Source organism: Streptomyces sp. NPDC042336 (assembly GCF_055581985.1).
This window is the reverse complement of record NZ_JBVJEA010000011.1, coordinates 1-54,804: the sequence shown is the minus strand read 5'-3', so window position 1 is coordinate 54,804 and position 54,804 is coordinate 1. Positions and strand designations below refer to the sequence as shown.

Below are 54,804 nucleotides of genomic sequence, written 5' to 3'. Positions count from 1 at the left end.
GTGCGACCCCGAACACGCCCGCGCCCACGTGCGGCACTACGCCTCCGTCACGCCGGGCCGCTACCTCGACAAACGCCACTGGATCACGCTCGGGCCCGGCCCCGGCATCACCAAGGGGCTGGTCACGGACATGGTCGAGGACTCCTACGACCTGGTCGTCGACCGTTTGCCGCGACGCGACCGCCCCGACCCCCGGTGATCAATCCAGGCGCACCCGCCGGCAACGGGCGAGCCGGCGCCTGCCGGCGAAGACACCATCGTCAGGGTCGGTCTCGTCGCCTTGTCGCCCGGAGTCGCGGGTGGGAGGCCGTCACGAACCGCAGCAGCCGCCGCCGTCGGTCTGCTGGGTGCCGGGGGTGTCGAACAGGCCCGCGCCGCCGCAGACCCCGGTCTCGGGGAGGGTGAGTTCGACCCGGTCCGCGGAGTCGAGGTCGCCGGCGAGCGCGGCGGCCACGGAGCGCACCTGCTCGTAGCCGGTCATGGCGAGGAAGGTCGGAGCGCGGCCGTAGGACTTCATTCCGACCAGGTAGACGCCCTGCTCGGGATGGGACAGCTCGCGGTGGCCGTGCGGGTAGACCGTGCCGCAGGAGTGCTGGTTCGGGTCGATCAGCGGGGCCAGTGCCACCGGGGCCTGAAGACGCTCGTCCAGGCCCAGGCGCAGCTCGTCCAGGAAGGACAGGTCGGGGCGGAAGCCGGTCAGGACGATGACCTCGTCGACCGGGTCGAGGCGGCGGCCGTCCTCGCCCACCAGGACGAGGCGTCCGTCGGCGTCGCGTTCGAACTCCGCGGTGCGGAAGCCGGTGACCGCGTCCGCGTGCCCCTTGTCGACGGCGGCCTTCGCGGCGAGGCCAAGGGCGCCGCGGGCGGGCAACTGGTCGGCGGTGCCGCCGCCGAACGTGGAGCCGGAGATGCCGCGGCGCAGGATCCACACCGCGTGCGTGCCCGCACCGCCCTCGGACTCGGCCAGCTCGGCGAGGTACGCGAGCGCGGTGAAGGCGGAGGCGCCCGAGCCGATGACGGCCGTGCGCCTGCCCGCGTACCGGGCGCGGACGGCCGGGTCCTTCAGATCCGGTACGCGGTAGGTGATCCGGTCGGCCGCCGCCCTCTCGCCGAGCGCGGGCAGGCCACTGCCGCCGGCCGGGCCGGCCGTGGCCCACGTACCGGAGGCGTCGATCACGGCGCGGGCGTGGATACGCTCCTCGCGGCCGTCGGCGTTCTCGACGTGCACGACGAACGGCTGCTGCTCCCGGCCGGCGTCGACGATCCGGTCGCGTCCGGCCCGGGAGACACCGGTGACGGCGGCACCGGTGCGGACCCGCTCGCCGAGGACGTCGGCGAGCGGCCGCAGGTACTGCTCGGTCCAGTCGCCGCCGGACGGGTACGTCGCCGGGTCGGGGCGGGTCCAGCCCGTGGGGGCGAGAAGCTTCTCGGCGGCCGGGTCGACGACCTCGCCCCAGGTGGAGAACAGGCGTACGTGGCTCCACTCCCGGACGGCCGCGCCGGCGCTGTCGCCCGCTTCCAGGACGAGGTGCTCGATGCCTCGCCCGGCCAGGTGTGCGGCGGCGGCCAGTCCGACCGGACCGGCGCCAATGATGATCACGGGCAGCTGCGGGGTGCTCATCGTGCTCGGTCTCCTCTGGAGGCGGAAGGGCGGCGCACGAAGTTTGATTCGACGCCTGTCGATACAACGGAGATTGCCACCTGCATCGACGGGTGTCAACATAGACGCATGTCGAAATCAGAGGCCATGGAGAAACCAGAGGCCGTCGAGAAACAAGAGGCCGTGGAACTGCCCGTCCTCCAGGACGCCGACGTCGTGCCCTGCTGCCCGCCGATCACGGCCGGGGAGCTGTCCCCGGCCGACGCGGAGCGGACGGCCGCCATGTTCAAGGCGCTCTCCGACCCGGTGCGGCTGCGGCTGTTCTCCAAGGTCGCCTCCCACCCGGGGGGCGAGGCCTGCGTGTGCGACATCGCCGACGTCGGCGTCTCCCAGCCGACCGTCTCCCACCACCTGAAGAAGCTGCGCGAAGCCGGGCTGCTGACCTCGGAGCGGCGCGGCACCTGGGTCTACTACCGGGTCGCGCCGTCCGTGGTGGCGGCCATGGCCGCCATGCTCGACCTGCGCGGGTGAGTCAGCCGCCCGGACCGCGGTGACTCGGCCGGGCGGCCGTGAACGTCCGGCGCCGGGCCAGGGAGACGTGGACCAGCGCCACGAGGACGGGGACCTCGATGAGCGGGCCGACGACGCCGGCGAGGGCCTGGCCGGACGTGACGCCGAACGTCGCGACGGCGACCGCGATGGCCAGCTCGAAGTTGTTGCCGGCGGCCGTGAAGGCGAGCGTGGCGGTTCGGTCGTAGGCGAGGCCGACGGCCTTGCCCAGGGCGAAGGCGCCGAACCACATCACCGCGAAGTAGAGCAGCAGCGGCAACGCGATGCGGGCCACGTCGAAGGGCTGCGAGGTGATCGTCCTCCCCTGGAGGGCGAAGAGGACGACGATCGTGAAGAGCAGGCCGTACAGCGCCCAGGGGCCGATCCTCGGCAGGAACTTCCGCTCGTACCTCTCGCGGCCCACCCGGCGCTCGCCGACGCGTCGGGTGAGGAAACCCGCCAGCAGCGGGATGCCGAGGAAGACGACCACGTTCAGGGCGATCTTCCCCATGGAGACGTCCAGGTGCTCCCCGTCGCCGAGGCCCAGCCAGCCGGGCAGCAGGTCGAGATAGAACCAGCCGAGCAGGCCGAACGCGATCACCTGGAAGACGCTGTTGAGGGCGACGAGCACGGCGGCGGCCTCGCGGTCGCCGCAGGCGAGGTCGTTCCAGATGATCACCATCGCGATGCAGCGGGCCAGGCCGACGACGATCAGACCGGTGCGGTACTCGGGCAGGTCGGGCAGGAAGGTCCAGGCCAGGGCGAACATCACCGCGGGCCCCAGGACCCAGTTGAAGACCAGCGAGGACACCATGAGCTTCTTGTCGCCGGTGACGGCGTCGAGCCGGTCGTAGCGGACCTTGGCCAGGACCGGATACATCATGATCAGCAGGCCGAGCGCGATCGGCAGGGAGATCCCACCGAGCTCCACCTCCGCCAGTACGTCGCCCAGGCCCGGGACGACCCGGCCCAGCCCGAGGCCGAGGCCCATCGCGAGCAGGATCCACACCGCCAGGTACCGGTCGAGGGTGGAGAGCTTGGCGACGACCGAGGAGTCCCCGGCGTCGGACACGGGCGTCGTGGTGGGCTCGGTGGGGGTCACGGGCAGGCCCTCTTGTTCCCGGCGGCCGTGCGGGCGGAGGCGGCGAGCTCGCCGAACTGCCCGGACAGGCCGGCCAGGACCTCGGGCTTGAGCCGGTAGTAGGTGTAGCGGCCGCACGGCTCGGTCTCCACCAGCCCGGCCTCGCGCAGCACCCTCATGTGGTTGGACAGGTTGGTCTGCCTGGCCCCGGTCTCCTCGACCAGGTGCGTGGTGCACAGCGTCTCGCGCGCCAGCAGGGTCACGATCCGCAGCCGGAGCGGATCGCCCAGCGCCCGGATCACATCAGGATCGACTGAAGTCAGCATGGGCTGATACTTTCACATCACTGTTCGCCGATGCCGGCGGATGCCCGACACCCACGACGGACCGCGAGACGAGAGCACCCCGATGCACGAGAAATCCGGCAGGAAGCCCTCCGTCCTGTTCGTCTGCGTCCACAACGCCGGCCGCTCCCAGATGGCCGCCGCCTGGCTCACCCACCTGGCAGGCGACCGCGTCGAGGTCCGCTCCGCCGGCTCCGCACCGGGCACCGAGGTCAACCCGGCCGCCGTCGGGGCGATGGCCGAGGTCGGCATCGACATCTCCGCCGAGATCCCCAAGGTCCTCACCGTGGACGCGGTGAAGGAATCGGACGTGTGCGTCACGATGGGCTGCGGCGACACCTGCCCGGTCTTCCCCGGCAAGCGCTACCTCGACTGGACGCTGGACGACCCGGCCGGCCAGGGCCTCGAAGCGGTCCGCGCCATCCGCGACGAGATCCGGACCCGCGTCGCCGCCCTCATCGCCGAGATCGACGCCGAGGGCGCGTCGAAGACACGGGCGCAGGGGCCCGGAGGACGCCGCTGACCCGCGCCGACGGAGCGGTGTTCCGCTCCTCCTTCCGGCGTACGCCCGGTAGTCCCGGCCCGACCCGCGGGTGACAGTGGCGGGGGACGGGTGCCGCGGCGGCCCGTCCCGGCACGCCGTTCGCGAGGGAGCGTCGATGGCACGGAACGCGGGTCCTCGGCGTGGGCGGCGCTCAGTGGTCCGGCCGCCGCACGGCGGTGTCTCGTGAGCCACCCGGGCACCCTCGTCCTGATCATGGCCGCCGCGGTCCTGGCGCCGCTCCTCGTCCACGCCACAGGGCGGCGGGTCCGTGTCCCGCTGGTCATCTTCGAGATCGTCCTGGGCATCCTGATGGGGCCCGACGTGCTCGGCTGGGCCCGTCCCGGCGAGGTCGTCGACACGCTGGCCGACCTCGGTCTGTCCATGCTGATCTTCCTGGCCGGCTACGAGATCGATTTCGCCGCCGCCCGCGGCGACACCCTGCGCCGCGCCCTGTGGTCCTGGCCGGTCGCCCTGGCCGCCGGGATCGCGCTGGCGCTGCTCGTCAGCGGCGGGGACGTCTTCGAGGCTTTCGTCGTCGGCACCGCCCTCACCAGCACCACGCTCGGCACCGTACTGCCGATGCTGCGGGACCGCGGCGAGCTGCGCGGGCGATTCGGGACGGTGATCTCGGCGTTCGGCGCCGTCGGCGAGTTCGGGCCGGTGATCGCCGTGGCGCTGCTGCTCAGCGGACGCCGGCCGGCCGAGTCGGCGGCGCTGCTGGCCGCGTTCGGGGCGATCACGGCCGCCGCCGTGTTCTGGGCGCTGCGCCCGAGGCCGCCCTGGTTCGCCCGGCTGACCGAGCTGACCCTGCACAGCAGCGGCCAGTTCGCGGTCCGGTTCGTGATGCTGCTGCTCGCCTGCATGCTGGGCCTCGCCGAGGTCTTCGGCCTCGACGTGCTGCTGGGCGCGTTCGCCGCCGGCGTGCTGACCCGGCTCGTACTGCACCGGGCCGCGCCCGCGAGCAGCGGGGAGGTCCTCGGCAAGGTGGAGGCCATGGGCTTCGGCTTCCTCGTGCCCCTCTTCTACGTCGTCACCGGCATCGAGTTCGACCTGGACGCGCTGTTGCACGACCCGGGCGCCCTGCTGCTGGTGCCGGGCTTCCTCCTGCTCTTCCTGCTGGTGCACGGCATCCCGGTGTACGTCCTCGCACCCAGGGACCTGAGCCGCAGGGACCGGGGGGCATTGGCGCTGTTCACCTCCACGTGCCTGCCGCTGGTCGTCGCCATCACGGCCATCGGTGTCGACCAGAAGCTGATCGACACGGACCTGGCGGCCTCGCTGGTCGGTGCCGCGATGGTCTCCGTACTCGTGTTCCCGCTGATCGCCGCGCGGGTGCGGGCCACGGACCGGACGGCCGGGGCGGCCCCGCTGGCGGGCGGGGCGAGGGACTCGGAAGCCTGGTGACCTCTGGACCTGATACCCCAGGGGGGTATATAGTCCGGGTCATGGACCACAGCACGCACCAACACGGGACCACGTGGGCGACCGCGATGCGGGCGACGCTGCACTGCCTCACCGGGTGCGCCGTCGGCGAGATCCTCGGCATGGTCATCGGCACCGCCCTGATGTGGGGCAACGTGCCGACCATGGTGCTGGCCATCGCCCTGGCCTTCGTCTTCGGCTACTCCTTCACCCTGTTCGCCGTCGTGCGCGCCGGGGTGTCCATGAAGGCCGCGGTCAAGGTGGCACTGGCCGCCGACACCGTCTCCATCGCCGTGATGGAGCTGGTCGACAACGGGATCGTCGCCCTCGTTCCGGGCGCGATGGACGCGCACCTGTCGGACGGGCTGTTCTGGTATTCCCTGCTCGGCGGCTTCGCCGTGGCGTTCGTGATCACCACGCCGGTCAACAGGTGGATGATCGGCCGCGGCAAGGGCCACGCCGTCGTCCACGCCTACCACTGACCGCCCCCGGCACGCTGCGCGCCGGTCTCAGCCCAGGCCGGCGAGCAGTTCCTCGCACGCCTGCTCGCAGCCGCGGCACGCCTCGGCGCAGACCCGGCAGTGCTCGTGCATACCGGCGTGCCGGGCGCACTCGTCGCCGCACGCCCCGCAGACGGTCACGCAGGCCTCGAGCACGGCCCGGGTCACGTTGGCGTCGTAGCCCGTGTGCCGGGACAGGATTGCGGCCGTGGCGCCGCAGACGTCGGCGCAGTCCATGTCGGTGCGGATGCACTTGGTCAGATCGGCGACCGTGCTCTCCGACAGACAGGCGTCGGCGCAGGCCGTACATGCCTGGGCGCACCTGAGGCACTCCTCGATGCACCTGGCCATGGCGTCCCGGTCCACGCCGCCCAGGCCGGCCGGGTAGGTACGGAGCAGGTCGTTGACGGTGGTGGTCATGGTGGCCGCTCCCCTTCCGCTCGCGTGTACGTCTCGGTGCCTGCCGGGTTTCACCGTGCGAGGCACCACAAACCGCCGCCGGACCTCCGTGGGTAAGCTCGCCGCCGTGGCCGCCGTCCGCCGACCGAGAGCAGCGAGAAGAGCACCGTGAGCCCGTACGACTGCGAGTACGAGTACGAGAAGGACGGCGCGGCCATCTACCGCCAGTCGTTCGCCACCATCCGCGCGGAGGCCGACCTCTCCGGCCTGCCGGCGGACGTCGGCCGGGTCGCGGTCCGGATGATCCACGCCTGCGGCATGGTCGACCTGGTCCGCGACCTGTCCTGGACCCCCGGCGTCGTCTCCCGCGCCCGCGAGGCCCTGAAGGCCGGTGCGCCGGTGCTGTGCGACGTACGGATGGTGGCCAGCGGTGTGACGCGCGCGCGGCTGCCCGCGGACAACGACGTCGTGTGCACCCTGTCCGACCCCGCCGTCCCCGAGCTGGCGGCCCGGCTCGGCACCACGCGCAGCGCCGCCGCGCTCGAACTGTGGCGCGACCGGCTGGAGGGGGCCGTGGTCGCCGTCGGCAACGCGCCCACCGCGCTCTTCCGGCTGCTGGAGATGATCGACGCGGGGGCGCCCCGCCCGGCCGCCGTCATCGGCGTACCGGTCGGCTTCGTCGGTGCCGCCGAGTCCAAGGACGCGCTGGCGGCCCACCCCTCGGGTGTGGAGCACCTCGTCGTACGGGGGCGTCGCGGGGGCAGCGCCATGGCCGCCGCCGCGGTCAACGCGATCGCCCGCGAGGAGGAGTGAGCCGCGGGACGGCGGGTCGTACGTGACCCGACGGAGCGGCGTCGCGCACGGTTTCTAGCGCGGTGAGCGCCTCGCGTGCGCCTCCGCGACCCACCGGGCCGCCTGTTCGGGTTCCGGCACGACCCGCACTCCCTCGGGCACCGGGGGCCTGCGCACCACGAGCACGGGCAGCCCGGCCTCACGGGCGGCCGTCAGCTTCGGTGCGGTGGCCGCTCCCCCGCTGTCCTTGGTGACCAGGACGTCGATCCGGTGCCGGCGCAGCAGCTCGCGCTCCCCGTCGAGGGTGAAGGGGCCGCGGTCCAGCAGCACCTCCATGCGGGGCGGACAGGGCGCCTCGGGCGCGTCGACGGACCGTACGAGGAACCAGGTGCCGGTCAGGCCGGCGAAGGCGGCCAGGCCCGTGCGGCCGGTGGTGAGGAAGACGCGCCGGCCGAGCGCGGGCAGCAGTGCGGCGGCCTCCGTCAGGGAACCGGCCTCGTGCCAGACGTCCCCTTCGCCCCGCCGCCAGCCGGGTCGGCGCAGCGCGAGGAGGGGGACCCGGGCGGTCGCGGCGGCGTGTGCCGCGTTGCGGCTGACGGTGTCGGCGAAGGGGTGCGTGGCGTCGACGAGGACGTCCACCGCGTGTTCGCTGAGCCAGGCGGCGAGTCCTCCGGCGCCGCCGAAACCGCCGACGCGCAGCTCGCCCGGCGGTGTCCTGGGCGCGGCCACCCGGCCGGCCAGCGAGGTCGTCACGCGGAGCCCCGGGAGCGGTCCGGCCGGTCCCGCCGGACCGGCTGCCAGCAGTTCGGCGAGGCGGCGGGCCTCCGTGGTGCCGCCGAGGATCAGCACGTGCACGGCAGAGCCTTCCCTTCCTGGGGTTCTCGCGGGCGGTCGCGTCGACCCAAGCACACCCTCCGCTCCACGGTGCTCCCCGCGTGTCCGGGCCATACCGGAAGACGATCGGAAGCGCATCGGAACTCCGGAAATCTGGTTCCGGAAGCGCCGTCACTGGTCGGATCGGTCGATGCACATGGCACATCGGCCCACTCGGGGGCGCGTGCCGTATCCGCCCGGCCGGATACCGGCGGCAATGAGGTGACAGATGAGCAGTACCCGCGTCCCGTCCGGCGCCCGGGGTTCCTACCCCGCACCGGGGCTCGCACTCACGCCCGGCCCCGTACGCAACCAGGCCCTGGCCGTGATCGCGATCCCGTTCGTCCTCATAGTCGTGCTGGCCGTCGTGCTCGCCACGACCGGCCCGGACGACGGGGCACCCGCCACCGACGGGCTCTACGGCAGCGGAGCGCTCCCGGGCTGGGGGTCCGACCCGACCGACGACGGCACGACCGACGACGGCACCTCGGGCGACGGCACCGACCCCGACGGCACCAGCGGCCTGACGGGCGGAGACACCTACCCCTGGGACGACGACACGTACGGCGACGACACGTACGACGACGGCACCACGGACGACACGGCCACGGACGACACGGCCACCGACTCCGCCACCGACGGGGCCACCAGTGACGAGACCGGGCCGGAGGCGACCGTGACGGCGTACTTCGACGCCATCAACAACCGCGACTTCGCGGCCGCGTGGGAGCTGGGCGGCAAGAACCTCAACCAGGACTACGACACCTTCGTCGCCGGCTTCGCCACGACCCAGCGGGACGACCTCACCGTGACCGGCACGTCCGGCGACTACGTCTCGGTCACGGTCGTGGCCTGGGAGACCGACGGCACGCAGACGACGTACGTGGGCACCTACACGGTCGGCGGCGGCGTCATCACCGCGGCCGACATGCGGGAAGGGAACTGAACAGCCATGACCACCCATGCCGCCCCGCCGCCCCCGGACGCGACGAGCAACGCCACCCGGCTGATGTGCGCGGGCACCTATCTCGACCCCGTCTACCGCAAGGGCGTCATCCGGGAGCTGCTGACCCACCGCTACCGGGTGGTCGCCCCCTCCTACGGCTACGACGCCGCCCCCGTCCTGGCGCACGCCCTGGCCGCCCACAACCTGCGCCGCAACCAGCTGATCGCCCTCGGGACGGGCGCGGTCGTCGTCGCCCTGCTCATGGCCGCGGACGTACTGGGCGGCTGGACGGCCGCCCTGTTCGTCTTCTGGCTCGCCTGGGCCACGATGTTCCTGCGCCGGCTCGCCATCCTCCAGACCCTCGCCGAGCACCTGGCGCCCCCCGCGGGCGGCCGCACCGGATTCGACGGCTCCCACCCGATCACCTCGCGCCTCACCCCGGAACTGGTCGGCAAGATCAACCGGGAGCAGGCCTCGGACACCGTGTACTACGGCGGCTACAAGCCGTTCGTCGGCGCCGGCCACTCGATCAAGCGGTGGGCCAACGCGGAACTGCTGCTCGGCGTCCCGAAGTCCCGGGCCGGCGCGTTCGGCCAGGGGCTGCTCAACGGCCACGTCCCCGCGCAGCACGGGCCGGCGGACGACGCGGACGGCACGGGCGAGGCCGGGCGGACGGAACGCAAGCCGATCATCCCCTTCACGGTCGACGACATCACCAGCCGGGTCTGCACGGAGATGCTCGCGGAGCTGCGCGACAAGCCCGTGCCGAGCGACCGCATCGAGCTGCTCTCCGTCGACCGGCGCCGGTTCACCAAGGCGGTGCGGACCGCCGAGGGCAGCGACCCCGTCGCCGTGCTCCTGGACACGCCCGACCCCGACCGTCCCGACCACGACGCAGGACACTGGCGGGAGGACTACGACGCCCGCCGCGAGTACCTGTGCGTCCGCATCGGCGCCTGGCAACAGGAGCTGGTCACCTCGGTGTTCATCGGATTCGACATCAAGGGCAGCACCCTGCACACCGAGTTCTACACCTACGTGCTCGGTCCCCTGCCGGAGAGCTTCCACCTCGCCGACCGGCTGCCGGCCACGATCGGCGGCAAGCTCATGCTGCGCATCGCCTGGGACGTCACCCGCAGCGCGCCCGGCGAACTCCTGCGGCTGATCGCCAACCCGCTGCGCGAGCGGCTGCCCAGCCGCTTCGGCACCGACACCGTCCGCAAGCTGGTGGGCCAGCCGGCCGACACCAGCGAGTTCCGGCTCGGCCGCTACGCCCTGACCGCGGTGGACTGCGGCGCCCTCACCAGCGTCCGCGAGCTGGCGCCCAACCACGACTTCCACCACTTCTTCCAGGAGTCGGACGCGATCAAGTACGTCCAGATCATCGAGCGCCACCTGCTGCAGATCGTCGGCGACTTCCTGCGCGACCACGACGTCGACACCCGTGAGCACGACGCGAACCAGACCAACATCCTCCAGCAGAACTTCGGCGCCAACAGCACCAACAACTTCGGCGGCAACCAGAGCGTCGGCAACACCAACACCACCCAGACCTTCGGCAGCAACTCCAGCGTCACCAGGGAGGCACGGCAGGCATGAGCGGCCAGCAGTTCCACGGCAACAGCTTCGGCCAGGGCAGCACGAACAACTTCGGGGGCAACCAGAGCGCCGGCAACACCGACACCACCCAGACCTTCGGCGACGACTCCCCCGTGCACGCCGCGCCGCCCTCGCCGTCCACCCCGCCCGCACAGCCGTACGCCGGCGGATGGCGGCGCCAGGCCACCGCGGCACCCGGGGACGCCGAGCGGGCCCGGAGCGTCTTCGTCGTGCACGGCCGCGACGACCAGGTGCGGCGCGAGATGTACGAGCTGCTGCGCCGGCTCGATCTGCGGCCCAAGGAGTGGGAGGACCTGGTCCGGGCGACCGGCCAGGCCTCCCCCTTCCTGGGGGACGTGGTCGCCGCCGCCCCCGCACAGGCCCAGGCGGCCCTGGTCCTGCTCACCCCGGACGACGTCGTCACCCTCCACCCCCAGCTGCGCGGGCACAACGAGCCCGACCACGAGACCCGGCCGGTGTGCCAGCCGCGCCCGAACGTCCTGATCGAGCTGGGCATGGTGCTGATGGCCTACCCGGAGCGCACGCTGATCGTCGAGGTCGGCGGGGTGCGGCCGATCGCCGACATCGCGGGCCGCAACGTCATCCGCTTCGACGGCTCCGAGACGGCGCTCGGCAAGGTCGTGGAGCGGCTGAAGCTGGCGGGCTGCACGGTCAACGACACCGGCTCCGACTGGCGCCAGACCTACCCCTTCCGCCATCTGTCCGCCTACCACCGCAGGCCGTAGGCGCACGCCACCGCCGGCCGTACGCGTCCGGCGGATCCGGCGCCGCTCGGGGGACCGGCGCAACCGGCCCCCGGGGCACGTCCCGTCACCGCGGTACGCGCCCCGGGGGCCGGCGCCGTCCCGGGGGGCCGGGCGGGGCCGGGGACAAAGCGGGCCAGGGACAAGCGAGGCAGGGTGCCCTACGCGGCACCGCCCGAGCCGGCCGCCGCCAGCACCCCGAGGAACGCCGCCACCTCCGTGAGGTCCACCCGCTCCAGCTCGGCGGGGCGCAGCACGACCCGCAGTTCGCGGCAGATCACCCGCTCCCGGGAGTGGGTGATGAAGGACAGCAGGATCAGGCGCAGCAGGCTCTCCTCGTCGAGACCGTGCAGCCGGGACAGGCCCGAGCCGATCAACGGCACGGCGACACGGTCCAGTTGGCCGTGCCGGTACACGGCGTCCCACACCCGGCCGAGGCTGAGCCACAGCTCCTCGGTACTGGAGCGTGCCACGAAGTCGTTGCCCAGCCGGCTGTGGGCGACCCCGAAGACCAGCCGCGGCCGGCTGCCGAGCACCGCCACCGTGCCGACCGGGTAGCGGTCGAGCTTGCCGTACGGCTTGTCCGCGCGCGTCTCGCGGGCCACCGGCACGGCCGCGCGCAGGGCGGCGTCCAGCTCGTCGTCCAGCCGCCGCGCGTCACCGTCGTAGCGGCGCTCCAGCAGCTGCCCCTGCACGCTGGCGCCGCTGATCACCACGCCGTCGCGGACGTCCGTGTCGAAGGTGTCCGAGAACCCGACGACGAGGTGGGCGGGCTCCTCGAAGAGGTCACCCGGTCCGACCGTCACGGACATCCGCGGCCGCACGAACTCCTGCTGCACGACCACCGTGGGCCTGCTGCGCACCACGGCCCAGGCCAGACACAGCAGCACCGAGGCGGCGGCCACCGGCGCCGGACCGGGAACGGCCGCGGGCCACAGCTGCCCCACGAACTGCAGCACCGCCGACACCCCGCCGAAGGCCGCCATCACGCTGCCCGCGAACAGCCGCCGGGAGCGCGCCCCGCCGAACGCGCCGCGCCGGCGCCCGCGGCTCAGCCGCCCGCTCCCCCGCGGCGGACGGACGGCCGGACCGGTCCCGCGCGAACCGAGCGAAACCACAACTCCCCCAAACGGACAATTGATACGCTGCCGAAACCTCCCCCGCGACCACCGGTCGGGAGAGGGCGAAGCGAGTGGAGACCACTTGTATGGCGCGCATCCGTGTGAGCGTCCTGGGCCCGGCCCGGCTGGAAGTCGACGGCGTACCCGCCCGGTTGACTCCGCTGACGACACGGCTGCTGGTCCGCCTGGTGGCGGCGGACGGCGAGCCCGTACCGGTGCGCCGGCTGCACCGGGACGTGTGGGCGCTCGACGGCGAGCAGCCGCACGCGGCCCAGCGCCACCGCAACGAGGTGCAAAAACGCGTCCTCGAACTGCGCCGCGCCCTCGATCCCGCGCAGCGCGGCGACGGCGCCCGGGTGCTGCGCACCGAGCAACTGCTGGCCGGCCCGGCGCCCGAGACGGCGTACCGGCTGGTGCTCGGGCCCGACGAGCTGGACTGCGCGGAGTTCACCGAGCTGGTCGACTCCGCGCTGCTCGCGGCCCCCGCGTCGGCCGCCGACCGGCTGTCCGCGGCGCTCGCGCTGGTGCGTGGCCGGCCCCTGGCCGAGGCCGGCGACGACGACTTCGCCCGGCCGCTGGTCCGCCGGCTCACCGCGCTGTACGAGACCGCCCGCCGCCAGCTGATCCGCAGCCGGATGGACATGGGCCGCCACGACCTCGCGCTGCCGGTCGCCGAACGGATGGCCCGGGAGCGCCCGGACGACCAGGACGTCGCCGCGCTGCTCGGCACCCTGCGGGCCCGGCTGCGCGAGCGGCACGGGCGGGAACTGCTGCGGCAGCCGTTCCCCGGCGCCGGTGACCTCGTGGTGGTGCGGGGCGACCTGTTCGACCAGGAGGACGCCAATCTGGTGGTCGGGTTCACCGACACCTTCGACACCGCCACCGAGCAGGACCTGGTGATCAGCCGGGAGAGCGTCCAGGGCCAGCTGGTGGAGCGGCTGTTCGGCGGCGAGCGCAAGCAGCTGGACGACCGGCTCCAGGCCGGGCTGAGGGCGTTCAGGCCGCTGCGCACCGAGCGGCCCCAGGACAAGCCGCGCGGGCGGCGGGTGCGCTATCCCCTCGGCACCACCGTCCCGCTGACGGTGGGCGGCCGCCGGGTCTTCGCCGTGGCCTACTCCCGGCTCGGCAACGACCTCGTGGCCCGCTCCGGCCCGGCCGACCTGCGGGCGAGCCTGGACACGCTGTGGCCGGCCGTCGCCCGCTACGGCATGTACCGGCCGGTCGCGATCCCCCTGATCGGCTCCGGTCTCGCCCGGATCGTGGAGCTGGACCGCACCCGGCTGCTGCTCATGATCGTGGAGAGCTTCGCGGAACACTGCCGCCGCGACCCGGCCACCGCCCCGGAGCTGCGCGTCGTGATCCGCCCGGCCGACCTGGAGCGGACCGACCTTTCGGTGCTCGGCAGGTATCTGCGCACCGCGCGGCTCCCCGGCTCCCGCACGGGCCCCGGCATCACCGGCGCCGACGTCGGCGCCGGCACCGGGAGCCAGGACACCGGTGCCGGCGCCGGCGACAACGGTGGGGCGTACGGCCGCCGGTGACGTCGACATGCCCCTACGGCATCAGCGACCCCGCTTCCGGAGCCAGCCGCGCACCGCTTCCGAACCGCTTCCGGTCCGGGTCCCGGCGCCGACCGGTGCCCGGTCCGGGCGGGGACGGCGGCGCTCGTTACCGGGAGGCCGCGCGGGCGGCGCCGTCCGGCCACACGACGTCGACGGGAATCCCCGCCTCCCGTGCCGCGAGCACCACGTCGGCGGTGCCGCCGCCCCGGCCGCCGGGCGGTTCGCCGTTCCACACGGCCACCAGCCGGTCGGCGCGTTCCAGGAGCAGGGCGTTGGCGGCCTCGTACGCCTGCCGGTCGGCCCTCTCGCGGGGCAGTACGACGACCTCGTCGGCGGCCTCGACGAGGCGGTCGAAGAGCGGGGCGCCGTCCGGCTCGACCGTGCTGCGGCGGTAGTCCCGCGAGGGGACGACGACGACCAGCCGCCCGCCTGCGGCCAGCACGGCTTCGGCGAACAGCGAGTCGGCTCCCTTGGCGATGCAGGAGATCCCGACGAGCGCCTCCCCGGAGCCCGGCGCCCGGTCCCGCTCCCGGTAGCGGTCCAGCAGTCCGTCCAGGGCGGCCCGGACCGCGGGGACGCTCTCCTCCGTCAGGTCCATGTGCCCGGTCACCGCGAGGACCGTCACGGTCTCCCCCTCGGTCGATGGCCTGGTGGCAGGCCCCGGATCCTATCGCGGCCGGTCGCTCACCGGACGACGACGGCGCAGAACCCCATGAGGTAGGAGACGGCGAAGACGACCGGGACCCACTGCTCGACGTAGGTCAGCGGCAGGTACCGGCGCCAGTCCCGGCCCTCGCCCAGCGCGCCCCACTCCGCCCGGCTGTACGCGAACGCCGGGAGCCTCTCCTCGAAGGCGCCGATCACCGCGTACTTGGCGCGGTTGAGCTGCCGGTACGAGCGCACCATGACGTACCAGGCGGCGCACTGAACGAGCAGGATGACCAGCCCGGCCAGCAGCAGCGGAACGGGCGCGTCGGCCGTCGCCCCCGCCGACACCGCGGCCACGACGGCCACGACCGCGCTGTTGAGCGACAGGAAGAACGTGTTGGTCAGGTTCCGCCGGGCGCTGACCCGGTCGGCCATCTCCACGCAGAGCTTGTACTGGTCGAGCACCGCCTGCCGGTAGCGGTCGTCGGCCACCGAGTACTCGGCCGGCCCGACCTCCGTGTTCCACAGCGCGTCCCCGACGTCGCTCATGCCTCGCCGTGCCTCCCGTCCGCCCGGCGTTCGAGTTCGGTCAGGCGCACCATGGCGGGCCACATGGCACGGTCCAGAGATCCCACGAGCTGGTCTTCGAGCGGTGAGGGCCGACGCAGGGCGACGAACTTGGCCGTCCAGTCCGGCTCGAAGTGGATGATTCCCCGGACCCAGGACGACAACGCGCGGCTGCGCCGATACGCGGGCAGCACGCCGGGTGTCAGGTCGCCCGCGAGCGCGCGGGCCGATGGGCGCCACCGAGCGAACCGGTGCGCAAGAGCGTGTAGTAGGCGAACCCCTGCAACAGCACCCCCGCCGCACACAGCACGGTCCCGCCGGCCAGGTGCCACGAGGCCGGTTTCCTGCTCGTGGCGTAGAGCACGGCCACCGCGGCCACACCGCACAGCACCGCCGCCTGCGCCGGCCCCCAGGTGACGGCCACCAGGACGGACAGGGGGAAGACTCCCACCGTCCACCGGGGGACCGGGAGCTCCGGCGCCCGTTCGGACTCTCGCGTCGCGGGCTCGGATCTGCTCATCTCGGCCACACCGTAGTGAGCAGCCGACCGGGCCCGACGGGAACCGGATCGGGGTCACCCGATCCGGTGACGCGGCCCGTGCGGGGCCCCGCCGGCCACCGCCCTACGGCGCCGGGCTCGGCCCCGGGACGCTCAGCGCGGCCAGCCGCTCCTCGAAGGGCGTGACCTCCTCGAAGGAGTCCCGCTTCGGCAGCGGGCGACGTGCCGACGGTCCCGTCAGCCCCGCCATCAGCGCCGCCAGCTCGGTCGCGGCCCGCTCGATCCGGGCGTCGAGTCCCTCCGCGCCCCAGTCCTCGGAGGCGGCGTACACCCCGGTGGGGACGACGACCGCCTTGAGGTAGGCGAACAGCGGCCGCAGCGCGTGGTCCAGCACCAGGGAGTGCCGGGCGGTGCCGCCGGTCGCGGCGATCAGCACCGGCTTCCCGGTGAGGGCGTCCTCGTCGGTGACGCTCAGCGCGTCGAAGAAGGACTTGAACAGTCCGCTGTACGACGCCGAGAACACCGGCGTGACGACGATCAGCCCGTCGGCGGCCGCGACCTCGGCGAACGCGTCCGCGAGCGCCGGTGCCGGGAAACCGTTGGTGAAGGTGTGCGCGATCTCCACTGCGAGGTCGCGCAGCTCGACCACCCGGACGTCGGCCGGAGCGGGCTCGGGCGCGGTGGCGGCCGGGGCGGCGGCCGCGGCCAGCCGGTCGGCGAGCAGCCGGGTGGACGACGGCACGCTCAGTCCCGCGGAGACGACGACGAGCTTCATGCGCGCGCTCCTTCCTCGACCTGATCGTCCCGCTTCTCCTGCCCGGCGGCCTTCGCGGCCAGCAGGGACGCGTGGGTCGGCGCGTCCGGCACGTCCGCCGGGCGGCCCTTGGCGAACTCCTCGCGCAGCACCGGCACGACCTCCTCGCCGAGCAGGTCGAGCTGCTCCAGGACGCTCTTCAGGGGCAGCCCCGCGTGGTCCATCAGGAACAGCTGGCGCTGGTAGTCGCCGGCGTAGTCGCGGAAGGCGAGCGTCTTCTCGATCACCTGCTGCGGCGAGCCGACGGTCAGCGGCGTCTGCTCGGTGAAGTCCTCCAGCGACGGTCCGTGTCCGTACACCGGCGCCTCGTCGAAGTACGGCCGGAACTCGCGGACCGCGTCCTGGCTGTTCCTCCGCATGAACACCTGGCCGCCGAGGCCGACGATCGCCTGCTCGGGCGTGCCGTGCCCGTAGTGGGCGTACCGGGCCCGGTACAGCTCGACCATGCGCTTGGTGTGGTCGGCGGGCCAGAAGATGTTGTTGTGGAAGAAGCCGTCGCCGTAGTACGCGGCCTGCTCGGCGATCTCCGGGGAGCGGATGGAGCCGTGCCAGACGAAGGGCGCGACGCCGTCCAGCGGGCGCGGGGTGGACGTGAAGCCCTGGAGCGGCGTACGGAACCTGCCCTCCCAGTTCACGACGTCCTCGCGCCACAGGCGGTGCAGCAGGGCGTAGTTCTCGACGGCCAGGTTGATGCCCTCGCGGATGTCCTTGCCGAACCAGGGGTAGACCGGGCCGGTGTTGCCGCGGCCCATCATCAGGTCCGTCCGGCCGTCGGCCAGGTGCTGGAGCATCGCGAAGTCCTCGGCGATCTTCACCGGGTCGTTCGTGGTGATCAGGGTGGTGGAGGTGGACAGCACCAGCCGCTCGGTGCGGGCCGCGATGTAGCCGAGCATGGTCGTCGGCGACGAGGGCACGAAGGGCGGGTTGTGGTGCTCACCGGTCGCGAAGACGTCGAGCCCGACCTCCTCGGCCTTGAGCGCGATGGCGACCATGGCCTTGATGCGCTCACGCTCGGTCGGCGTACGGCCCGTGGTCGGGTCGGGCGTGACGTCGCCGACGGTGAAGATGCCGAACTGCATGATCGCTCAACCTCCAGGTTGTTGACTGTTCAACTATACCCCTGGAACGGACCACCGCCGGCCGTTATTCCGCAGGTCCGCCGTCCGACGGAGGTGCGGTGCGTGCGAAGCTGCCCGCATGTTCGTACTGCGCTCCGCCGCCCTCTTCGTCGTCGCCGCGCTGTTCGAGATCGGCGGCGCCTGGCTGGTGTGGCAGGGGGTGCGCGAGCAGCGCGGCTGGCTGTGGGCGGCGGGCGGGGTCCTGGCCCTGGGCGCCTACGGCTTCGTCGCCACCTTCCAGCCCGACGCGCACTTCGGCCGCATCCTCGCCGCGTACGGCGGGATCTTCGTGGCCGGCTCGATCCTGTGGGGCGTGGTCGCCGACGGCTACCGCCCCGACCGCTGGGACATCGCGGGGGCGCTGGTCTGCCTGGCCGGAATGGCCCTGATCATGTGGGCACCGCGCAACGGCGGCTGACTACCCTGGGCGGCGACCGTCCGCACCGCCCTCCGTACGCACCAGGAGCAGCCCATGGCCACCGCAGCGCCCGCCCCGTCCGCCGCCTCCCGTATCGCCGTCGTCACCGGCGCGAGCAGCGGCATCGGCGCCGCGACGGCCCGGCAGCTGGCCGCCGCCGGGTACCGGGTGGTCCTCACCGCCCGCCGCAAGGACCGCATCGAGGCGCTGGCCGAGGAGATCGAGGCGGCCGGCCACAAGGCGACGGCCTACCCCCTGGACGTCACCGACCGCGAGGCCGTCGACGAGTTCGCGACCGCCTTCAAGACGGTCGGCGTCCTCGTCAACAACGCGGGCGGCGCGCTCGGCGCCGACCCGGTGGCCACCGGCGACCCGGACGACTGGCGCCGCATGTACGAGACCAACGTCATCGGCACCCTCAACCTCACCCAGGCCCTGCTGCCCAAGCTGGAGGCGAGCGGCGACGGCACGGTCGTGGTCGTCTCCTCGACCGCGGGCCTGTCCACCTACGAGGGCGGCGCGGGCTACGTCGCCGCCAAGCACGGCGAGCACGTCCTGGCCGAGACCCTGCGCCTGGAGATCGTCGGCCGCCCGGTCCGCGTCATCGAGATCGCGCCCGGCATGGTCAAGACCGACGAGTTCGCCCTGACCCGTTTCGGCGGCGACCAGGACAAGGCGGCCAAGGTCTACCAGGGCGTCGCCGCCCCCCTGACCGCCGACGACGTCGCCGACACCATCACCTGGGCGGTCACCCGCCCCGCCCACGTCAACATCGACCTCCTGGTCGTCCGCCCCCGCGCCCAGGCCTCGAACACCAAGGTCCACCGCGAGGGCTGACACGGGCGGCGCCCCGGGCGTCAGCCCTTCACGCAGACGACCTGCTTCAGCTTCGCCACGACCTCCACCAGGTCGCGCTGCTGGTCGATGACCTGGTCGATCGGCTTGTAGGCGCCCGGGATCTCGTCCACCACGCCGGAGTCCTTGCGGCACTCCACACCCCGCGTCTGCTCCTCCAGGTCCTTGGTGGAGAAGCGCCGCTTCGCGGCGTTGCGGCTCATGCGCCGGCCGGCACCGTGGGAGGCGGAGTTGAAGGAGTCGGCGTTCCCGAGGCCCTTCACGATGTACGAACCCGTGCCCATGGAACCGGGGATGATCCCGTAGTCACCGGAACCCGCGCGGATCGCGCCCTTGCGGGTCACCAGCAGGTCCATGCCGTCGTACCGCTCCTCCGCCACGTAGTTGTGGTGACAGGAGATCTCCTGCTCGAAGGCCGGCTTCGCCTTCTTGAACTCCTTGCGGACCACGTCCTTGAGGAGCGCCATCATGAGCGTGCGGTTGTACTTCGCGTACTCCTGCGCCCAGAACAGGTCGTTGCGGTACGCCGCCATCTGCGGGGTGTCCGCGACGAACACCGCGAGGTCGCGGTCGACCAGCCCCTGGTTGTGCGGGAGCTTCTGGGCGACGCCGATGTGGTGCTCGGCCAGTTCCTTGCCGATGTTGCGGGAACCGGAGTGCAGCATCAGCCAGACGGAACCCGTCGTATCCGTGCACACCTCGACGAAGTGATTGCCGCTTCCGAGCGTTCCCATCTGCTTCCCGGCTCGCTCGTGACGGAATTTGACCGCTTCCGCGACCCCGTCGAACCGCCCCCAGAAGCCGTCCCATCCGGCCGTAGCCAGCCCGTGGAAGCGGCCCGGGTCGAGCGGGCTGTCGTGCATGCCCCGCCCCACCGGAATCGCCTGCTCGATCTTCGAGCGCAGCCGGGACAGGTCGCCCGGGAGGTCGTTGGCCGTCAGGGACGTCTTCACCGCCGACATCCCGCAGCCGATGTCGACGCCCACCGCCGCCGGGCACACCGCGCCCTGCATGGCGATCACGGAACCGACGGTCGCGCCCTTGCCGTAGTGCACGTCCGGCATGACCGCGAGGCCCTTGATCCACGGGAGGGTCGCGACGTTGCGCAGCTGCTGGAGCGCGACCTCCTCGACCGTCGCCGGGTCGGTCCACATCCGGATCGGCACCTTCGCGCCCGGCATCTCCACGTACGACATATCGTCCTCATTCCCCCGGAAAACAAACAGAAGTCTCAAAGCGCAAAACCGGCGCCAAGGGCAGCCAAAGGGACGACTGACCGGCGTTCACGGCGGCGCGTGCGATACACATTGTCTCCAGGGGACGCCCCCGCGCGGCAAGCGAATAACCAGCGGGGACACTGGAGTACCGACCACAGCCACACCCGGCGAGAGGAGCCGCACCGTGCAGCGGAAGGCCTATGTACCCGGCGTCGCCGCCCTCCTGGCGGCGTTGCTGGCCGGCTGCACCGGCGGCTCGGACGGCGGCGCCACCGCCGACGACTCGAACCCGGGCGAGCCCGGTGTCGCGACCGAGGCGGCCGAGCCCGGCAAGTACCGCACCCTTCCGGAGCCGTGCGGCGCCGTCGGCAACAAGACGCTCGACGCCCTCCTGCCGGGCATCGAGGAGATCACCGACGAGGAGCAGCGCGAGAAGGCGTACGCGGGTGAGCCGACGCTCGCCTACGACACCGACCGCAAGGTCGGCTGCCGCTGGAAGGTGGAATCGGCGCAGGCCACCGACCATCTCTTCGTCGACTTCGAGCGGGTGGTGTCGTACGACACCTCGGTGAGCGACGACAGCGAGGCCGAACAGCTCTTCGCCCAGCAGGTGGAGGCCGCCGACCTGCCCGAACCGGTGGTCTCGGAGTCCGGGTCCGCCGGGGACTCCCCGTCCGGCAGCCCGTCGGCGTCCTCCGGGGACTCCGGGGAGCCGCCCGCCGGCGCGGGCGGTACGCCCTCGTCCTCCGCCTCGGCGTCCTCGTCTTCCTCCTCGTCGTCGTCGGCGTCCTCGTCGAACGCGTCCCCCGACGCGACGCCCACCGACGTCCAGCCCCGGCTCCTGGACGACCTGGGCGACGAGGCGTTCGTGGACGACGCGCTCAGCAGCTCCGGTTCGACGGCGAAGCGGCGCACGGTGACTGTGGCGTTCCGCACGTCGAACGTCATGGTGACCATCGAGTACGCGGAGCAGTCGGCGACGCTCGGCGTCGTGCCGGACAGCGAGGAAATGCAGGACATGGCGCGGAAACTGGCCTCTCAGCTGGCGGATTCGCTGGGCGGTTGAGGCCCGGCGGGGCTCCTGCGCGCCCGCGCGCGGTGCCCCCGAAGCGGGACCGCACGATTTCTTCACCGCGTACCGTGGCCCCTCGGACCCGTTCCGAACGCAGGAACCACGAGTGCCATGAGTGAAGGAACCATGCAGCTACGAGCCCAGCGTGACCAGCGAGACCCGCAAGCGAAGCGAGCGAAGCGACTCACCCGCGTCCTTGTCGGCGCGGCCGCCGTACCCGTGATGCTGGTGGCAGCCGGCTGCTCCTCGGACTCCGGCTCCGACGACGGCAAGGACAAGGCCGCGGAGGAGTCCGCCGCGTCCAAGTCCGCGAGCCCGTCCCCGACGGTCCGGGCGGCGGCGTTCCGGAAGCTTCCCGAGCCGTGCTCGGTGGTGACGAAGAAGACGCTGAAGGACCTGGTGCCGAAGGGCGACTCCGGCAAGGAGGGGACGTCCAACGACACCGCGATGCGGGCCAGTTGCTCCTGGGACAGCCTCGACGACAACGGCGTGAAGGGCTCTCAGTTCCGCTGGCTGAGCGTGTCGATGGTGCGCTTCGAGTCCGACGTGACGCGCGGCGAGGGCGACAAGCTGGCGCGTGACCACTACCTGAAGCAGCTGAAGGACGCGCAGAGCGCGGAGGGCGCCAAGGGCGTCAAGACCACGCCGGTGAGCGGTACGGGCGACGAGGCCGCGGTGGTGCGCTACGACCTGAAGAAGAAGGAAGGCACCTTCAAGCAGCAGACGGTCGTGGCGCGGGTCGAGAACGTCGTCGTCACGGTCGACTTCAACGGCGCGGGCCTGGCGGGCGACAAGACCCCGGACGCCGACGACCTGGTGAAGGACGCCCAGAAGGCGGCCAAGGAGGCGGTGGCCGCGGTGACGAAGGCCAACGGCGCCGCCGACGGCGGGAAGTCGAGCGGTGCGCCGTCACCCTCCGGTTCGTCCTCCGAGAAGTCCTCGAAGGCGCCGTCGGAGTCGCCGTCGGGGTCGTCCTCGAAGGCGCCCGCGAAGGACAGCTGACGGTCTCTTCGACCCACCGGTCACCCGTCCCCCGCACACATGTGCCACTCTGTTGCGCGCAACAACACGCAAGGGGAGGGGAGTACGGGTGGCCGGCCCACTTCAGCTGACACGGACGCACCGGGTCCTCATCGGCATGGTCGTCTTCGGTGCCGTCGTCATCGCCGGGATCGGCTTCGCGGGTTCGTACGCGGCGGTGCGCGAACTGGCCCTCAAGAAGGGCTTCGGGAACTTCAGCTACGTCTTCCCGATCGGCATCGACGCGGGCATCTGCGTGCTGCTCGCCCTGGACCTGCTGCTGACCTGGATCCGCATTCCCTTCCCGCTGCTGCGGCAGACGGCGTGGCTGCTGACGGCGGCGACGATCGCCTTCAACGGCGCGGCGGCCTGGCCCGACCCGCTGGGCGTGGGCATGCACGGCGTGATCCCGATCCTGTTCGTGGTGTCGGTGGAGGCCGCCCGGCACGCGATCGGCCGGATCGCCGACATCACCGCCGACAAGCACATGGAGGGCGTCCGCCTCACCCGCTGGCTGCTCTCGCCGGTGCCGACGTTCCTGCTGTGGCGGCGCATGAAGCTGTGGGAGCTGCGCTCCTACGAGCAGGTCATCAAGCTGGAGCAGGAGCGGCTGGTCTACCAGGCCCGGCTGCGGTCCCGCTTCGGCCGCGCCTGGCGCCGCAAGGCCCCCGTGGAGTCCCTGATGCCGCTGCGGCTGGCCCGGTACGGCGTCCCGCTGGCGCAGACCGCCCCGTCGGGCCTGGCGGCGGCGGGCATCGAACCGGCCCTTATCCCGCCCGCGCCCCGGCCCCAGGAGCCCGCCCCCCAGGCGGCACCCCCCGCCGAGCAGCGGGCCGAGCTGGTCGGCGCCCGGGAGGCGGAGCCGGCGCGGCAGGACGGGCCGGCGGTGGAGCAGAACCCGTGGCTGCACGCCCGGGACCCGCAGTCGGTGGAGTACCACGGCGACTACGACCCCACGTACGACCCGGACCAGTACGCCCAGTGGGAGGCGGAGCAGCGGCAGGCCGACCAGTACCGGCAGCAGTTCGAGGAGGAGCCGCCCGCGCAGGAGCCCGCTCCGGAGGAGACCGGCAGCTTCCCCATACCGGTCGGCCCGCACCGCACCCGCGAGCTGGGCGAGGGCGGCGGCACGCCGGAGCCCGAGGGCCCGGACGAGGACGACTACTACCAGGTCTTCAAGCAGTCGCTCGGCAACGGCAGCGGTTACCCCACCCCGCGCGAGTTCGCGTACGACGTCGAGGCCACGTTCGGCGTCGCTCTCCTGGACGCCGACGCCAAGCGCATGGTCCTGCGGTTCCAGGAGCGCCACGGCGCGGAGCTGGAAGAGGAGCACATCGCCTGAGCCCGACGGCGCCGCGTACGGCGAGAGGGGGCGCCCGGTGCTGCACCGGGCGCCCCCTCTCGCCGTACCGACGGGTCGCGGGTCCTACTCCCCGAGCAGGGTCCGCACCCGGTCCTGCCCCACCGCGAGCAGCAGCGTGGGCAGGCGCGGGCCGGTGTCGCGGCCGACGAGCAGGTGGTACAGCAGCGCGAAGAACGTCCGCTGGGCGGTCTTGATCTCCGGCGGCAGATCCTTGGGCGTGGCGTCGGCGGGGAAGCCCGCCTGGACCTTGGGGACGCCGTAGACGTGGTGGGTGAGCCCGTCCAGGGACCAGTGGTCGGCCAGCCCGTCGAGCAGCAGCCGCAGGGACTGCCGGCTCGGCTCGTCGAGGGACTTGAGCAGCTCCGCGTCGGGCTCCTGGCGCACGATGGTGCGCTGGTCGGCGGGGACGTGGGTGTTGATCCACGCCTCGGCCTTGTCGTAGCGCGGCCGGGCCTCGTCCAGCGAGGCGATCGGGTCCGCCGGGTCCAGCTCGCCGAGGATCCGCAGCGCCTGGTCCTCGTGGCCGGCGGTGATGTCGGCCACGGAGGCCAGCGTGCGGTACGGCAGCGGCCTGGGCGTCCGCGGCAGCTCACCGACGGCCGTGCGCACCGCGCGGGAGTGGGCGGCGGCGTCGGCGGGGAGGGCCGAGCCGTCGGCGACCTTGGCGTCGAGGCGGTCCCACTCGTCGTACAGCCGCTGGATCTCCTGGTCGAAGGCGATCTTGAAGGACTGGTTGGGCCTGCGGCGGGCGTACAGCCAGCGCAGCAGCTGCGGCTCCATGATCTGGAGCGCGTCGGCCGGGGTGGGCACCCCGCCCTTGGACGAGGACATCTTGGCCATGCCGCTGATGCCGACGAAGGCGTACATCGGGCCGATCGGCTGTTTGCCGCCGAAGATCCCGACGATCTGCCCGCCGACCTGGAACGACGACCCGGGCGAGGAGTGGTCCACGCCGCTGGGCTCGAAGACGACGCCCTCGTACGCCCAGCGCATCGGCCAGTCGACCTTCCAGACCAGCTTGCCGCGGTTGAACTCGCTCAGCCGCACGGTCTCGGAGAAGCCGCAGGAGGTGCAGGCGTAGGTCAGCTCGGTCGAGTCGTCGTCGTACGCGGTGACGGTCGTGAGGTCCTTCTCGCAGTTGCCGCAGTACGGCTTGTACGGGAAGTACCCGGCGGAGCCGGAGCTGCCGTCGTCCTCGGCGGCGGCGCCGGAGCCCTCGGCGGCCTCCAGCTCGGCCTCGTCGACCGGCTTCTGCGACTTCTTCGCGGGCGCCTTCTTCGTCCGGTACTGGTCGAGGACGGCGTCGATGTCCCGGCGGTGCTTCATGGCGTGCAGGATCTGCTCGCGGTAGACACCGGAGGTGTACTGCTCGGTCTGGCTGATCCCGTCGAACTCGACGCCCATCTCGGCGAGCGAGGCGACCATCGCGGCCTTGAAGTGCTCAGCCCAGTTCGGGTACGGGGAGCCCTTCGGGGCCGGGACCGAGGTCAGGGGCTTGCCGATGTGCTCGGCCCAGGTCTCGTCGACGCCCGCGATGCCGGCCGGCACCTTGCGGTAGCGGTCGTAGTCGTCCCAGGAGATCAGGTGCCGCACCTCGTGGCCCCGGCGGCGCACCTCGTCGGCGACCAGGTGCGGGGTCATGACCTCGCGCAGGTTCCCCAGGTGGATCGGGCCGGAGGGGGAGAGTCCGGACGCGACGACCACAGGTTTGCCCGGGGCACGACGCTCCGACTCGGCGATGACCTCGTCCGCGAAACGGGAGACCCAGTCGGTGGTCTCTGTGCTCTGAGCCACGATCGGCACGTCCTCTTTCCTGAGACTTCTCTGGAACTGCTCCGGAGACAGCCGGTACGGTCGCACGGCTGTCCGTCCCATTCTCCCAGCCCGGCCCGCATCCGCGAAAACCGCTTTTCACCGCATGGGATACTCGGTTTCTGTACTACTTCCACGAACCCGAGCAGAACGGCAGCCACTCCATGGCCTCGGTCACGTCCCTCACCGACTCCGTCCAGCAGCAGCTCGCGTCCGCCCTCACGGCCACCCGGCCGGAGGCCGCCGGCGCCGACCCGCTGCTGCGACGTAGCGACCGGGCGGACTACCAGGCCAACGGCATCCTCGCCCTGGCCAAGAAGGCGAAGGCCAACCCGCGGGAGCTGGCGGCCGAGGTCGTCGCCCACATCACCACCGGTGACGAGCTGATCAAGGACGTCGAGGTCTCCGGGCCCGGCTTCCTGAACATCACCGTCAGCGACGGCGCCATCACCCGGAACCTGGCCGCGCGGCTCGCGGACGGCGAACGGCTCGGCGTGCCGCCGAAGCGGGACGCGGGCGTCACGGTCGTCGACTACGCCCAGCCGAACGTGGCCAAGGAGATGCACGTCGGCCACCTGCGGTCGGCCGTCATCGGCGACGCCCTGCGCGGCATGCTCGACTTCACCGGCGAGCGGACGATCGGCCGGCACCACATCGGCGACTGGGGCACCCAGTTCGGCATGCTCATCCAGTACCTGTTCGAGCACCCCGGCGAGCTGGCCCCGGCCGAGGACGTCGACGGCGAGCAGGCCATGTCGAACCTGAACCGGGTGTACAAGGCGTCGCGCGCGCTCTTCGACGCGGACGAGGAGTTCAAGGAGCGGGCCCGCAAGCGGGTCGTCGCCCTGCAGTCCGGCGACAAGGAGACGCTGGAGCTGTGGCAGCAGTTCGTGGACGAGTCGAAGGTCTACTTCTACTCGGTCTTCGAGAAGCTCGACATGGAGATCCGCGACGAGGAGATCGTCGGCGAGTCCGCGTACAACGAGGGCATGCCCGAGACTGCCCGCCTCCTGGAGGAGATGGGCGTCGCGGTGCGCTCCGAGGGCGCGCTCGTGGTGTTCTTCGACGAGATCCGGGGCAAGGACGACCAGCCGGTCCCGCTGATCGTGCAGAAGGCCGACGGCGGCTTCGGCTACGCGGCCTCCGACCTGACCGCGATCCGCAACCGCGTCCAGGACCTGCACGCCACCACGCTGCTGTACGTCGTGGACGTACGCCAGTCGCTGCACTTCAGGATGGTCTTCGAGACGGCCCGCCGGGCCGGCTGGCTCGGCGACGAGGTCACCGCGCACAACATGGGCTACGGCACGGTGCTCGGCGCGGACGGCAAGCCCTTCAAGACCCGCGAGGGCGAGACCGTACGGCTCGAGGACCTGCTGGACGAGGCGGTGCAGCGGGCGGCGCAGGTCGTGCGGGAGAAGGCGCGGGACCTCACCGAGGACGAGATCCAGGAGCGGGCGGCGCAGGTCGGCATCGGCGCCGTGAAGTACGCGGACCTGTCGACGTCGCCGAGCCGCGACTACAAGTTCGACCTGGACCAGATGGTCTCGCTCAACGGCGACACCAGCGTGTACCTCCAGTACGCCTACGCCCGTATCCAGTCCATCCTGCGCAAGGCCGTCGAGATCCGCCCCGCCGCCCACCCGGAGCTGGGACTGCACGAGGCGGAGCGCGCGCTGGGCCTGCACCTGGACGCGTTCGGGGACACGGTCTTCGAGGCGGCCGCGGAGTACGCCCCGCACAAGCTGGCCGCGTACCTGTACCAGCTGGCGTCGCTGTACACGACGTTCTACGACAAGTGCCCGGTCCTGAAGGCCGAGACGCCTCAACAGGTGGAGAACCGCCTGTTCCTGTGCGACCTCACGGCCCGCACCCTGCACCGGGGCATGGCCCTGCTGGGCATCCGGACGCCCGAGCGGCTCTGAGGACGGACGGAAGGTGAGGGCGGGGGCCCGGCTCGCCCCGGCCCGTCCTCACCGCAGCAGTGCCGGCCCCTCGGGGGCGTCGATGCCGAACTCCTCCGCCAGGACCCGGCGGGCCTCCGCCTCGTCGGCCGTCTTCCGCTCGGTGACCGTGCCGTCGTCGGTGCGCGTCACGGTGACGCGGTCGCCGTCGAGGAGCAGGTGCGCGTCCGGCGTGAGCCGCTGGACGTAGGGGCGCCGGGCGAACGGGGAACGGGGGTTCGTGGCGACGTGCCAGTTGATCACCTCGTAGTCGGACGGCTCGAACGGCTCCAGGGTGAAGGCGTACTGCGCCTCCCAGCCGCCCGCCACGTGTGCCTGGAGCACCCACATCGCCAGCGGCCCCCGGTGCGGCGCGTGCACCAGCCGGTGCCGGCGGCCGGCGTCGTGGAACTCGGTGTCCGCCAGCAGCGGCACCGGTTCCAGCAAGGAGCCGATGGCGCCGAAGCCGACGTCGGCCAGGTAGGGCCGGGACTCGCCGGGCAGCTCGGCGAGGAGGGCCATGTGCGTGCGCGGACGGTCCTCGAAGCGGTCCGCGCCGACGACGACCCGCGCGGTCAGCCGGGTCACCCGCACGCCGAGCGCCTCCAGGGCCGCCGCGAACAGGGTGTTGTGCTCGTAGCAGTAGCCGCCGCGCCGGCGGCCGTGGACCAGCTTGGCCACCAGGTCGGACAGGTCGAGGGAGGGGGCCCGGCCGCCGAGGGCGTCGAGGTTCTCGAAGGGGACGGCCCGCAGGTGGGCGAGGTGCACACCGCGGAGCGTGGCCGCGTCGGGCCGCCGCCCGCCCTCCCAGCCGATGCGCTCGAAGTAGGCGTCGAGGGAGAAGGGTGTCGTCGTCCGTGCGCTGTCAGACATTGCCTCACCGTACGTGCGGCGACGGCACCCCCGCCCTCGGCATTTGGTCCTACGACGGGAGTCGGGTCGCCCGGCGCGCCGTGCCCAGCCCCTCCCCCAGCCTGCGCAGCCCCTCCGCGATCTCGTCCGGGGTCTGGGTGACGAAGCACAGCCGCAGCGTGGCGCGGTCGGGCTCGCCGGCGTGGAAGGGGGCGCCCGGGACGTACGCCACGTCGTGCCGGACCACCTCGGGGAGCAGGGCGGTGGTGTCGTACCCCTCGGGCAGCCGGGCCCACAGGAACATGCCGCCCTCGGGACGGGTCCACGCCGACCCAGCCGGGAGCGCGTCGGCGAGGCCCGCGAGCATGGCGTCCCGGCGCTCCGCGTAGACGGCGGCGACGCGGGCCACGTGGGCGTCCAGGTCGCGGTCGGCCAGGTAGCGGGCGGCGGCGAGCTGGTTGACGGTCGGGGTGTGCAGGTCGGCGGCCTGCTTGGCGACCGCGCAGGCCCGGAGCAGCTCGGCGGGCGCCCGCAGCCAGCCCAGGCGCAGGCCGGGCGCCATCACCTTCGAGAAGGAGCCCAGCAGCACGGTCCGGTCGCGGGCACCCTCGTAGGAGGCGATCCACGGCACCCGCTCGCCCTCGAAGCGCAGTTCGCCGTACGGGTCGTCCTCGACGATCCACAGGCCGCGGCGCCCGGCGACCTCGGCGACGGCGGCGCGGCGGGCCGCGGGCATCGTGCGGCCGGTGGGGTTGGAGAAGGTGGGGACCGTGTAGAGCAGCTTGGGGCGCTCGCGCACCACCAGCTCCTCCAGGGCCACCGGGTCGATCCCGTCCTCGTCCCCGGGCACCGCCACCACCCGGGCGCCCGCGAAGCCGAAGGCCTGGAGCGCGGCCAGGTAGCAGGGGCGCTCGACGAGGACGGTGTCGCCGGGTTCGAGCAGGGCGGTGGCGAGGAGCGACAGGGCCTGCTGCGAGCCGGTGGTGACGAGGATGTCGTCGGCGCCGGTGGCCAGCCCGCGCACCGAGGTGCGGGCAGCGAGCGCGGCCCGCAGGGTGGGCTCGCCCTCGGTGGTGGAGTACTGCAGGGCCCGCGCGGGCGTCTCGGCGAGGACGTCCCGGTACGCGGCGGCGATGCCCTCCGCGTCGAACAGTTCGGGGGCCGGCAGCCCGCCCGCGAAGTTGATCACCTCGGGGCGGGCGGTGACGGCGAGGATGTCCCGTACCGGCGAACCGCCGATCGACCGGGCCCGTGCGGCGAGCGGCGGGAGCGGGGCGGTGGCGGCGGAAGCAGTCTCAGTCACGGTCATGCGCGCAGCCTAGGCAAGTGGGTGCCGCCTACAAGGAACTTTCCGCGATCCGGACACCCGTGCGACCCGCGACCGCCGAGTGCCGAGCCGTCAGCCCTTGACGCCCAGCCCGCCGTACACGTTGATGTCCGCGTCCGTGACGTCGTTGATGTCCATGTACCGGACCTTCTCGATGTCGTCGAGCTCGGCGAGGTACGACTCCTCCGGCCGCTCCGGCACCGGCGCCGCGTGGTCCGGCCGCCAGTGGTGCACGGGCACGACGCCGGGCTCGGCGAGTTCGAGACCGGTCTCGGTGAAGAAACGCTCGACGTCCTTGCGGGAGCGCAGCACGAAGGTGAACCCCCGCTCCGTGTACGTCCGCTGGACCGCGCGGATGCTCTGCGGGTTGAGGTCCTCCGTGAGGTGGCTGAGGACGAGCCGGCTGCCGGCGGGCAGCGCGTCCATCAGCTCGCGGACGATCGGGTACGCCTCCTCGTCCTCGACGAAGTGCAGGATGGCGACGAGGCAGAGCGCCACGGGCCGGTCGAAGTCGAGGGTGGCGGCGGCCTGTTCGAGGATCCGCGCCGGGCTCTTCAGGTCCGCGTCGATGTAGTCCGTACGCCCCTCGGGACCGCTGGTGAGCAGGGCACGGGCGTGGGCGAGCACGACCGGGTCGTTGTCGACGTAGACGACCCGCGACTCGGGGGCGATGCGCTGGGCGATCTGGTGCACGTTCTCGGCGGTCGGCAGCCCGGTGCCGATGTCCAGGAACTGCCGGATGCCGTCCTCGCGGGCGAGCGCGGTCACCGAGCGCCGCAGGAAGTCGCGGTTGTGCCGTACGTCGAGGTAGCCGCGCGGGTTGGCGGCGAGCCCGGCGGCCGCGGCGTCGAGGTCGGCGGGGTAGTGGTCCTTGCCGCCGAGGAAGACGTCGTAGACCCGCGCCGGGTGCGCCTTGCTGCTGTCGATCCTCCTCCGCAGCTCCGCGGGGTCCTGGCTGAGGGCGTCACCGGGCATGCGCGTCCCACCTTTCGGATGTCGCCTGACGAAGCGAACCGGTTTGATGGTCAACAACCTATCCCCCGCGGGGACTTGCCGGTGCGCCGATGCGCTCTCGGGACCGGGCCGGCCCCGGCCCGCCTCAGCCGCCCTCGACCAGCTCCCAGGCGCTGCTGCCGAGGGGGTAGGCGTAGTAGGAGTCGTCCCGGGAGGCGCTGGTGCGGAACGGCTTGCCGTTGTCGTCGACGCGCGTCGTGCCGTGCCGGCCGCCGCTGGACCACTCCAGCTCCAGGTACCAGCTGACGTCGTGGCCGCTGGTGTGCGCGTTGACCTTGAAGACCTCGGGGTCGGACTCGCTGACGCTGTAGGGGAAGTCCCGCTGGCCGCCGATCGGTGTCGCCGTCGGGGTGCCGAGGTCGAGCGAGACGTCGAAGGCCGTGGTGTTCACCTGGCCGCCGCAGCCGTTGCCCATCACGTACTGGTCCCAGTTCAGCGGCGCACCGCTGCTCTTCACCCTCACGTGCAGGTCCTCCAGGACCACCGTCTCCGGGCCGGTGCCCTGCACGGTGAGGACGACCGTCTGCCGGTTCGCGGAGACCGCGTTGAGGGGAGTGGCCCAGCCGACGGCGTCCTGCTGGGCCGGGGGCTTGGGCACGTTCTTCGCGCTGCGGTCGATGAGGAAGGCGTGCTCGCAGGGCACGTCCCAGTAGTACGGGGTGGTCGACACGGTGAGCGGCGGCCCGGCGGCGGGTGCCTCGCGGCTCGGCGTGGCGGTGGCCGGACGCGACGGTGACGCGGAGGGGGACCCGGGCCGGGACGCGGAGGCGGAGGCGGACGGGGAGGACGTGGAGGCGCTCGCGCTCGGGGAGCCCGAGCCGGTCGCGGTCCCGGTCACCGACGCCGAGGTCTGCGCGACGGCCCCGGCCGGACCGTGCCTGCCGTCGTCGTCCGGCCCCGACACGAGGTTGGCGACGAGCGCCACGGCGGCGCTGACGGCGACTACGCCGGTCGCGGCGTAGAGCGCGGCGCGCGGGACCCGACGGCGGCGCTCCGGGGCCGACGGCGGGCCCGATGCCGCCGGGGCCGACAGGGTCTCCGAGGCCGCCGGGGTGGGTGAGGCCGGTGCGACCGGTGAGGCCGGCGAGCCGCCGTCCGCGACCGAGCCCACGGCGCTCTCGGCACCCGCAGTGCCCTCGGCGCCCGCCGCGCCTTCCGCACCCCCTCCGCCGTCGGCCTCCTCCTTCCGCACACCCCGCAGCGCGTCCGCGCGGATCCAGCGGCGGTGGAGTTCGAGCAGTTCCTCGGGCGTCGCCCGGCAGGCCCGGGCGAGGCGCTCGACGGGCGCGAACTCGACCGGCACCACCTCCCCGCTGACGTACCGGTGCAGGGTCGAGCCGCTCATGTGCAGCCGCTTGCCGAGTGCCCCGTAACTGAGTCCGGACCGCTCCTTCAACTCCCGAAGCAGTCCCGCGAAGTCGTCCCCCGCCACCGTTCCTCCCTCTCCCAGCATCCCCGTACCGTGTCCCAGAGGGACGTTGTTCCCGCAGGTCAGAGCGTTCCTGCCGTCCCATCGTCCCGCATGTTCCCCCGTCGCTGGCGGCCGGGACGATCAGGGCCGCAAGCTGTGGTCATCCAAGCAGCCGCTCCCGGCGAACGGTCGAGCGGCTCGCCTCAACTCTCACATTCACAGGGGACCTTCCATGTCTGCACGCCGCATCACCCGTACCCGTCTGTTCGCCGCCACCACGGTCGCGCTGGCCGCACTCTCCCTCACGGCCTGCGAGGGCGACGAGCTCACGGGCTCCCCGGCGCCCGAATCCGCCACCTCCGCACCGGCGGAGGGGAACAGCGCCCGGCCGGCGGGCGGCGCGAAGGGCGACGCCGGTGAGACGGGCTCCACCGGCTCGAACGGCTCGAACGGCTCGAACGGTTCCGCCGGAAAGGACAACGCGTCGGACTCCGCGTCCGGTTCCGGTTCCGGGTCGGGGTCCGGGTCGAACGCCGGATCCGGAACCGGCGGCTCGAAGACCTCCGACACCTCCGACGGCTCCGACTCGGACCTCCCCGGCAAGTGCTCCGCGTCCGACGTCCGGATCACCGCGGCGAACGCCCCCCGCCCGATCAACCACCTGCTGCTGACCGCCACCAACACCGGCTCGAAGACGTGCGCCCTGCCGCAGTACCCGGCGGCCCGGTTCGGTGAGGCCCAGTCGGTGCCGCCGGTCGCGGAGTCCAGCAAGCCGCAGTCGCTGACGACGCTGGCCCCCGGTGAGTCGGGCTACGCCGGCGTACGGCTGTCCTCCGGCGACGGCAGCGGCGAGAACGGCTACGACACGAACACCCTCACGATCCCCTTCGAGGACGGCTCCGTCGCCACGGTCAAGCTGCCCGCCGGCGGCGTGTACGTCGACACCGCGCTGACGGTCACCTACTGGCAGACCGACGCGTCGAACGCGCTCGAGTACTGAAGGGGTCCGCGCACCCGCACCCCTTGTGCGAAGGGCCGCCACCGGTCGCTCAGCGCAGTGTGCGAGCGACCTCGGTTGCCCAGTACGTCAGGATGTTGCGCGCGCCCGCCCGCTTGATCCCGGTGAGGGACTCCAGGATGGCCCGGTCGCGGTCGATCCAGCCCTTCTCGGCAGCGGCCTCGATCATCGAGTACTCACCGGAGATCTGGTACGCGGCGACCGGCACGTCCGAGGCCTCGGCGACCTTGGCGAGGATGTCGAGGTAGGGCCCGGCCGGCTTGACCATCACCATGTCGGCCCCCTCCTCCAGATCCAGCGCCAGCTCCCGCAGCGCCTCCCGCGCGTTGGCGGCGTCCTGCTGGTAGGTCTTGCGGTCGCCCTTGAGCGAGGAGCCGACGGCCTCCCGGAAGGGCCCGTAGAAGGCGGAGGCGTACTTGGCGGTGTACGCGAGGATCGCGACGTCCTCCCGCCCGATCTGGTCGAGCGCGTCCCGGACGACGCCGATCTGCCCATCCATCATCCCGCTGGGGCCCACGACATGGGCGCCCGCGTCGGCCTGGACCTGCGCCATCTCGGCGTACCGCTCCAGGGTCGCGTCGTTGTCGACACGCCCCTGACCGTCCAGCACCCCGCAGTGCCCGTGGTCGGTGAACTCGTCGAGACAGAGGTCGGACATGACCAGTAGTTCGTCCCCGACCTCGGCCCGTACGTCCCGCAGGGCGACCTGGAGAATCCCGTCGGGGTCGGTGCCCGCCGTACCGGCGGCGTCCTTCTTCCCGTCCTCCGGCACCCCGAAGAGCATGATCCCGGAGATCCCGGCCTCGACCGCCTCGGCGGCCGCCTTCTTCAGCGTGTCCCGGGTGTGCTGCACGACACCGGGCATCGCCGCGATCGGCACCGGCTCGCTCACGCCCTCGCGGACGAAGGCGGGGAGGATGAAGTCGGCGGGGTGCAACCGGGTCTCGGCGACCATCCGACGCATCACGGGGGTGGTCCGCAGCCGCCGGGGCCGGGTGCCGGAAAAGGATCCGTACGTCGTCATACCACCTACGCTACGCCCGCCCCACCCATGCCTTTGCCGACGACGAGTCGGCCCGGGCCGGCCCCGGACAACGCTTGACCTCAACCGGACTTCAGCTTCTACGGTCGGCGACATGGACTACTCACACGGCGACGCCGAACTGATCCGCCAGCCCATCGGCTACTGGAGCTGGGCGGCGTACAAGGCCGTCGTCACCCGGACCCGGGGGGCCCTGGCCGAGCTGGGCACGACCCAGCCCCAGTGGTGGGTCCTCGCCCAGGTCGGCCGGGCCGGCACCCCGAAGACCCGCGCCGAGGTCTCCGGCCTCCTGCGGAACTACCTCGACGCGGGCCCGGAGGCGATGGAGTCGGAGATCGACGCGACGATCGCGGCGGGCTGGATCACCGAGACCGCCTCCGACGGCCTGCTCTCCCTGACTCCGGAGGGCAGGACGTTCTTCGAGAAGGCAGCCGCCCTCCAGGACGACCTGTGGACGGAACGCCACGCCGGAATCTCCGACGAGGAGTACCTGACCACCATGAAGGTGCTCCAGCGTTTCATCCACAACACGGGCGGCCGGGCCTGGCACCACTGACCGGCACCACCGAGGGGTGCCCGATTCCGTGTCCGATTCCTTCAAGGCAACGGCGACGGCCGCCCGCTACCGTCACCGGCATGAACAGCACCGGCAGGGAGTCGCGCCACCTCGGCGTCCACATCGACCGCACCGCGTCCGACGTCTACGCCTACGCCTCGGACCCGGCCAACCTGCCCGCGTGGGCCCACGGGCTCGGCGGATCCATCGAGAGGAGCGCGGACCACTGGGTCGCGGAGTCCTCCCCCATGGGCCGGGTCACGGTGACCTTCACCCCGCCCAACGACCTGGGCGTACTCGACCACCACGTCACGCTCCCCTCCGGGGAGACCGTCCACAACCCGGTCCGCGTGATCGCCGACGGCACCGGCAGCGAGGTGGTGTTCACCGTCCGCCGGCAGCCGGGGACGACCGAGGCCGACTTCGACCGCGACGCCGGCACGGTCGCCGCCGACCTGGCCCGGCTCAAGGAACTGCTGGAGTCCGACTAGAGCGTGGTGGCCGCCGGAACCTGCCCGGCGACCCGCACGACGTGCTTGCCCCGGACTCCCCCGGCCTCCAAGCCGCGTTGGGCGTCGGCGACCCCGTCGAGCGGGTGGACGGTGTCGACGACGGGGACGATGTCACCCCGCTCGGCGAGCCGGGCGGCCTCGGCGAGCAGCGCGCTGTCGGGGTTGCCGCTGAAGAAGCGGATGCGCCCCTTCCCGTGCACGACGGAACCGAGCACCGTCGCGATCCCCGCGAGCGGCCGGCCGAAGTCGAGGGTGACGGCGACCATCCGCCCGCCCGGCGCCAGCAGCCGCCGCACCCGGGCCTGCTCGGTGCCGACGGTGTCGAGGACGACGTCGAAGCGGCCGAGCGCGGACAGCGGAGTCCTCCGGTGGTCCAGCGCCTCCTCGGCCCCCAGCCCGCGGACGAAGTCGAGGTTCCGCCCGCCCGCGAGCGCGACGACCTGCGCCCCGAGCAGCTTGCCCACCTGCACGGCGACACTGCCCACACCCCCGCTGCCGCCCCGCACGAGGAGCCGCTCACCGGGTTGCAGGGCGGCCTTGTCCCGCAGCGCGGTCAGCGCCGTCGTCGCGCCCGCGATCAGCGAGACAGCCTCCTCCGGGGTGAGGTTCGCCGGCGCGGCCGCGATCCGCCGCGGGCCGACGGCGACGTACTCGGCCATGCTGCCGGTACGCCGCCCCAGCAGCCCCCACACCCGCTCCCCCTCCCGCACCCCGGTGACGGCCGTACCGACTTCCGCGACGTCCCCCGCGAAGTCGATGCCGCACCCCTTGGGAAAGGCCCGCCCGGTCACCAGGCGCACCTTTCCGGTCCGGTCGTGGAGGTCGCCGCCGTTGACCGCGGCGGCCCGCACCCGCACCAGCACCTCGTCGGGGCCGATGGCTGGCACCGGCCGCCGCCCGACGTAGAGCACCTCGGGAGGCCCGTAGCGGTCGAAGAGAACCGCCTTCATCTCACCCATGTCTCACGATCCGTATCGCGTCCGGGAAGCGCGGAGGCGAGGCCCGCGTCCGCTGCTAATCTCACGCTAGGCCCATAAGTGGACGACACCCTCCACTTGCCTCGGAAGTGAGAAACATGCCTGATCAGACCTCTCACAACCCCCTCGGTCCGGCGGCCGGAGAGGCCCCGGCGGGGCTGCGCGCCGACGCCCGCCGCAACCGCGAACGCGTCCTGGAGGCCGCCCGCGAGATCTTCGCCGCCCAGGGCGTGGACGCCCCGATGAGCGCGGTCGCGCGCCGGGCCGGGCTCGGCGTGGCCACCCTCTACCGACGCTTCCCCACCCGCTCGGCACTCGTCACCGCCGCCTTCGAGGACCAGCTGGCCATGTGCGCGACCGCGTTCGACGAGGCCATGGCGGACCCCGACCCGGGCCACGGCCTGTACGTTCTCCTCGAAAAGGTATGCACCACGCTGGTCACCGACCGCGGCTTCGAAACGGTCTTCATGGCCGACTTCCCCGAGGCCCTGGACTACGACCGGGAACGCGCCATCGCCGAGGACCGCCTGTCCCACCTGGTCCAGCGCGCCCGCGACGCCGGCCGACTCCGCGAGGACTTCGACCCGGCCGACATCCCCCTGCTCCTCCTGGCCGTCAGCGGCCTGGCGGGCCAACCCCCCGAGACCGCCGTCCCCGCCGCCCGCCGCCTCCTCACCTACCTCTTCCAGTCCTTCCGGGCCCACCCCCCGTCCCGCCCCGGCCCACTCCCCCCGGCCCCACCTCTGGACCTGTCGGGGCTGCGGCTACCGGTGGCGGCGCGGACGGCTACGGTGCGGCCATGAACGAGACGCCCGGTGACGACCGCCGCCTGCCACCCGCCCTGGCCGACGTGGCCCGCGTCGAGTTCGACTACGCCGACGGCGACGGGATCGACTTCGAGCCCTACGCCGCGTTCGACTCCGCCGAGGAGACCACTCGCTGGCTGCGCCGGTGGACGGGGAACGCCGAAGCCGACGGCTCCGCCTACCGCGTGTTCGGCCAGGACGGCGCCGGTGGCCGCGCGGCCCTCTGGCACGGACGCCCCGGCCGCCCCCTCACCGAGCAGCCCGTGGTGTACGTGGGATCGGAGGGCGAATGCGACGTGGTCGCCGGGAACCTGTCCGACTTCCTGTGGCTGCTCGCCGACGGAATGGGCCCCGCCGAGGCGGACGAGGAGGGCACGGAACGCCCCGACCCCGACCTCACCGCACTCGCCGAACGCCACGCCACCACGCCACGCCGCCCGGCCGCGGACATCGTCAAGGAGGCCCGCGCCGCCTTCCCGGCCTTCGCGGAGGACCTCCGGTCCCTCTGCCGGTGAGCGGCCGCCCGGACACACCCGGCTCACGGGGCCGACGGCGGCCTGGACCGACCGTGCCGGACCTGCCCCCGTACGGCCTGAACCGCGCGACGACGACGGGGCGCCCCCGAACCAGGAGCGCCCCGCATCACCTCAGGTCGACGACCGCCGTCTCCGCGACCCCGGCCGCCGTTCGCTCGGCCGCGTCACCGGGTCCCCCGCCTCCAACGCCGCCGCCCGGCGCCGCAGGCCGAAGTCGGCCAGAGCCTCCGCCAGCTTCAGGACGGACGGCTCCGGTGCCATGACGTCGACGCGCAGCCCGTGTTCCTCGGCCGTCTTGGCCGTCGCCGGGCCGATGCAGGCGATCACCGTGACGTTGTGCGGCTTGCCCGCGATGCCGACGAGGTTGCGGACCGTGGAGGACGAGGTGAAGAGCACCGCGTCGAAGCCGCCGCCCTTGATGGCCTCCCGCGTCGTGGCCGGGGGCGGCGAGGCGCGCACCGTGCGGTAGGCCGTGACGTCGTCGACCTCCCAGCCCAGCTCGATCAGACCGGCGACGAGGGTCTCGGTGGCGATGTCCGCCCGCGGCAGGAAGACGCGGTCGATCGGGTCGAAGACCGGGTCGTACGGCGGCCAGTCCTCCAGCAGACCGGCGGCCGACTGCTCGCCGCTCGGCACCAGGTCCGGCTTCACGCCGAAGGCGATCAGGGCGTTGGCCGTCTGCTCACCGACCGCGGCGACCTTGATACCGGCGAAGGCGCGGGCGTCGAGGCCGTACTCCTCGAACTTCTCGCGGACCGCCTTCACCGCGTTGACGGACGTGAACGCGATCCACTCGTAGCGGCCCGTCACCAGGCCCTTGACCGCCCGCTCCATCTGCTGCGGGGTGCGCGGCGGTTCCACCGCGATGGTCGGGACCTCGCTGGGGACGGCCCCGTAGGACCGCAGCTGGTCGGAGAGCGAAACCGCCTGCTCCTTGGTGCGCGGCACGAGGACCTTCCAGCCGAACAGCGGCTTGGACTCGAACCACGACAGCTGGTCGCGCCGGGCGGGGGCGGAACGCTCGCCGACCACGGCTATCACCGGGCGGCCGCCGTCCGGGGACGGCAGCACCTTCGCCTGCTTCAGCGTCTGCGCGACCGTGCCCAGCGTCGCCGTCCAGGTCCGCTGCCGCGTCGTCGTCCCGGCGATCGTCACCGTCAGCGGAGTGTCCGGCTTGCGGCCCGCCGACACCAGCTCCCCGGCCGCCGCGGCCACCGAGTCCAGCGTCGTCGACACGACCACCGTGCCGTCGGAGGCGCCCACCTCGGTCCAGCAGCGGTCCGACGCCGTACGGGCGTCCACGAACCGCACGTCGGCGCCCTCCGCGTCGCGCAGCGGCACACCGGCGTACGCGGGCACACCGACGGCGTTCGCGATACCCGGGACCACCTCGAAGGGCACCCCGGCCGCGGCGCACGCCAGCATCTCCTCGGCGGCGTACGTGTCGAGCCCGGGGTCCCCGGTCACCGCACGCACGACCCGCCTGCCGCCCCGCGCGGCCTCCATGACAAGATGTGCGGCATCCCGCACAGCGGGGGCGCCGAGGGTCGTTGACGCACCGTCAACAACCGTCAGCTGGGGCGCGCCTGTGCCCGGATCCGACGGATCGGCATCCGTGTGCACTTCCGACACGCCCTGCCTCGCATGCGTGCGTACGACGTCGAGCACCTCGTGCTCGGCGACGAGGACGTCCGCGTGCGCCAGCGCCTCGACGGCGCGCAGAGTCAGCAGTCCCGGATCTCCGGGTCCGGCACCGAGGAAGGTGACGTGCCCGTGTTCCGGACCGGCGGGAAAGGTGGTGGGGCTCAATGTGCTCGCTCCCCCATCAGACCGGCCGCGCCCTGGGCGAGCATCTCGGTGGCGAGTTCGCGACCGAGTGCCAGCGCCGCCTCGTGCGTCTCGGGCACGGGACCGGTGGTGGACAGCTGCACCAGCGTCGAGCCGTCGGTCGTGCCGACGACGCCGCGCAGGCGCATTTCCTTGACAATCTGCCCGTCGGCCAGAAGGTCGGCCAGCGCGCCCACCGGGGCGCTGCAGCCGGCCTCCAGGGCGGCGAGCAGTGACCGCTCGGCCGTTACGGCGGCCCGCGTGAACGGGTCGTCGAGTTCGGCGAGCGCGGCGATCAGCGAGGCGTTGTCCGCCGCGCACTCGATCGCCAGTGCCCCCTGGCCGGGGGCCGGCAGAACCGTGTCGACCGACAGGAAGTCGGTCACCTCGTCGATGCGCCCCACCCGGTTCAGCCCGGCGGCGGCCAGCACGACCGCGTCCAGCTCACCGCTGCGGACGTATCCGATGCGCGTGTCGACGTTGCCCCGGATCGGGACCGTCTCGATCTCCAGCCCGTGGGTGCGGGCGTACGCGTTCAGCTGCGCCATGCGACGCGGCGCGCCCGTACCGATGCGTGCCCCGCGCGGGAGGTCGGTCAGCTTGCGCGCGTCCCGGGCGACGACCACGTCCCGCGGGTCCTCGCGCTCCGGGATCGCGGCCACGACCAGGCCCTCGTGCTGCGCGGTGGGGAGGTCCTTGAGCGAGTGAACCGCGAAGTCCACCTCTCCCCGCAGCAGCGCGTCGCGCAGCGCGGCGACGAACACGCCCGTACCGCCGATCTGCGCCAGGTGCTCGCGCGACGTGTCGCCGTACGTGGTGATCTCGACCAGCTCAACGGGCCGACCGGTCACCTGGCTCACGGCGTCCGCCACCTGGCCGGACTGGGCCATGGCGAGCTTGCTCCGCCTGGTCCCCAGCCTCAGTGCCTTCTCAGTCATGCCGGCCCTCGGTTCTTCTCAGTGGTGCTGTTCCCGGCGCTGGAGACGGAGGCCACCGTCTCCTGGTCGAGGTCGAACAGGGTGCGCAGCGCGTCCGCGTACCCGGCACCGCCGGGCTCGGCGGCGAGCTGCTTGACCCGCACCGTCGGTGCGTGCAGGAGCTTGTCGACCACACGCTTGACGGTCTGGGTGATCTCGGCGCGGTGCTTGTCGTCGAGGCCCGGCAGCCGCCCCTCCAGGCGGGCGATCTCACCGGCCACCACGTCCGCGGCCATGCTGCGCAGCGCGACCACGGTGGGCGTGATGTGCGCGGCGCGCTGGGCGGCGCCGAAGGCCGCGACCTCGTCGGCGACGATCCGGCGGACCATGTCCACGTCGGCGGCCATCGGGGCGTCGGCGGAGGCGTCGGCGAGCGACTCGATGTCCACCAGACGCACCCCGGCCAGCCGGTGCACGGCGGCGTCGACGTCGCGCGGCATCGCGAGGTCGAGCAGGAACAGCACGGGCTCGGGTCGCGGCACCTCGGCGACCGGCTCCGGACGGCGGCGCTCGGGGATGCGCCCGACCCGCGTCGCCGTCGCGGCGAGCGCGCCGATCAGCTCCGCCTCCGCCTCCGGACCGGTCCGGCCCGTCTCGCGCGAGCGGTCCACCGCCGTACCGCCCGCGGCCCACGCCCCGTGCTGCTCCAGCGTCGCGGCGTCCAGGCCGGCCACGGCGGCCTCGCCCATGACGGAGAAGCCGGACGGCACGGAGGAGACGGAGGAGAGGTCCAGGGGGCAGTTCTCGTCGCCGCCGGTACCGGCACCCGGCAGTGGCGTTTCCGCACCCTGCCGGTCCTCCCGTACGCCGACGGAACCGGCGCCGGACTCGACGGCGGGCGCGCCGGTGCGGCCCTGCACCGTCGCCGCCACGGAGTCGGCCGTGAGGACGAGACCCGTCGCACCGGTGCAGGAGACGGCCACGTCGGCACGTGTCAGCTCGACCGGCACCGCGTCCATCGGTACCGCGCGGGCCAGCACGTCCGTGTCGTCGCCCTCGGACAGGATCTCGGCGAGGCGCTCGGCGCGCTCGAAGGTGCGGTTGGCGACCACGATCTCGGCGACCCCGGACCGCGCCAGCGTGGCGGCGGCCAGCGAGGACATCGAACCGGCGCCGATGACCAGCGCCTTCTTGCCCCGGGCCCACCGCTGGACGTCGGCTCCGGCGGACAGCTGCTCCAGGCCGAAGGTGACCAGGGACTGTCCGGCGCGGTCGATGCCGGTCTCGGAGTGGGCGCGCTTGCCGACCCGCAGCGCCTGCTGGAACAGGTCGTTCAGGAGCCGTCCGGCGGTGTGCAGGTCCTGGGCGCGGGCCAGCGAGTCCTTTATCTGGCCGAGGATCTGCCCCTCGCCGACCACCATCGAGTCGAGCCCGCAGGCCACCGAGAACAGGTGGTGGACGGCCCGGTCCTCGTAGTGCACGTAGAGGTGGGGGGTGAGCTCCTCCAGGCCGACCCCGCTGTGCTGGGCGAGCAGCGTGGACAGCTCGGCGACACCGGCGTGGAACTTGTCCACGTCGGCGTACAGCTCGATGCGGTTGCAGGTGGCCAGCACCGCGGCCTCGGCGGCCGGTTCGGCGGCGACCGTGTCCTGGAGCAGCTTGAGCTGCGCGTCCGCGTTCAGCGAGGCACGCTCCAGCACGCTCACCGGGGCACTGCGGTGGCTCAGCCCGACGACGAGGAGGCTCATGCCGGCATCACGGCGGGCACGTCCCCGTCGGGTCCCTGGTCGGTGGAGGGCTGCTGCTTGCGCGCGGCGACGGGCGGCACGACACCGGCGTCGCCCGCGGCTTCCTCGCCCGCCTTGCGCTGCTCGTGGAAGGCGAGGATCTGCAGCTCGATGGAGAGGTCGACCTTGCGCACGTCGACGCCCTCGGGGACGTTCAGGACGGTCGGCGCGAAGTTCAGGATGGAGGTGACACCGGCGGCCACGAGGCGGTCGCAGACCTGCTGGGCGGCACCGGCGGGGGTCGCGATCACACCGATGGAGACACCGTCGTCCCGGATGATCTTCTCCAACTCGTCGGTGTGCTGCACCGGGATGCCGGCCACCGGCTTTCCGGCCATCCCCGGGTCGGCGTCGATGAGCGCGGCGACCCGGAATCCGCGGGAGGCGAAGCCGCCGTAGTTGGCGAGCGCGGCGCCGAGGTTACCGATTCCCACGATCACAACCGGCCAGTCCTGGGTCAGGCCGAGTTCACGCGAGATCTGGTAGACGAGATACTCGACGTCGTAGCCGACGCCCCGCGTCCCGTAGGAGCCGAGGTAGGAGAAGTCCTTGCGCAGCTTCGCGGAGTTGACCCCCGCGGCGGCCGCCAGCTCCTCGGACGAGACCGTGGGCACCGAGCGCTCGGAGAGCGCGGTCAGTGCGCGGAGGTACAGCGGAAGCCTGGCGACGGTGGCCTCGGGAATCCCTCGGCTGCGGGTCGCCGGTCGGTGTGTTCGGCCAGTTGCCACGGTGCTCCTGCGGGTAGAGCGGGGCTGTAGGCGGTCATACGTCCCTACATGACCGCCCCGTCGAATGCAGGCTATGTCTTTGTGAACGCGTGCACAAAGATGGTGTCCGATTTGCCCGGCCAACGTGACCGGGGTCACGCGCCCCCGGCGCACGGGACGGGAACCGGCGCATACACGCCCTCGTTCCTCACTCATCGGGGGCAAAGCCGCACACACTCCTCACGATCAACGCCCCCGAGACCTGGTCGCCATCGATCCTAAGCGACCATACGGACTACTTGTACTGATCGGTCAGTGCCTTGCGCAGCCGTTCCTCGTTCACACGCCAGAAGGTGTGCTGCCGGCCGTCGACCAGCACGACCGGGATCTGTTCCCAGTACTGGTCGTGGAGTTCGGGGTCCTCGGTGATGTCCTTCCCCTCCCAGGGGACACCGAGCTCGGCACAGACCTTCTCGACGACGAGCTGTGCGTCATCACACAGATGACAGCCGGGTTTGCGAATGAGGGTGACGAGATGGTTCTCGGAGTGCTCAGGGGGCTGCGTGGGCTTCCGGCGGAAGAGGGGACTCATGCCGGCCATTCTCGCGCGCGCGTGCGCCCCCTCGGCGGGAAGCCCTTTAACGGCACGGTCGCCCAGAGTTCACAGCCCGCGAACCTCTCGACTCCGAAGCGTCCGAACAAACTGGCTATGCTCACGGGCATGGCCGCTCTTCGATGGCTCACTCCCCGTAGGCGCTCCGCCACGGCGCGGAGCGTGTTGGCAGGCGAGGCCTCGGCGGAGGCGGCGCGCAAGTCCGCGGAGGCCGCCGAGACCGCCGGGAGAACACCGGAAGCCGCCGCCGGCTCCGGCGCCGCGGAACCGGAGTTCCCGGTGCACGGCGACGACCGGGCGGCCGCCTTCTTCGACCTCGACAACACCGTGATGCAGGGCGCTGCGATCTTCCACTTCGGCCGGGGCCTGTACAAGCGGAAGTTCTTCGAGACCCGCGACCTCGCGCGCTTCGCCTGGCAGCAGGCGTGGTTCCGGCTGGCCGGGTTCGAGGACCCGGAGCACATGCAGGACGCCCGCGACTCCGCCCTGTCCATCGTCAAGGGCCACCGGGTCTCCGAGCTGAAGTCGATCGGCGAGGAGATCTACGACGAGTACATGGCCGAGCGGATCTGGCCCGGCACCCGCGCCCTCGCCCAGGCCCACCTGGACGCCGGACAGAAGGTCTGGCTGGTCACGGCGGCCCCGGTGGAGATCGCCCAGGTGATCGCCCGCCGCCTGGGCCTGACCGGCGCGCTCGGCACGGTGGCCGAGTCGATCGGCGGCGTCTACACGGGCAAGCTGGTCGGCGAACCGCTGCACGGCCCCGCGAAGGCGGAGGCGGTGCGCGCCCTGGCGGCGGCGGAGGCCCTGGACCTGTCCCGCTGCGCCGCCTACAGCGACTCCCACAACGACATCCCGATGCTGTCGCTGGTCGGACACCCGTACGCCATCAACCCGGACTCCAAGCTGCGCAAGCACGCCCGCGAGCTGGAGTGGCGCCTGCGCGACTACCGCACCGGCCGCAAGGCGGCCAAGGTCGGCATCCCCGCGGCCGCCGGCGTCGGCGCGGTGGCGGGCGGCACCGCGGCGGCCATCGCGCTGCACCGCCGCCGCCGTTGACCCAGTCGGGATGACGTACCCCCGGGACGGGCTCTCCAGTCCCCTGTACTCACATCGACCACAACACGCTCTGTAGTCATCCGGAATTCGAACCACTCCGGTCACCGAGCGATCATTTTGGCGCAGCTGATCGAGCGTCAATCGGGCACGGAAGCGACGTAATCGATGATTTGAGCAACTGGGCGTAGCAGTGCCTGCACGAAGCGTTATTCTCCTCAGACGCATTCCGGTGCCCCACCTTCGCTACGACGGGTGAATGGTTCCGTACTGCACGTGATGGAAGCTCTGCCTCTGGGAGTCCCGTGTACCCACACGTCGGGGTTGACGCCTCGGGCCTGGCTACGCTGCGCGCAACGGTCAAATCAGCCCAAGACCTGTTGCGCGGCTTCGTCCCCACCGCGTATGCCGTCCCCGCCCTCGCCGCGGCCGCCGTGCCCGCCGGTCCGTGCTACGCACTGGCCGAAGGAAGCGCCGCCGTCGGCAGACGCGCGCGGTCGTCCTCGTCCGGGGCCGCCGCCACCACCCACCGCCGCCCCGCCGCGGACAGCGACAGCGCCCGCATGATGGAGCTGGTCGAGCGGGCCCAGGCCGGCGAGGCCGACGCCTTCGGCCGGCTCTACGACCAGTACAGCGACACCGTGTACCGCTACATCTACTACCGCGTGGGCGGCAAGGCCACCGCCGAGGACCTCACCAGTGAGACCTTTCTGCGGGCCCTGCGACGCATCGGCACCTTCACCTGGCAGGGGCGCGACTTCGGCGCCTGGCTCGTGACGATCGCCCGCAACCTGGTCGCCGACCACTTCAAGTCCAGCCGCTTCCGTCTCGAGGTCACCACCGGCGAGATGCTCGACGCCAACGAGGTCGAGCGCTCGCCCGAGGACTCCGTCCTCGAGTCCCTCTCCAACGCCGCCCTCCTGGAGGCCGTACGACGGCTCAACCCGCAGCAGCAGGAGTGCGTGACCCTGCGCTTCCTCCAGGGCCTCTCGGTCGCCGAGACCGCCCGTGTCATGGGCAAGAACGAGGGCGCCATCAAGACGCTCCAGTACCGGGCCGTGCGCACCCTCGCCCGGCTGCTCCCGGACGACGCCCGCTGAAGCCGCCCCCCGAGGGCGCTCACCCTTCGCATTTCCCAAGTCACCACTGGTGAGAGTCTGTTGAGTCCGCGGTCCGATCATCCACCGTCCGTAACCCAAGTGCCGCGCCGCTCGTTGTGCGGGATGCAGGCTCCCTGTGGTCACTCCCTGGCCGACTCCGATCACCCGATCGGATGGTTCCGATCAGGGCGTGCAACCCTCAGGACCCCCTGGGGAGTCGACCGTGATGACGAGAGGAGGTGCCGCCAGTGATCGCGAACGTATCGGCACACCGGCGGGCGAACGCCTTCGCCCAGGCCCTGGAGGAGCAGTCGGATCCCGGGGCGGCGGCCGAGCAGTCCGGAGGGCCGGCGACCGCCGGGGCCACCGCGGAACCGACCGAGCAGGGTCACCTGGTGACCCTCGCCCATGGTCTGGAGACGCTGCCCCGGCCGAAGCTGGATCCCGAGGTCAAGGTCGTCCAGCGGGCCCAGCTCGTGGCCGCCTTCGAGGCCATGCTGCAGGAGGGCACCGCGAGCGGCGAGGCGGCGGACACGTCGGTACCGGAGCAGCGCCGGGCACGCGGCGCCCATCGGGCGGCCCCGCTGAGCAGGTTCCGGCCCCGCTCGCGGCTGGCCAAGGGCCTCACCGCGGGCGGACTGAGCGTGAGCGTGGCCGCCGGGGCCTTCGGCGGAGTCGCCGCCGCCAGTTCGGACGCCCTGCCCGGCGACTCGCTCTACGGCCTCAAGCGCGGCATAGAGGACTTCCGCCTCGGCCTCGCCGACGGCAACGACGAGCGGGGCCGGGCCTACCTGGACCTCGCCTCGACCCGGCTCAGCGAGGCACGCCGGCTGATGGAGCGCGGCCGCAGCGGCCCCCTCGACCACGAGTCCCTCGGCGAGGTCCGCCGCGCCCTGTCCGGCATGCGGCACGACGCCTCCGAGGGCCACCGTCTGCTCAGCGCGGCCTACGCCCTCGACCCGGACTCGCTGGCCCCCATGCAGGCCCTCTCCGCCTTCTCCCAGTCCCACCGGGAGACCTGGGGAGCCCTGCGCGAGCGGCTGCCCGTGCAGCTCGGGGACGTCAGTGAGCAGGTGTCGTCGGTGTTCGACGCCATAGACGACGACGTGGCTCCGCTGGAGTCCATGCTGCCCCGGCCGCCCGCCGAGGACGACGACAGCGGGGACGGCGGCCGGCCTGGCGGTTCCGGCTCGACGACCACCGGCACCCCCGGCTCCGGCCACTCGTCGCCGCCCCGCACCGGCGACGACGGCACGTCCGAGCGCGGGCGTTCCCAGTCCGGCCGGCCCAGCGAGTCCACCGACTCCGGCGACGAGAGCGACGGCCTGCTCGGCGGCGGCACCGGCGGCCTGCTCGACCCGCCGAAGGACGACAGCGGCACCGCCACCCCGTCCACGGGCGGCAACACCCCGCCCGCGAAGCCGGACGTCACCCTCCCGCCCCTCCTCCCGGGCCTCCTGCCCGGCCTGGGCATCGAGGCGGAGGACGCGGACTGAGCCCGACGGGGCGCCCCCACGCCAGGGGCGCCCCGTCATCGCCTCAGAAGAACACCGACCGCCGCTGCACCAACAGCTTGTAGAGCGTGTGCTGAATCTGCTCCCGTACCTGGTCGGTCAGGTTGAACATGAGCACCGGGTCCTCGGCCGCCTCCGGTGCGTAGCCGTCCGTCGGGATCGGCTCGCCGAACTGGATCGTCCACTTCGTGGGCAGCGGCACCGCGCCCAGCGGTCCGAGCCACGGGAAGGTCGGCGTGAGCGGGAAGTACGGGAAGCCCAGCAGCCGCGCCATGGTCTTGGAGTTGCCGATCATCGGGTAGATCTCCTCCGCCCCGACGATCGAGCACGGAACGATCGGCGCCCCCTGCCGCAGGGCCGTGGACACGAAGCCGCCGCGCCCGAACCGCTGGAGCTTGTAGCGCTCGCCGAACGGCTTGCCGATGCCTTTGAAGCCCTCCGGCATCACCCCGACCAGCTCGCCCTGTGCCAGCAGCCGTTCGGCGTCCTCCGCGCAGGCCAGGGTGTGGCCCAGCTTGCGCGCCAGCTCGTTGACCACCGGCAGCACGAACACCAGGTCCGCCGCCAGCAGCCGCAGGTGCCGGTCGGCCGGATGGTGGTCGTGCACGGCGACCTGCATCATCAGCCCGTCGAGCGGCAGCGTCCCGGAGTGGTTGGCGACGATCAGCGCACCGCCCTCGGCCGGGATGTTCTCCACGCCCTTCACCTCGACCCGAAAGTACTTCTCGTACACCGGCCGCAGCAGGGACATCAGCACCTGGTCGGTCAGCTCGGCGTCGTAGCCGAAGTCGTCGACCTCGTAGTCCCCGGTGAGCCGGCGGCGCAGGAAGGACAGGCCGGCCGCGACGCGCCGCTCCAGGCCACCGTCTCCGCCGTCCTCGCCGCCCTCCACCACCGGCTGGGCCCCGGGCGGCTCCTGCGGCCCGGGGGCGGGGTCCGCTGCGGAGGCCGCCCGTACGGGCAGCGGCTGCACCTCGCCCACCGCCCCCTCGCCCACCGGCGCCGACTCCGCCGAACTGCTCCTGCGCCGGCTCCCCGCGCCGCGGCTCCCCCGCGACCGGTCGTCGTCGAACGGAATGACCTTGGCGTCCGCCATCGTTGATGCGCTCCTCAGTTGGCGCTCTGCGTCGGGAGGTGACCGCTGCCCCGCCGGGACAGCTCCGCGATCCGGTCGACGGCCCCCGCGAGGGCCTCGGGCGGCAGCAGTCCGGCACCGCGGCCGCGGGCGAAGTCCGCGAACGCCCCGGCCGTCGAGTACTTCGGCCTGAAGCCCAGCGTCTCGCGCATCTGCGTGGTGTCCACCACCCGACCGTGGGTGAGCAGCCGGATCTGCTCGGGGGAGAAGTCCGTCATCCCCAGCGTACGCACGAGCGATCCCGCCCAGGTGACCGCCGGCAGCAGCAACGGCACCGTGGGACGGCCGAGCCGCCGTGAGCACTGGGAGAGCAGCAGCACACCGTCACCGGCGATGTTGAAGGTCCCGCTGTTCAGCGTCCCCCGCCGGGCCTCGTGCGAGCAGACCCGCAGCACCTCGATCACGTCGTCCTCGTGCACGAACTGCAGCCGCGGGTCGTAGCCGAACACCGTCGGCAGCACCGGCAGTCCGAAGTACGAGGCGAGCGGCGTGTCCGCGGCCGGGCCGAGGATGTTGGCGAACCGCAGCACGGTCACCGACACGTCCGGCCGACGGCGCGCGAAGCCCCGCACGTACCCCTCGACCTCGACCGCGTCCTTGGCGAAGCCGCCGCTGGGCAGGGACTTGGGCGCGGTGGTCTCGGTGCAGACGGCCGGGTCGCGCGGGGCGGACCCGTAGACGTTCGTACTGGACTTCACCACCAGCCGCCGCACCGTCGGCGACTTCTGGCAGGCGCCGAGCAGCTGCATCGTGCCGATGACGTTGGTCTCCTTCACCGACGTACGGCTGCCGCTGCCCAGCGGTGTACCCGTCACGTCCAGGTGGACGACCGTGTCCGCCCGCGTCTCGGCGAGCACCCGTCCGATGGCCGACTGCCGGATGTCCGCCTGGACGAACTCCGCGCCGCCCAGATGGTGCTCGGGCGCGACGGCGTCCACGCCGACGACCCGCTCCACGTCGGGATCACGCTGGACGCGCCGGACGAACCGGCCGCCCAGCTGCCGGGCCACTCCGGTCACGAGCACGACCTTGCCCAAGATCAGCGCCTTCCTTCCGCCCTGCTCCAGCCCTGCTCCGGCCAACTTAGCCGGTAGGTGTTGCCCCGTGATGACCGACGGACAGGGCAGATGACGAAAACACGACTGTGGCCCCCCACCGGATGCGGTGGGGGGCCACAGGTCACGCTGACGGCGCAGCGTCGCTTACTTCTTGTTGCGACGCTGAACGCGCGTGCGCTTCAGCAGCTTGCGGTGCTTCTTCTTGGCCATCCGCTTGCGCCGCTTCTTGATAACAGAGCCCACGACTATCCTCGCTCACTTCTCATCACTCGGTTGGTGAGCGCCATGGGCCCACACGACCTACGAGGGGCCAGCCTACCGGTCCGAGCGCTGAGGGTGTAATCGAGGGCCGTCAGGCCGTTTCCACCCCCACGTAGCTCTCGCGGAGGTACTCGTGAACCGCTTGCTCCGGGACACGGAACGACCGTCCCACCCGGATCGCGGGCAGATGACCGCTGTGCACCAACCGGTACACGGTCATCTTGGACACGCGCATCACCGAGGCGACTTCCGCCACGGTAAGGAACTGAACCTCGTTCAGAGGCCTTTCGCCAGCTGCAGCCATGACACACCTGAACCTTCCGCACTCGACGGCCACCGGCTTCCCCTTCCGGTGACTCTTCGTCGCTGCGTGCTCACTCCCCAATGTAGGGGCGGGTGATGCGAATGGGGAAGAGGTGCACCCATCGCTTCCCTACCGTGACAGACACGCCCGATTGAGTACGTAGCGGGTAAGCGGTCGGTAGTACTCAGACCGCACAGCGTCATCAAGTGGAACGGCGACGGACACGAGCCCCTCGGCCTGACCGACGAAGAGCGCGGGATCGTCCGTATCGGCCGGCCCGATGGCCTCGAACCCCAGCTGACCTGCTCCGCAGGCCCACCCGTGGTCCCCGATCACCAACTCGGGCAGCGGCCCGCCGCCCGCGGCCGCGGCAGCCAGCGCGGCCCGAACCGGCAGCGGCGAGTGCGTGTGCGCGCCGGGCTCACCACCGGCGTGCCCGGCGCCGGGCTCCCGCACCAACGCGACTCCACGGACGTAGTCGAGGCGGTACGTGCGTAGACCGAACCGGGTCAATATGTCGACAGAGCGACCCTGCGCCGGGGTGAGGACAGCACATCCCGCCGCCGACAGCGCCTCGGCCAAGGCGGCGTAGAAACCGAGCAGTCGATGCGGATGCCCGGTGCCGAGCAGCACCGGAGCACGACGCCTGGCGACCGCCGCGAGCCGGTCGGCGAAGTCGTCCAGCGCCGCAAGGGTCCGGTCCGGGTCGATCACGTCCGGACCCGAGGTGTCGCGCGGATCGGCCGAAACCCCGCACCTCCGCGCCATCAGCCCCAGCAGCTCCCGCAGCCCCCAGGCCCGCTCCGGGTCGATCCCGAGCAGCACCCGGGGATCCCTCGCGGCGAACAACCGGTAACTCCGCAGACTCACCTCCCGGGAGGTCGCCACCACCCCGGCCAGCCGGACATCAAGAAGATGAGCCCGAAGAGCTCCACGGGTCAGCACCCCTCCGATGCTGCCGGTTCACCCGACACACCGGACCCGAAACGGGAGAACCTACGCACGGACGGCGTAATCGTGGCTGCGGGCACCCGGCCGGCGCCGGTTCGCGCACGCCACCCCCGCCCGGCGCCGGGCCACCAGGGAGCCGCTGCTACGGCAGCAGCCCCCGCAGCGGAAACACCGCCCGCCGGGCCGCCCGCACCGCCTGGTCCAACCGGTCCGCGGGGTCGTACCCCGACTCCCACGGGGCCCAGGACACCGGCCACCGCCCATCGGTCATCCGCTGCGGCCCCAGCTGCCGCGTCCGCGCGAACACCTCCTGCCGCCACCCCTCCGGAATCACCGTCTCCGGCTCCACCGGCCGCCCCGCCGCGATCCCCACCAGGTGAGTCCACGACCGCGGCACCACCTCCACCACGGCGTAGCCGCCCCCGCCGAGCGCCACCCACCGCCCCCCGGCGTACTCGTGCGCCAGCTCATGACACGCCACCTGCACCGCCCGCTGCGCGTCCAGCGACACCGCCAGATGCGCCAGCGGGTCCTCGAAGTGCGTGTCGGCACCGTGCTGCGTCACCAGCACCTGCGGCCGGAACTCCGCGAGGACCTCGGGCACCACCGCGTGGAACGCCCGCAGCCACCCCGCGTCCCCGGTCCCCGCCGGCAGCGCGACGTTCACGGCCGAACCCTCGGCGCAGTCCGCCCCCGTCTCCTCCGGCCAGCCGGTCTGCGGGAACAGCGTCGCCGGATGCTCGTGCAGCGACACCGTCACGACCCGCGGGTCCTCCCAGAACGCCGCCTGCACCCCGTCCCCGTGATGCACGTCGACGTCCACGTACGCGACCCGCTCGGCCCCCAGCTCCAGCAGCCGCGCGACCGCCAGCGCCGCGTCGTTGTACACGCAGAACCCGGACGCCGCGCCCGGCATCGCGTGGTGCAGCCCGCCCGCGAAGTTCACCGCGTGCAGCGCGTCCCCGCGCCACACCGCCTCCGCCGCCCCCACCGACTGACCGGCGATCAGCGCGGACACCTCGTGCATCCCCGCGAAGGCCGGGTCATCGACCGTCCCGAGCCCGTACGACCCGTCCGCCGCCCCCGGATCGGCCGACGCCGCCTTCACCGCGTCGAGGTAGTCCTCGCGGTGGACCAGCCGCAGCGTCGACTCCCCGGCCGGACGCGCCGCGACGACCTCCACCTCCCGGTCGAGCCCGAGAGCACCGACCAGACTTCGCGTCAGGGCGAGCCGGACCGGATCCATCGGGTGCTCGGGACCGAAGTCATAGCCCGTTACTGCCTCGTCCCACATCAGCTGTGCGCGGCCGCTCATGACTGCCACCGTATCGGTCCGGTTGAGTCCCGAACGACCTGGCGTACACGACCGTCACCAGCACCAACACCATCGGCACGAGCATCGCCCCGCGATAGCTCCACGCGTCCCCCAGCGCCCCCACCAACGGCGAACCGATCAGGAAACCGACGTAGTTGAACACATTGAGCCGCGCCACCGCGGCATCGGACGCCCCCGGACGACCGTCCCGCTCCGCCGCCAGCCGCCCCGCCGCCGCGAACGTCTGCGGCACCAGCACACACAGCCCGAGACCCAGCAGCGTGAACCCGAGCATCCCCACCCGGGCCCCCGGCGCCGACGCCACCACGGCGAACCCGCCCGCCGCGACGACCGCCCCGCCCCGCACCACCGCCACGGCACCGAACCGCCGCACGCCGAAGTCCCCGACGGCCCGCCCCACCAGCGTGGTCACCATGTAGACGTTGTACGGCACGGTGGCCAGCTGCTCCGAACTCCCCAGCACGTCCTGCAGGTACTTCGCGCTCCAGTTGGAGACGGTCGAGTCCCCGATGTACGCGAACGTCATCACCAGGCACAGCGGCAACAGCACCTTGAAGCCGACGCCTGCGCCGACTCCGCCCCCGCCGGCACCCTCGCCCTCCGCGCCGCCGCGATCCCCGTCGACGTACCACCGGCTCCCCACCAGCGCCGCCGGCAACAGCAGCACCACGACCGGCAGGTACGACACCCACAGCGCCAGGTCCCAGTGCGCACCCGCCCACGCCAGCGAGGCCCCGAGAATCCCGCCCAGGCTGTACGCCGCGTGGAACCCGAGCATGATGCTGCGCCCGTACGCCCGTTGCAGGCTCACCCCGAGCATGTTCATCGACGCGTCCAGCGCCCCCACGGCCAGACCGAAGACGCCCAGGGCGACGGCCAGCACCGCCACCCGGTCCCCCGCCCCGACGCCGAGCAGCGCCAGCAGCACCACCGGCTGGGACCACCGCAGCAGCAGGCTCGGCCGCACCCGCCGCACCAGGCGCTCGCTCACCACGCTCCCGGCACCGGCCAGGATCGGCACGGCGGCGAGGAAGCCGGGGAGCAGCGCGTCGGAGACGCCGTACCGGTCCTGGATGGCCGGGATACGCGTCACCAGCAGCGCGAAGGCGACCCCCTGGGCGAAGAAGCCGAACGCGAGCGAGGCCCTGCCGCGCCGCAGCACATCAGTCATGGCGGCGAGCGTAGGGCCCCGGCTTACCCGTGGGTAGATCCAACCAAAGGTGATTCTTCTCAGCTTCCAGGGCCCCGCCACCCGCGTCGAGCGAGTCGGCCGAGCCGGCATCGCTGACGGCGGCTCCGACCATGTGGACCATGGGCCCCGCCCCCAGCGCACCGCTCACCACGAAGGCGACGGCCATCGTGACGATCATGACGACCGTCCCGAGCCACACCATCGTGTCGACGGGCAGCGTGTAGACCCCCACGATCCGCACCGCGCACTCGCCGACGAAGGCGGCCCCCCACACCGCCGAGAACCGCAGCTCCGCCCGCCTGAAGGCCGAGGACTCCCGCCGCAGCCTCCCCCAGGCCGCCTCTCGGACCGCGTCCCCCTTGACCAGCCACGGCTTGAGCGTCCCCGTCATCAGCGGCCGGCCGAGCAGCACCGACCCCAGCAGCGCGAACCCGACCAGGCTGGTGATCGCGCTGTCCTTGACCAGCATCAGCCGGGCGTCGCCCGTTCCGAAGCCGACCAGCAGCCCCGCCAGGTTGGCCAGCAGGACGAGCAGCGGCAGCGCGTTCACCTCCCGCTGCCTCAGCACTCCCCACCCGGTCCGCAGCACGGGCACGACACTGCTCCAGCCGAGCGCCGCGACCGCGCTCGTCCCGAACGCGCCCGTCAGCAGGTAGTACGACCCGACGGGCACTCCCACGTCCAGGAGCAGCGTCACGAAGGTCCGAGACTTGCGAGGCTTGGTCATGCCCTCAGCTTCGCGGCCGGACGGGGTCCCGCAGTAGAAACAACCGTCCGGATCAGCGCATGACAAATGTCAGATGTCAGCCGCGCAGCAGATCGGCCAGTTCCCCCATGTCCCCGAAGAGTCGCGTGGCACCGGCGAGCTTGTCGGCGGGCGTCATCGCGGTGAACCCGTACACGTCCATACCGGCCGCGACGGCGGCCCGCACACCGAGCGGACTGTCCTCGACCACGACGCACCGCTCCGGCGCCACTCTCATCCGCTCCGCCGCGTGCAGGAACAGATCCGGCGCCGGCTTCCCCCGCCCCACGTCCTGGGAACTGAAGATCCGCTCGTCGTCGAACCACCGGTCCAGCCCGGTCTTCCGATGCCCCACCCGAATCCGCTCATGGCTCCCGGACGAGGCCACGCAGTACGCCACCCCGTCCGCGGCCAGCTTCTCCAGCACCCCGACGGCTCCGGGAACCGGCTCCAGCTCCCTCTCGAAGGCGGCGAACACCCGCTGGTGAAACACGTCGTCGAATTCCACGGGCAAGCTCCGCCCCGTCCGCTCCAGGACGAGATCGTGCACGCGGTGCATGGCGGCACCCATGTAGTCCCGCAGCGAGTCCTCGTAGGACGTCGGGTGCCCCAGCTCGGTGAGATAGCCGGCGAGCAGCCGATTGGAGATCGGCTCGCTGTCGACGAGAACACCGTCGTTGTCGAAGATAACCAGGTCGTAGCGCATACAGCGACCCTAAACGCAGAAAGCCCCGCACCGTTCCCGGTGCGGGGCTTTCCCGTAATAATTGTTCGGCGGCGTCCTACTCTCCCACAGGGTCCCCCCTGC

At 72.4% G+C, this 54,804-nt stretch carries 58 protein-coding genes (1 of these 58 only partly in view); 24 read left to right on the top strand and 34 right to left on the bottom strand.

Annotation, left to right across the window (positions count from 1 at the left end):
- A protein-coding gene (locus ACZ6IM_RS23525) for an MmcQ/YjbR family DNA-binding protein (RefSeq protein WP_052839361.1) crosses the window boundary here: on the top strand, positions 1 to 199 show its 3' portion. 170 nt of this gene lie to the left of the window's left edge; 199 of the gene's 369 nt are visible here — the last part of the coding sequence; its start codon lies beyond the left edge, outside the window; it ends in the stop codon at positions 197 to 199.
- Positions 200 to 310: 111 nt separating this feature from the next.
- On the opposite strand, the gene ACZ6IM_RS23520 is transcribed toward ACZ6IM_RS23525, so the two are convergent.
- Positions 311 to 1,621 (bottom strand): NAD(P)-binding domain-containing protein, encoded by a 1,311-nt coding sequence (locus tag ACZ6IM_RS23520; protein WP_052839360.1) that lies wholly within the window; start codon positions 1,619 to 1,621, stop codon positions 311 to 313.
- 108 nt (positions 1,622 to 1,729) lie between these two features.
- Here ACZ6IM_RS23520 and ACZ6IM_RS23515 point away from each other — a divergent pair, with 108 nt between their 5' ends.
- On the top strand, positions 1,730 to 2,131 hold the full coding sequence (locus ACZ6IM_RS23515; RefSeq protein ID WP_469558768.1) for an ArsR/SmtB family transcription factor: 402 nt from the start codon (positions 1,730 to 1,732) through the stop codon (positions 2,129 to 2,131).
- Position 2,132: 1 nt separating this feature from the next.
- Here ACZ6IM_RS23515 and arsB read toward each other — a convergent pair whose 3' ends face one another.
- Positions 2,133 to 3,251: an ACR3 family arsenite efflux transporter gene (gene arsB / locus ACZ6IM_RS23510; RefSeq protein WP_052839359.1), complete on the bottom strand. Its 1,119-nt coding sequence runs from the start codon at positions 3,249 to 3,251 to the stop codon at positions 2,133 to 2,135.
- Positions 3,248 to 3,556, bottom strand: a complete 309-nt coding sequence (locus ACZ6IM_RS23505) for an ArsR/SmtB family transcription factor (protein WP_052839358.1) — start codon at positions 3,554 to 3,556, stop codon at positions 3,248 to 3,250. Before ACZ6IM_RS23505 ends, arsB begins: the two co-directional genes overlap by 4 nt.
- Before the next feature lie 82 nt (positions 3,557 to 3,638).
- Here ACZ6IM_RS23505 and ACZ6IM_RS23500 point away from each other — a divergent pair, with 82 nt between their 5' ends.
- From ACZ6IM_RS23500 to ACZ6IM_RS23490, 3 genes are all read left to right on the top strand, one after another.
- Positions 3,639 to 4,097 (top strand): arsenate reductase ArsC, encoded by a 459-nt coding sequence (locus ACZ6IM_RS23500; RefSeq protein WP_052839580.1) that lies wholly within the window; start codon positions 3,639 to 3,641, stop codon positions 4,095 to 4,097.
- A gap of 204 nt (positions 4,098 to 4,301) precedes the next feature.
- Complete coding sequence (locus ACZ6IM_RS23495; protein ID WP_469558764.1) at positions 4,302 to 5,522, top strand: cation:proton antiporter; 1,221 nt, start codon at positions 4,302 to 4,304, stop codon at positions 5,520 to 5,522.
- 41 nt (positions 5,523 to 5,563) lie between these two features.
- Positions 5,564 to 6,022, top strand: coding sequence for a DUF4396 domain-containing protein (locus tag ACZ6IM_RS23490; protein ID WP_469558762.1), 459 nt, complete (start codon positions 5,564 to 5,566; stop codon positions 6,020 to 6,022).
- Positions 6,023 to 6,049: 27 nt separating this feature from the next.
- Here the strand turns inward: ACZ6IM_RS23490 and ACZ6IM_RS23485 are convergent, their stop codons facing one another.
- The gene (locus ACZ6IM_RS23485) at positions 6,050 to 6,460 is read right to left on the bottom strand and encodes a four-helix bundle copper-binding protein (protein WP_052839355.1); all 411 of its coding nucleotides are present in this window, start codon (positions 6,458 to 6,460) and stop codon (positions 6,050 to 6,052) included.
- Between the two features lie 147 nt (positions 6,461 to 6,607).
- Between ACZ6IM_RS23485 and ACZ6IM_RS23480 the strand changes: the two genes are divergently transcribed.
- Positions 6,608 to 7,252, top strand: a complete 645-nt coding sequence (locus ACZ6IM_RS23480; protein WP_052839354.1) for a precorrin-8X methylmutase — start codon at positions 6,608 to 6,610, stop codon at positions 7,250 to 7,252.
- Between the two features lie 54 nt (positions 7,253 to 7,306).
- On the opposite strand, the gene ACZ6IM_RS23475 is transcribed toward ACZ6IM_RS23480, so the two are convergent.
- Positions 7,307 to 8,086 (bottom strand): cobalt-precorrin-6A reductase, encoded by a 780-nt coding sequence (locus ACZ6IM_RS23475; RefSeq protein ID WP_052839353.1) that lies wholly within the window; start codon positions 8,084 to 8,086, stop codon positions 7,307 to 7,309.
- 247 nt (positions 8,087 to 8,333) lie between these two features.
- Between ACZ6IM_RS23475 and ACZ6IM_RS23470 the strand changes: the two genes are divergently transcribed.
- Genes ACZ6IM_RS23470 through ACZ6IM_RS23460 form a run of 3 tightly spaced genes read left to right on the top strand, consistent with a single transcriptional unit; the run spans position 8,334 to position 11,395 of the window.
- A complete protein-coding gene (locus tag ACZ6IM_RS23470) occupies positions 8,334 to 9,050 on the top strand; it encodes a hypothetical protein (RefSeq protein WP_469558759.1) in 717 nt (238 codons plus the stop codon).
- A 6-nt stretch (positions 9,051 to 9,056) separates the two neighbouring features.
- A complete protein-coding gene (locus ACZ6IM_RS23465) occupies positions 9,057 to 10,649 on the top strand; it encodes a hypothetical protein (RefSeq protein WP_469558757.1) in 1,593 nt (530 codons plus the stop codon).
- A complete protein-coding gene (locus ACZ6IM_RS23460) occupies positions 10,646 to 11,395 on the top strand; it encodes a TIR domain-containing protein (RefSeq protein WP_469558754.1) in 750 nt (249 codons plus the stop codon). Before ACZ6IM_RS23465 ends, ACZ6IM_RS23460 begins: the two co-directional genes overlap by 4 nt.
- Positions 11,396 to 11,574: 179 nt before the next feature.
- Here the strand turns inward: ACZ6IM_RS23460 and ACZ6IM_RS23455 are convergent, their stop codons facing one another.
- A complete protein-coding gene (locus ACZ6IM_RS23455) occupies positions 11,575 to 12,531 on the bottom strand; it encodes a macro domain-containing protein (RefSeq protein WP_469558751.1) in 957 nt (318 codons plus the stop codon).
- Positions 12,532 to 12,620: 89 nt separating this feature from the next.
- On the opposite strand from ACZ6IM_RS23455, the gene ACZ6IM_RS23450 reads away from it, so the two are divergent.
- Positions 12,621 to 14,075, top strand: coding sequence for a macro domain-containing protein (locus ACZ6IM_RS23450; protein WP_052839349.1), 1,455 nt, complete (start codon positions 12,621 to 12,623; stop codon positions 14,073 to 14,075).
- Positions 14,076 to 14,202: 127 nt separating this feature from the next.
- On the opposite strand, the gene ACZ6IM_RS23445 is transcribed toward ACZ6IM_RS23450, so the two are convergent.
- From ACZ6IM_RS23445 to ACZ6IM_RS23420, 6 genes are all read right to left on the bottom strand, one after another.
- Positions 14,203 to 14,721, bottom strand: coding sequence for a hypothetical protein (locus ACZ6IM_RS23445; RefSeq protein WP_052839348.1), 519 nt, complete (start codon positions 14,719 to 14,721; stop codon positions 14,203 to 14,205).
- A gap of 59 nt (positions 14,722 to 14,780) precedes the next feature.
- Positions 14,781 to 15,293: a RipA family octameric membrane protein gene (locus tag ACZ6IM_RS23440; protein ID WP_052839347.1), complete on the bottom strand. Its 513-nt coding sequence runs from the start codon at positions 15,291 to 15,293 to the stop codon at positions 14,781 to 14,783.
- Positions 15,290 to 15,505, bottom strand: a complete 216-nt coding sequence (locus ACZ6IM_RS23435; protein WP_052839346.1) for a hypothetical protein — start codon at positions 15,503 to 15,505, stop codon at positions 15,290 to 15,292. Before ACZ6IM_RS23435 ends, ACZ6IM_RS23440 begins: the two co-directional genes overlap by 4 nt.
- 8 nt (positions 15,506 to 15,513) lie before the next feature.
- Entirely contained in the window at positions 15,514 to 15,831 is a 318-nt protein-coding gene (locus ACZ6IM_RS23430; RefSeq protein WP_052839345.1) for a hypothetical protein, read from the bottom strand.
- 103 nt (positions 15,832 to 15,934) lie between these two features.
- Complete coding sequence (locus ACZ6IM_RS23425) at positions 15,935 to 16,585, bottom strand: FMN reductase (protein ID WP_052839344.1); 651 nt, start codon at positions 16,583 to 16,585, stop codon at positions 15,935 to 15,937.
- Positions 16,582 to 17,703, bottom strand: a complete 1,122-nt coding sequence (locus ACZ6IM_RS23420) for an LLM class flavin-dependent oxidoreductase (protein ID WP_469558744.1) — start codon at positions 17,701 to 17,703, stop codon at positions 16,582 to 16,584. The genes ACZ6IM_RS23425 and ACZ6IM_RS23420 overlap by 4 nt, the downstream gene beginning before the upstream one ends.
- A 118-nt stretch (positions 17,704 to 17,821) precedes the next feature.
- Here ACZ6IM_RS23420 and ACZ6IM_RS23415 point away from each other — a divergent pair, with 118 nt between their 5' ends.
- Complete coding sequence (locus ACZ6IM_RS23415) at positions 17,822 to 18,160, top strand: YnfA family protein (RefSeq protein WP_052839342.1); 339 nt, start codon at positions 17,822 to 17,824, stop codon at positions 18,158 to 18,160.
- Positions 18,161 to 18,214: 54 nt separating this feature from the next.
- Positions 18,215 to 18,997, top strand: coding sequence for an SDR family NAD(P)-dependent oxidoreductase (locus ACZ6IM_RS23410; protein ID WP_052839341.1), 783 nt, complete (start codon positions 18,215 to 18,217; stop codon positions 18,995 to 18,997).
- Between the two features lie 20 nt (positions 18,998 to 19,017).
- On the opposite strand, the gene ACZ6IM_RS23405 is transcribed toward ACZ6IM_RS23410, so the two are convergent.
- Positions 19,018 to 20,211 (bottom strand): RtcB family protein, encoded by a 1,194-nt coding sequence (locus ACZ6IM_RS23405; protein ID WP_052839340.1) that lies wholly within the window; start codon positions 20,209 to 20,211, stop codon positions 19,018 to 19,020.
- Positions 20,212 to 20,416: 205 nt separating this feature from the next.
- On the opposite strand from ACZ6IM_RS23405, the gene ACZ6IM_RS23400 reads away from it, so the two are divergent.
- The 3 genes from ACZ6IM_RS23400 (at position 20,417) to ACZ6IM_RS23390 (ending at position 23,666) form a co-directional block, all read left to right on the top strand.
- Positions 20,417 to 21,298: a hypothetical protein gene (locus tag ACZ6IM_RS23400; protein WP_052839339.1), complete on the top strand. Its 882-nt coding sequence runs from the start codon at positions 20,417 to 20,419 to the stop codon at positions 21,296 to 21,298.
- 117 nt (positions 21,299 to 21,415) lie between these two features.
- Complete coding sequence (locus ACZ6IM_RS23395; RefSeq protein ID WP_052839338.1) at positions 21,416 to 22,306, top strand: DUF3558 family protein; 891 nt, start codon at positions 21,416 to 21,418, stop codon at positions 22,304 to 22,306.
- Between the two features lie 88 nt (positions 22,307 to 22,394).
- Positions 22,395 to 23,666: a DUF2637 domain-containing protein gene (locus tag ACZ6IM_RS23390; protein ID WP_052839337.1), complete on the top strand. Its 1,272-nt coding sequence runs from the start codon at positions 22,395 to 22,397 to the stop codon at positions 23,664 to 23,666.
- 84 nt (positions 23,667 to 23,750) lie between these two features.
- On the opposite strand, the gene lysS is transcribed toward ACZ6IM_RS23390, so the two are convergent.
- Entirely contained in the window at positions 23,751 to 25,490 is a 1,740-nt protein-coding gene (gene lysS, locus ACZ6IM_RS23385; RefSeq protein WP_469558738.1) for a lysine--tRNA ligase, read from the bottom strand.
- A 173-nt stretch (positions 25,491 to 25,663) separates the two neighbouring features.
- Between lysS and argS the strand changes: the two genes are divergently transcribed.
- Positions 25,664 to 27,424: an arginine--tRNA ligase gene (gene argS, locus ACZ6IM_RS23380; RefSeq protein WP_469558736.1), complete on the top strand. Its 1,761-nt coding sequence runs from the start codon at positions 25,664 to 25,666 to the stop codon at positions 27,422 to 27,424.
- 48 nt (positions 27,425 to 27,472) lie between these two features.
- Here the strand turns inward: argS and ACZ6IM_RS23375 are convergent, their stop codons facing one another.
- The 4 genes from ACZ6IM_RS23375 to ACZ6IM_RS23360 form a co-directional block, all read right to left on the bottom strand.
- The gene (locus tag ACZ6IM_RS23375; protein WP_052839334.1) at positions 27,473 to 28,315 is read right to left on the bottom strand and encodes an arylamine N-acetyltransferase family protein; all 843 of its coding nucleotides are present in this window, start codon (positions 28,313 to 28,315) and stop codon (positions 27,473 to 27,475) included.
- A 49-nt stretch (positions 28,316 to 28,364) separates the two neighbouring features.
- Positions 28,365 to 29,603 carry an aminotransferase-like domain-containing protein gene (locus ACZ6IM_RS23370; protein ID WP_052839333.1) on the bottom strand — a complete coding sequence of 413 codons (1,239 nt, stop codon included), beginning with the start codon at positions 29,601 to 29,603 and terminating at the stop codon, positions 28,365 to 28,367.
- Between the two features lie 90 nt (positions 29,604 to 29,693).
- On the bottom strand, positions 29,694 to 30,596 hold the full coding sequence (locus ACZ6IM_RS23365) for an SAM-dependent methyltransferase (RefSeq protein WP_052839332.1): 903 nt from the start codon (positions 30,594 to 30,596) through the stop codon (positions 29,694 to 29,696).
- A 124-nt stretch (positions 30,597 to 30,720) separates the two neighbouring features.
- Positions 30,721 to 32,067 (bottom strand): helix-turn-helix domain-containing protein, encoded by a 1,347-nt coding sequence (locus tag ACZ6IM_RS23360; RefSeq protein WP_052839331.1) that lies wholly within the window; start codon positions 32,065 to 32,067, stop codon positions 30,721 to 30,723.
- 211 nt (positions 32,068 to 32,278) lie between these two features.
- Between ACZ6IM_RS23360 and ACZ6IM_RS23355 the strand changes: the two genes are divergently transcribed.
- A complete protein-coding gene (locus ACZ6IM_RS23355; RefSeq protein ID WP_052839330.1) occupies positions 32,279 to 33,046 on the top strand; it encodes a DUF4232 domain-containing protein in 768 nt (255 codons plus the stop codon).
- A gap of 49 nt (positions 33,047 to 33,095) precedes the next feature.
- Here the strand turns inward: ACZ6IM_RS23355 and hemB are convergent, their stop codons facing one another.
- A complete protein-coding gene (gene hemB, locus ACZ6IM_RS23350) occupies positions 33,096 to 34,088 on the bottom strand; it encodes a porphobilinogen synthase (protein ID WP_469558730.1) in 993 nt (330 codons plus the stop codon).
- A gap of 112 nt (positions 34,089 to 34,200) precedes the next feature.
- Between hemB and ACZ6IM_RS23345 the strand changes: the two genes are divergently transcribed.
- The gene (locus ACZ6IM_RS23345; protein ID WP_052839328.1) at positions 34,201 to 34,662 is read left to right on the top strand and encodes a MarR family winged helix-turn-helix transcriptional regulator; all 462 of its coding nucleotides are present in this window, start codon (positions 34,201 to 34,203) and stop codon (positions 34,660 to 34,662) included.
- An 80-nt stretch (positions 34,663 to 34,742) separates the two neighbouring features.
- Positions 34,743 to 35,153, top strand: a complete 411-nt coding sequence (locus tag ACZ6IM_RS23340) for an SRPBCC family protein (RefSeq protein ID WP_052839327.1) — start codon at positions 34,743 to 34,745, stop codon at positions 35,151 to 35,153.
- On the opposite strand, the gene ACZ6IM_RS23335 is transcribed toward ACZ6IM_RS23340, so the two are convergent.
- Positions 35,150 to 36,133: an NAD(P)-dependent alcohol dehydrogenase gene (locus ACZ6IM_RS23335; RefSeq protein ID WP_469558726.1), complete on the bottom strand. Its 984-nt coding sequence runs from the start codon at positions 36,131 to 36,133 to the stop codon at positions 35,150 to 35,152. The genes ACZ6IM_RS23340 and ACZ6IM_RS23335 overlap by 4 nt on opposite strands.
- A gap of 116 nt (positions 36,134 to 36,249) precedes the next feature.
- On the opposite strand from ACZ6IM_RS23335, the gene ACZ6IM_RS23330 reads away from it, so the two are divergent.
- Together ACZ6IM_RS23330 and ACZ6IM_RS23325 are read left to right on the top strand one after the other, a co-directional pair.
- Entirely contained in the window at positions 36,250 to 36,954 is a 705-nt protein-coding gene (locus tag ACZ6IM_RS23330) for a TetR/AcrR family transcriptional regulator (RefSeq protein WP_052839326.1), read from the top strand.
- Positions 36,951 to 37,472: a hypothetical protein gene (locus ACZ6IM_RS23325; protein ID WP_052839325.1), complete on the top strand. Its 522-nt coding sequence runs from the start codon at positions 36,951 to 36,953 to the stop codon at positions 37,470 to 37,472. The genes ACZ6IM_RS23330 and ACZ6IM_RS23325 overlap by 4 nt, the downstream gene beginning before the upstream one ends.
- Positions 37,473 to 37,604: 132 nt before the next feature.
- Here the strand turns inward: ACZ6IM_RS23325 and ACZ6IM_RS23320 are convergent, their stop codons facing one another.
- From ACZ6IM_RS23320 to ACZ6IM_RS23300, 5 genes are all read right to left on the bottom strand, one after another.
- A complete protein-coding gene (locus ACZ6IM_RS23320; protein WP_052839324.1) occupies positions 37,605 to 39,302 on the bottom strand; it encodes a bifunctional uroporphyrinogen-III C-methyltransferase/uroporphyrinogen-III synthase in 1,698 nt (565 codons plus the stop codon).
- A complete protein-coding gene (hemC, locus tag ACZ6IM_RS23315; protein ID WP_052839323.1) occupies positions 39,299 to 40,258 on the bottom strand; it encodes a hydroxymethylbilane synthase in 960 nt (319 codons plus the stop codon). Before hemC ends, ACZ6IM_RS23320 begins: the two co-directional genes overlap by 4 nt.
- Positions 40,255 to 41,985, bottom strand: coding sequence for a glutamyl-tRNA reductase (locus tag ACZ6IM_RS23310; protein ID WP_052839322.1), 1,731 nt, complete (start codon positions 41,983 to 41,985; stop codon positions 40,255 to 40,257). The genes hemC and ACZ6IM_RS23310 overlap by 4 nt, the downstream gene beginning before the upstream one ends.
- Positions 41,982 to 42,752, bottom strand: a complete 771-nt coding sequence (locus ACZ6IM_RS23305) for a redox-sensing transcriptional repressor Rex (protein WP_052839321.1) — start codon at positions 42,750 to 42,752, stop codon at positions 41,982 to 41,984. Before ACZ6IM_RS23305 ends, ACZ6IM_RS23310 begins: the two co-directional genes overlap by 4 nt.
- A gap of 274 nt (positions 42,753 to 43,026) precedes the next feature.
- Positions 43,027 to 43,323, bottom strand: a complete 297-nt coding sequence (locus tag ACZ6IM_RS23300) for a glutaredoxin family protein (RefSeq protein WP_052839577.1) — start codon at positions 43,321 to 43,323, stop codon at positions 43,027 to 43,029.
- 129 nt (positions 43,324 to 43,452) lie between these two features.
- Between ACZ6IM_RS23300 and ACZ6IM_RS23295 the strand changes: the two genes are divergently transcribed.
- From ACZ6IM_RS23295 to ACZ6IM_RS23285, 3 genes are all read left to right on the top strand, one after another.
- Complete coding sequence (locus ACZ6IM_RS23295; RefSeq protein WP_469558718.1) at positions 43,453 to 44,403, top strand: HAD family hydrolase; 951 nt, start codon at positions 43,453 to 43,455, stop codon at positions 44,401 to 44,403.
- Positions 44,404 to 44,705: 302 nt separating this feature from the next.
- Positions 44,706 to 45,500 carry an ECF subfamily RNA polymerase sigma factor, BldN family gene (locus tag ACZ6IM_RS23290; RefSeq protein WP_007443701.1) on the top strand — a complete coding sequence of 265 codons (795 nt, stop codon included), beginning with the start codon at positions 44,706 to 44,708 and terminating at the stop codon, positions 45,498 to 45,500.
- 248 nt (positions 45,501 to 45,748) lie between these two features.
- Positions 45,749 to 46,996, top strand: a complete 1,248-nt coding sequence (locus tag ACZ6IM_RS23285) for a DUF5667 domain-containing protein (protein WP_469558715.1) — start codon at positions 45,749 to 45,751, stop codon at positions 46,994 to 46,996.
- Positions 46,997 to 47,039: 43 nt separating this feature from the next.
- On the opposite strand, the gene ACZ6IM_RS23280 is transcribed toward ACZ6IM_RS23285, so the two are convergent.
- From ACZ6IM_RS23280 to ACZ6IM_RS23240, 9 genes are all read right to left on the bottom strand, one after another.
- On the bottom strand, positions 47,040 to 48,110 hold the full coding sequence (locus tag ACZ6IM_RS23280; protein ID WP_469558711.1) for a lysophospholipid acyltransferase family protein: 1,071 nt from the start codon (positions 48,108 to 48,110) through the stop codon (positions 47,040 to 47,042).
- Positions 48,111 to 48,124: 14 nt separating this feature from the next.
- Positions 48,125 to 49,186: an NAD-dependent epimerase/dehydratase family protein gene (locus tag ACZ6IM_RS23275; RefSeq protein ID WP_052839318.1), complete on the bottom strand. Its 1,062-nt coding sequence runs from the start codon at positions 49,184 to 49,186 to the stop codon at positions 48,125 to 48,127.
- Positions 49,187 to 49,351: 165 nt separating this feature from the next.
- Entirely contained in the window at positions 49,352 to 49,450 is a 99-nt protein-coding gene (locus ACZ6IM_RS23270; protein WP_003948845.1) for a 30S ribosomal protein bS22, read from the bottom strand.
- 109 nt (positions 49,451 to 49,559) lie between these two features.
- A complete protein-coding gene (locus ACZ6IM_RS23265; protein ID WP_004984898.1) occupies positions 49,560 to 49,772 on the bottom strand; it encodes a helix-turn-helix domain-containing protein in 213 nt (70 codons plus the stop codon).
- 129 nt (positions 49,773 to 49,901) lie between these two features.
- Complete coding sequence (locus tag ACZ6IM_RS23260; protein WP_052839317.1) at positions 49,902 to 50,717, bottom strand: phosphatase; 816 nt, start codon at positions 50,715 to 50,717, stop codon at positions 49,902 to 49,904.
- Positions 50,718 to 50,865: 148 nt separating this feature from the next.
- Positions 50,866 to 52,038 carry an acetoin utilization protein AcuC gene (locus tag ACZ6IM_RS23255; RefSeq protein WP_469558707.1) on the bottom strand — a complete coding sequence of 391 codons (1,173 nt, stop codon included), beginning with the start codon at positions 52,036 to 52,038 and terminating at the stop codon, positions 50,866 to 50,868.
- Positions 51,989 to 53,230, bottom strand: coding sequence for an MFS transporter (locus ACZ6IM_RS23250; RefSeq protein ID WP_469558704.1), 1,242 nt, complete (start codon positions 53,228 to 53,230; stop codon positions 51,989 to 51,991). Before ACZ6IM_RS23250 ends, ACZ6IM_RS23255 begins: the two co-directional genes overlap by 50 nt.
- A complete protein-coding gene (locus ACZ6IM_RS23245; RefSeq protein ID WP_469558701.1) occupies positions 53,223 to 53,978 on the bottom strand; it encodes a VC0807 family protein in 756 nt (251 codons plus the stop codon). The genes ACZ6IM_RS23250 and ACZ6IM_RS23245 overlap by 8 nt, the downstream gene beginning before the upstream one ends.
- A 76-nt stretch (positions 53,979 to 54,054) precedes the next feature.
- Entirely contained in the window at positions 54,055 to 54,702 is a 648-nt protein-coding gene (locus ACZ6IM_RS23240; protein ID WP_469558698.1) for an HAD family hydrolase, read from the bottom strand.
- Between the last annotated feature and the right edge of the window lie 102 nt (positions 54,703 to 54,804).

Bases quoted from the DNA above. Each gene is read 5' to 3' on its own strand.
- ACZ6IM_RS23520 (WP_052839360.1), bottom strand. From the start codon at position 1,621: ATGAGCACCCCGCAGCTGCCCGTGATCATCATTGGCGCCGGTCCGGTC.
- ACZ6IM_RS23515 (WP_469558768.1), top strand. From the start codon at position 1,730: ATGTCGAAATCAGAGGCCATGGAGAAACCAGAGGCCGTCGAGAAACAA.
- ACZ6IM_RS23505 (WP_052839358.1), bottom strand. From the start codon at position 3,556: ATGCTGACTTCAGTCGATCCTGATGTGATCCGGGCGCTGGGCGATCCG.
- ACZ6IM_RS23500 (WP_052839580.1), top strand. From the start codon at position 3,639: ATGCACGAGAAATCCGGCAGGAAGCCCTCCGTCCTGTTCGTCTGCGTC.
- ACZ6IM_RS23490 (WP_469558762.1), top strand. From the start codon at position 5,564: ATGGACCACAGCACGCACCAACACGGGACCACGTGGGCGACCGCGATG.
- ACZ6IM_RS23485 (WP_052839355.1), bottom strand. From the start codon at position 6,460: ATGACCACCACCGTCAACGACCTGCTCCGTACCTACCCGGCCGGCCTG.
- ACZ6IM_RS23470 (WP_469558759.1), top strand. From the start codon at position 8,334: ATGAGCAGTACCCGCGTCCCGTCCGGCGCCCGGGGTTCCTACCCCGCA.
- ACZ6IM_RS23465 (WP_469558757.1), top strand. From the start codon at position 9,057: ATGACCACCCATGCCGCCCCGCCGCCCCCGGACGCGACGAGCAACGCC.
- ACZ6IM_RS23460 (WP_469558754.1), top strand. From the start codon at position 10,646: ATGAGCGGCCAGCAGTTCCACGGCAACAGCTTCGGCCAGGGCAGCACG.
- ACZ6IM_RS23450 (WP_052839349.1), top strand. From the start codon at position 12,621: ATGGCGCGCATCCGTGTGAGCGTCCTGGGCCCGGCCCGGCTGGAAGTC.
- ACZ6IM_RS23440 (WP_052839347.1), bottom strand. From the start codon at position 15,293: ATGAGCGACGTCGGGGACGCGCTGTGGAACACGGAGGTCGGGCCGGCC.
- ACZ6IM_RS23430 (WP_052839345.1), bottom strand. From the start codon at position 15,831: ATGAGCAGATCCGAGCCCGCGACGCGAGAGTCCGAACGGGCGCCGGAG.
- ACZ6IM_RS23425 (WP_052839344.1), bottom strand. From the start codon at position 16,585: ATGAAGCTCGTCGTCGTCTCCGCGGGACTGAGCGTGCCGTCGTCCACC.
- ACZ6IM_RS23420 (WP_469558744.1), bottom strand. From the start codon at position 17,703: ATGCAGTTCGGCATCTTCACCGTCGGCGACGTCACGCCCGACCCGACC.
- ACZ6IM_RS23415 (WP_052839342.1), top strand. From the start codon at position 17,822: ATGTTCGTACTGCGCTCCGCCGCCCTCTTCGTCGTCGCCGCGCTGTTC.
- ACZ6IM_RS23410 (WP_052839341.1), top strand. From the start codon at position 18,215: ATGGCCACCGCAGCGCCCGCCCCGTCCGCCGCCTCCCGTATCGCCGTC.
- ACZ6IM_RS23405 (WP_052839340.1), bottom strand. From the start codon at position 20,211: ATGTCGTACGTGGAGATGCCGGGCGCGAAGGTGCCGATCCGGATGTGG.
- ACZ6IM_RS23395 (WP_052839338.1), top strand. From the start codon at position 21,416: ATGAGTGAAGGAACCATGCAGCTACGAGCCCAGCGTGACCAGCGAGAC.
- argS (WP_469558736.1), top strand. From the start codon at position 25,664: ATGGCCTCGGTCACGTCCCTCACCGACTCCGTCCAGCAGCAGCTCGCG.
- ACZ6IM_RS23375 (WP_052839334.1), bottom strand. From the start codon at position 28,315: ATGTCTGACAGCGCACGGACGACGACACCCTTCTCCCTCGACGCCTAC.
- ACZ6IM_RS23370 (WP_052839333.1), bottom strand. From the start codon at position 29,603: ATGACCGTGACTGAGACTGCTTCCGCCGCCACCGCCCCGCTCCCGCCG.
- ACZ6IM_RS23365 (WP_052839332.1), bottom strand. From the start codon at position 30,596: ATGCCCGGTGACGCCCTCAGCCAGGACCCCGCGGAGCTGCGGAGGAGG.
- ACZ6IM_RS23355 (WP_052839330.1), top strand. From the start codon at position 32,279: ATGTCTGCACGCCGCATCACCCGTACCCGTCTGTTCGCCGCCACCACG.
- hemB (WP_469558730.1), bottom strand. From the start codon at position 34,088: ATGACGACGTACGGATCCTTTTCCGGCACCCGGCCCCGGCGGCTGCGG.
- ACZ6IM_RS23345 (WP_052839328.1), top strand. From the start codon at position 34,201: ATGGACTACTCACACGGCGACGCCGAACTGATCCGCCAGCCCATCGGC.
- ACZ6IM_RS23340 (WP_052839327.1), top strand. From the start codon at position 34,743: ATGAACAGCACCGGCAGGGAGTCGCGCCACCTCGGCGTCCACATCGAC.
- ACZ6IM_RS23335 (WP_469558726.1), bottom strand. From the start codon at position 36,133: ATGGGTGAGATGAAGGCGGTTCTCTTCGACCGCTACGGGCCTCCCGAG.
- ACZ6IM_RS23330 (WP_052839326.1), top strand. From the start codon at position 36,250: ATGCCTGATCAGACCTCTCACAACCCCCTCGGTCCGGCGGCCGGAGAG.
- ACZ6IM_RS23325 (WP_052839325.1), top strand. From the start codon at position 36,951: ATGAACGAGACGCCCGGTGACGACCGCCGCCTGCCACCCGCCCTGGCC.
- hemC (WP_052839323.1), bottom strand. From the start codon at position 40,258: ATGACTGAGAAGGCACTGAGGCTGGGGACCAGGCGGAGCAAGCTCGCC.
- ACZ6IM_RS23310 (WP_052839322.1), bottom strand. From the start codon at position 41,985: ATGAGCCTCCTCGTCGTCGGGCTGAGCCACCGCAGTGCCCCGGTGAGC.
- ACZ6IM_RS23300 (WP_052839577.1), bottom strand. From the start codon at position 43,323: ATGAGTCCCCTCTTCCGCCGGAAGCCCACGCAGCCCCCTGAGCACTCC.
- ACZ6IM_RS23295 (WP_469558718.1), top strand. From the start codon at position 43,453: ATGGCCGCTCTTCGATGGCTCACTCCCCGTAGGCGCTCCGCCACGGCG.
- ACZ6IM_RS23280 (WP_469558711.1), bottom strand. From the start codon at position 48,110: ATGGCGGACGCCAAGGTCATTCCGTTCGACGACGACCGGTCGCGGGGG.
- ACZ6IM_RS23265 (WP_004984898.1), bottom strand. From the start codon at position 49,772: ATGGCTGCAGCTGGCGAAAGGCCTCTGAACGAGGTTCAGTTCCTTACC.
- ACZ6IM_RS23255 (WP_469558707.1), bottom strand. From the start codon at position 52,038: ATGAGCGGCCGCGCACAGCTGATGTGGGACGAGGCAGTAACGGGCTAT.
- ACZ6IM_RS23250 (WP_469558704.1), bottom strand. From the start codon at position 53,230: ATGACTGATGTGCTGCGGCGCGGCAGGGCCTCGCTCGCGTTCGGCTTC.
- ACZ6IM_RS23245 (WP_469558701.1), bottom strand. From the start codon at position 53,978: ATGACCAAGCCTCGCAAGTCTCGGACCTTCGTGACGCTGCTCCTGGAC.
- ACZ6IM_RS23240 (WP_469558698.1), bottom strand. From the start codon at position 54,702: ATGCGCTACGACCTGGTTATCTTCGACAACGACGGTGTTCTCGTCGAC.